The organism is Candidatus Erwinia haradaeae, from assembly GCF_900699015.1.
GTDB classification, from domain to species: domain Bacteria; phylum Pseudomonadota; class Gammaproteobacteria; order Enterobacterales; family Enterobacteriaceae; genus Erwinia_E; species Erwinia_E haradaeae_E.
This window is the reverse complement of record NZ_LR217738.1, coordinates 1-49732: the sequence shown is the minus strand read 5'-3', so window position 1 is coordinate 49732 and position 49732 is coordinate 1. Positions and strand designations below refer to the sequence as shown.

The 49732-nt window shown below is 27.1% G+C and carries 18 protein-coding genes; 8 read left to right on the top strand and 10 right to left on the bottom strand.

The features are described 5' to 3' along the window. Positions 1-1417: 1417 nt before the first annotated feature. The 3 genes from ERCIPICE3303_RS03330 to bioB (ERCIPICE3303_RS03320) form a co-directional block, all read right to left on the bottom strand. Positions 1418-2473: a Replication protein gene (locus ERCIPICE3303_RS03330; RefSeq protein ID WP_157991326.1), complete on the bottom strand. Its 1056-nt coding sequence runs from the start codon at positions 2471-2473 to the stop codon at positions 1418-1420. Then, the gene (locus ERCIPICE3303_RS03325; RefSeq protein ID WP_157991327.1) at positions 2466-2624 is read right to left on the bottom strand and encodes a hypothetical protein; all 159 of its coding nucleotides are present in this window, start codon (positions 2622-2624) and stop codon (positions 2466-2468) included. The genes ERCIPICE3303_RS03330 and ERCIPICE3303_RS03325 overlap by 8 nt, the downstream gene beginning before the upstream one ends. Before the next feature lie 2120 nt (positions 2625-4744). Further along, positions 4745-5785, bottom strand: a complete 1041-nt coding sequence (gene bioB, locus ERCIPICE3303_RS03320) for a biotin synthase BioB (RefSeq protein WP_157991328.1) — start codon at positions 5783-5785, stop codon at positions 4745-4747. Positions 5786-5888: 103 nt separating this feature from the next. On the opposite strand from bioB (ERCIPICE3303_RS03320), the gene bioA (ERCIPICE3303_RS03315) reads away from it, so the two are divergent. Next, positions 5889-7190: an adenosylmethionine--8-amino-7-oxononanoate transaminase gene (gene bioA, locus ERCIPICE3303_RS03315; RefSeq protein ID WP_157991329.1), complete on the top strand. Its 1302-nt coding sequence runs from the start codon at positions 5889-5891 to the stop codon at positions 7188-7190. A gap of 97 nt (positions 7191-7287) precedes the next feature. Beyond that, positions 7288-8472, top strand: coding sequence for a NupC/NupG family nucleoside CNT transporter (locus ERCIPICE3303_RS03310; protein ID WP_157991330.1), 1185 nt, complete (start codon positions 7288-7290; stop codon positions 8470-8472). A gap of 4077 nt (positions 8473-12549) precedes the next feature. Here the strand turns inward: ERCIPICE3303_RS03310 and ERCIPICE3303_RS03305 are convergent. Then, positions 12550-13047, bottom strand: a complete 498-nt coding sequence (locus ERCIPICE3303_RS03305; RefSeq protein ID WP_157991331.1) for an Hsp20 family protein — start codon at positions 13045-13047, stop codon at positions 12550-12552. A gap of 4567 nt (positions 13048-17614) precedes the next feature. Between ERCIPICE3303_RS03305 and ERCIPICE3303_RS03300 the strand changes: the two genes are divergently transcribed. Continuing rightward, on the top strand, positions 17615-18175 hold the full coding sequence (locus tag ERCIPICE3303_RS03300; protein ID WP_157991332.1) for a phospholipase D family nuclease: 561 nt from the start codon (positions 17615-17617) through the stop codon (positions 18173-18175). Between the two features lie 2497 nt (positions 18176-20672). Further along, positions 20673-21233, top strand: coding sequence for a recombinase family protein (locus ERCIPICE3303_RS03295; RefSeq protein ID WP_157991335.1), 561 nt, complete (start codon positions 20673-20675; stop codon positions 21231-21233). A gap of 869 nt (positions 21234-22102) precedes the next feature. Here ERCIPICE3303_RS03295 and gpmA read toward each other — a convergent pair. From gpmA to ERCIPICE3303_RS03275, 4 genes are all read right to left on the bottom strand, one after another. Further along, on the bottom strand, positions 22103-22825 hold the full coding sequence (gpmA, locus tag ERCIPICE3303_RS03290) for a 2,3-diphosphoglycerate-dependent phosphoglycerate mutase (protein WP_157991334.1): 723 nt from the start codon (positions 22823-22825) through the stop codon (positions 22103-22105). 512 nt (positions 22826-23337) lie between these two features. Further along, a complete protein-coding gene (locus ERCIPICE3303_RS03285) occupies positions 23338-24381 on the bottom strand; it encodes an FAD:protein FMN transferase (RefSeq protein WP_157991333.1) in 1044 nt (347 codons plus the stop codon). A 4118-nt stretch (positions 24382-28499) separates the two neighbouring features. After that, positions 28500-29060, bottom strand: coding sequence for a recombinase family protein (locus ERCIPICE3303_RS03280; protein ID WP_157991335.1), 561 nt, complete (start codon positions 29058-29060; stop codon positions 28500-28502). A gap of 2497 nt (positions 29061-31557) precedes the next feature. After that, complete coding sequence (locus ERCIPICE3303_RS03275) at positions 31558-32118, bottom strand: phospholipase D family nuclease (protein WP_157991332.1); 561 nt, start codon at positions 32116-32118, stop codon at positions 31558-31560. A 4567-nt stretch (positions 32119-36685) separates the two neighbouring features. Here ERCIPICE3303_RS03275 and ERCIPICE3303_RS03270 point away from each other — a divergent pair. Continuing rightward, positions 36686-37183 carry an Hsp20 family protein gene (locus tag ERCIPICE3303_RS03270; protein ID WP_157991331.1) on the top strand — a complete coding sequence of 166 codons (498 nt, stop codon included), beginning with the start codon at positions 36686-36688 and terminating at the stop codon, positions 37181-37183. 4077 nt (positions 37184-41260) lie between these two features. Here the strand turns inward: ERCIPICE3303_RS03270 and ERCIPICE3303_RS03265 are convergent. Both ERCIPICE3303_RS03265 and bioA (ERCIPICE3303_RS03260) read right to left on the bottom strand, forming a co-directional pair. Next, the gene (locus ERCIPICE3303_RS03265; protein ID WP_157991330.1) at positions 41261-42445 is read right to left on the bottom strand and encodes a NupC/NupG family nucleoside CNT transporter; all 1185 of its coding nucleotides are present in this window, start codon (positions 42443-42445) and stop codon (positions 41261-41263) included. Positions 42446-42542: 97 nt separating this feature from the next. Then, positions 42543-43844 carry an adenosylmethionine--8-amino-7-oxononanoate transaminase gene (gene bioA / locus ERCIPICE3303_RS03260; protein ID WP_157991329.1) on the bottom strand — a complete coding sequence of 434 codons (1302 nt, stop codon included), beginning with the start codon at positions 43842-43844 and terminating at the stop codon, positions 42543-42545. A 103-nt stretch (positions 43845-43947) separates the two neighbouring features. Between bioA (ERCIPICE3303_RS03260) and bioB (ERCIPICE3303_RS03255) the strand changes: the two genes are divergently transcribed. The 3 genes from bioB (ERCIPICE3303_RS03255) (at position 43948) to ERCIPICE3303_RS03245 (ending at position 48315) form a co-directional block, all read left to right on the top strand. Continuing rightward, positions 43948-44988, top strand: a complete 1041-nt coding sequence (gene bioB, locus ERCIPICE3303_RS03255) for a biotin synthase BioB (protein WP_157991328.1) — start codon at positions 43948-43950, stop codon at positions 44986-44988. 2120 nt (positions 44989-47108) lie between these two features. After that, positions 47109-47267: a hypothetical protein gene (locus tag ERCIPICE3303_RS03250; RefSeq protein ID WP_157991327.1), complete on the top strand. Its 159-nt coding sequence runs from the start codon at positions 47109-47111 to the stop codon at positions 47265-47267. Then, complete coding sequence (locus ERCIPICE3303_RS03245) at positions 47260-48315, top strand: Replication protein (RefSeq protein WP_157991326.1); 1056 nt, start codon at positions 47260-47262, stop codon at positions 48313-48315. The genes ERCIPICE3303_RS03250 and ERCIPICE3303_RS03245 overlap by 8 nt, the downstream gene beginning before the upstream one ends. Positions 48316-49732 lie beyond the last annotated feature (1417 nt).

The window sequence follows — 49732 nt, the reverse complement described above, 5'->3', positions numbered from 1 at the left end:
GTCAAAGATTTATTAAGATCTTGTTATTATATGAAAATTCAATATTATTTTAATAATATATTGATTGAAATATAGACAAAATCTTTTTATAATCAAAGCATATTTATAAATTTAAATATTGATTAAATATATTTTTATAAATTAGTTATTAACAATTAGATTGTATAATCTAGTCTTCTTAGATAAGGAGATCTACCATTATTTATTGTTGTTTTTATTGTAAAACTTCATTTTCTAAATAAATTTTATTTTATTGTAAATAATAAATCTTTTATATCTATAAATATATTTATACCATAAAAACTGTTTATAATAATCAATTTATTCTAAATAAATATATTATCTATTATAATGCATAATTATATTTATTTAATTAAAATCGATATCAAAAGAGACGATTATAGAAACAATAAAAAATTTAAAATAAACAAAAATGTTTTAACTAATAATTCACGATATTTTATTTGGATAATATATTCTATCTGATCCATCCTAGATGTGATCTACATATTAAATTTAATGATTTAAAGTCAATCACTCCTTTTTAAGAAATATTTAATATAAAAAAAGTACTAATATGATTTAGTAATAAATATATATTTCATAATTCATATCTATCGATATTGTTTTATGATTTGATAAATGATCAATAATTTTCTCAAAAACTTCTTAACTATAGAAATAGTAGAGATTTTGAGAAAATTTTTTAAAACATACTTTTATTCAATTCATTTATTTAAAATCAATTAATTTAATGATATTAATAATTCTTCAATTTTATTAATTGATTTTTATATTGTTTTAAAAATAAAAACATATTTATGAAATTCTATTTACAGAAAAAATACATTTTATATTAAATTAGACATCTTCTTTATAATGAGATGTGTAATTCCACTTTACTCCACTTTACTCCACTTTATTCCACTTTATTCCACTCTACTGTATCTCTCTTATTAAAGAAATTTTTAGTTCATTCCCCATTTTATCTTTGATAGCTATTTCAGTGTTCTCAGAAAGAGTTTCTATTTTTCTGATTTCTAGAAGATTTCCTAGATAAGAATCTCTCTTCTTTTTAAAGATAAAAAAGATCTACCTAAAGACTTTGAAAGGCTTTAGGTAGTCTTTCTTTAGAAAGCATGTTTTGTGCAGGAATAACGTTCGAAATTAATGAAAGAAAATAAAAAATCTAAGAATCTAGTTTTTTTTAAGAAAAGTTTAAGAGTTATCTGATAATATAAATAAAAAATTCTTCATTTTAAGTTGATTTTGAAAGCTAAAATACTCATTTCTAGTATAGATAAAGATAAAAAAAAAGATTTTTCTATACGAAGGGCAGGAGGGATTCAAATCCTGTTTAGAATTTGTTTATAATGCAATCTATTTAGTGAGATACCTAGCGATTTAAATCGCTAGGTCATGGTAGAGGGATTCCTGCACGCTCAAGAAGAAGTCGATAATACTGCTCAGTGCTTGTAGAATGATTAAAGAGATGTGGAAATTCCGTCTTAATGGCATTTTCTAATTTTAATCGTATTATTGGTGTACAAGCATCACTAGCTGACCAGGTCCACCAAGCCATTTGGTAGCGTACTTCACTTAAATCCTGAGATGATATATGTTGTTTGTTATGAGCGATTACGGAGGTATTAAGATTTGCAATGATAGATTCTTTTTCATTAAATATTTCTGGGCTGATAACCCAACGTTTAATTTTGTTTAACCGATTTTTTAATGAATGATGACGATCAATATCAATTCCAAGACGTGCCATTTTAAGTTGATGACGCTCATATTTATTGCGCAAAGAAACCGCAATGCCTGCTGATGTTGCCCATTGACGATATTTATACAACCATTGACGAACACTTTTAAGATTCATTCCACGTGAGGTAAAAAAGTTTTCTGTTAAGAAGACTCTCATCGGTTTATTCTGACCAGAATCACTTTCTCGATCACGGTGAACTACTACGTAATCTAATTGCTCAAGTACACGCAAAGCATGTAGTAATACGTCATATGCCTTGCGCCCATTATTATAGACATGTAGAACTCCCATACGTTGCGCTATTTCTGCTACAGGTAAGATAACCTCAAACATATATTTACTATATGGGCTGTAATCACAGTTTGCTGCTAAGGCTAATGACAGGGCGCTTAGCGCTTCTCGGCTTTCAGAGCGAGCTGTTATTCGAAGTGGTTTTGGTTGATACGAACGATCAAATATACGTGAATAGGGTGTATAACCATGTTTTCTCAATGCTATAAGATCACTATTTTGCCGCCAGTCATGATTTTTGATACAAGCCATAACTTTTGCAGCCATTCCACGCGGTATTTTGCCGATAAATTTTGGCTGATGATTACGATGCGTTTTGACCTGCCCTTTACGCTGACAATTAGATTCGCCACGACGTGTTTGACGGTATAACAATTGTCCGGACTCTTGAAGAGTTATAGAATGATCATTCACCCTGTCCAAATCTTATGGCGGATAGGGGTTGTTTTTTTAAAATGCATTCGTTATAATCCTTTACAGGCATTAGCCTGCTAACGACCCCTCGATCTCTGGTTCTTCCGCCAAGTTGACGCAGAATCGAGGGGTTTTTGCATTGAGCAACCACTTCAATGTGGTTGCATCTCCCGGACGATTTTAGGATACATCCAATCCATTAAGTTTGTTTTGTTGTTCCGAGAAAACGGTTAAACATTAGGATCAATCTAAAATACAACTACAACATGCACAATCTCTTTATCTATTCTAAAATTACTTTTTTTATTGTATTACAATAGATAGCCAAGGATTGATCAACGCAGTCTTCCTTAATTCAGTTCCATTACCGTATCTTACATATATTATTGTACGAACGGATATGGAGATTTATTAATTATCTATTTAAAGATAGGACCATTTCCATGTTGTTTTACCTAGATATACGTGGAGATATAATTCTCTCTATAACTTAATTTGCTTCATGATTTTATCTTATATAACTTTTAAGCTAATTAGTTTACATACTTCGTATATCTGAATCGGAATATTTGATCTTATACAGAATTGCCGATTTTATTTTAGTCATTCCTAAAAACATAATCTATATCTAGGATCTAGACTAGAGTCTGTGTCTAATCTGTATGTTCGTGCCATTCAGCTTCACAGACTAATATGTTTGCTCTGAGTATTGAACACGAAAAACAATTAAGTGATCCAGGTTCATTCATAACCGCTTTCTCTATTATCCCATACTAAACGTACTATCGTATTAAGACGATATATTACGGTGTTGTTAGGTTAAATCTACTGGTGTAACCAATATTTCATCCCTATTTTGGGTGGAATCAACAACTTAATTTTTTTTCGACGAGATTGAACAGATCACTCATCTTTTTAGTATGGATTAGCTTATGTCATGACGTTTTATAGGGTTCAGTGTTTTTCCCAGCAAGATCTTTTCTTGATAAAGATTCTGATTAAATCATCGGAAGACAGTTTTTTTTATCTGCTCGAGACCCTATTCTAGTAGACCAAGTTAATTTCATACTCTGTTTATATGTTAGAGCAATGTTTGGCGGACGATCCATGCTCTTTCATTAATAAACTTTTCGTTTTATCTATCTAATTAAGAATAAAAGTTTTTTGTCTTATAGGTTTATATATTAAACATTATTAAACTTCTCTATTTATTATTCTTTGATAATTTTAGACATAATAATTATACCCTTATTAGATCATAAATTATATCAATAAAATTTACAAAAAAGAAGTTCTATATTTTTGTAATCCATCTCTTATATTTATTAAACTTATCTAGGTAGTGGATTTTGTTATTTATCTATCTAAGTTCAAAAAATTTGTTTGAACTGTACGATGTTATGCGATGATTTTATCATCGTGATATAACTAGTAGATGGAATGTAGTTCACTTATCTATTCTTATAACATAGATCCTACCTATATAGAAAGGCTAATAACAGTAATATTTTTATTCTTCAAGAACTTTTTAAAATTATGCAGATAAATCTTATTTTTTGACTCTATTTACTATTAAGAGTAGGTCTAAGAGTTAAAAAAGATTAGAAAGTAGATGATATTTATTCGATTCTTCTCAATTACAAATTGGTTATTACTGAAAGTGTTTAGTAGGAAAATAATTCGATATTAATTAAACAATTATTTTCAGACTTGAGATTAGATTAACTATAATATTTTAATCTACTATAGCGATCTAGTTTTAAACAATTCTTTCGCTACAAGTTCTCTAAACATTAGATAAGCATAAAATATTAAGACTTATTTTCTATAGCAATCAATAAAGAACTGCTATATCAGTCATATTTATATCTCGAAGGATGTCATCTATAATATGACTTTTAACTATGCCGCAGACGAGTTGGTGTCTGCGGTTTTATTTTAAGTTCACTATCTACTTGAAGACAAGATCAGATGGCTCTCTATTTGTTAGATAGCTTGTCTATAAAAGTGTTATAATAATTAATCTCTAAATAATTATTATGATCATAATAATTAATTAATAACAAATTTTATTTGTTTCTAAAGACCAGAATTATGAAGGTATTTAAATCATACTAAACTAAAACTGATACGATACTTATTTATTCTATTTGTATCCAGACTGATTTTCAATATCATTAAAATAAAAACATTAAAGTTTATCTCAGATACTATACTGATAGAAGAAGCTGGCTATATAATATGTTATTAATTATCCTATTCCTCTGTATCTCATTCACGCGCAGCGTTATAGTATTTTTCTGTATCTAGAGATAGAAAATTCTCTGTTAGATTATCTTCTTGCTCTTTATTTCCTTTTGATATTGTTTGACACTGGATAGTGAGACCAAGTTTTTTAAATAATCTTAAGTCATGATCTTCATCTGGATTGGAGGTTGTGAGTAATTTACAACCGTAAAACACAGAGTTAGTACCAGCCATAAAACACAGTGCTTGGGTTTGCTCATTCATTTGCTCTCTTCCAGCAGATAAACGAATATAAGAGTAAGGCATCATAATACGTGCTACAGCAATAGTACGAATAAAATCAAATTGGTCGACATCATCATTATCAGATAGTGGTGTACCTGATACTTTAACTAGCATATTGATAGGCACACTTTCTGGCGGTGTTGGTAAATTAGCTAATTGTACTAATAATCCTGCGCGATCATTAATATTTTCACCCATGCCTACAATACCACCAGAACATACTTTAATACCTGCTTGACGTATAATATTCAGTGTATCTAGTCTATCCTGATAACTACGCGTAGTTATGATATTTTTATAAAATTCTGGTGATGTATCTAGATTATGATTATAAAAATCTAGACCAGCTTTTGACAAGCGTTGTGCTTGCTGTTCATTAAGCATTCCAAGGGTCATGCAGGTCTCAAGTCCCATTGCTTTAACGCCTTTAACCATCTCTTCAAGTAGCGGCATATCACGATCACGTGGATTTTTCCAAGCGGCGCCCATACAGAAGCGCGTAGAACCAGCTTTACGTGCTTTTTGTGCTGCATCAAGTACTTTTTTTACTTCTATTAGATCCTCTCCTTTAATTCCTGAATTATAACGCGCGCTTTGCGGACAGTACTTGCAGTCCTCTGGACAAGCGCCTGTTTTTATCGATAGAAGTGTACTAACTTGGATTTCACCGGAGGTGAAATGCTGACGATGTACCTGTTGGGCTTTAAAAAGCAAATCAAAAAAAGGTTGGTCAAATAATAATCTAGTTTGCTCAATGGTCCAATGCTGAGAAATTGACATAACGGTTACCCATAGAATATTTAAGGAAATAGATAGTTGTAAGTATAGAGTTTGTCGCTACACTGTCCAGAATGTATTTAAATTTATTTAATAGGATATTCTGATGCAGACTGATGATCTCGATTTCGACAGACGACATGTCTGGCATCCTTATACATCGATGACTAAACCACTACCTACCTATCCGATTGTCTCTGCCAATGGTTATCAATTGATTCTCGGAGATGGGCGGCGATTAATCGACGGCATGTCATCTTGGTGGGCAGCGATTCATGGTTATAATCATCCGGTAATTAATCAGGCAATGCATAGTCAAATTAGTAAAATGTCGCATGTTATGTTTGGCGGTATTACTCATCCACCTGCAGTAGAGTTATGTCGTCGTTTAGTTGCATCCATGCCTTCTGACTTAGAGTGTGTTTTTTTAGCTGATTCTGGTTCTGTAGCTATAGAGGTTGCTATGAAAATGGCACTACAGTATTGGCAAGCATCTGGACATCCTCGCCGTGAATTTCTTGCGCTACGTCAAGGCTATCACGGTGATACTTTTGGCGCGATGTCAGTTTCTGATCCTATTAATTCTATGCATAGTATGTACTCAAGCTATCTACCTATTAATCGGTTTGTTAATACTCTTGCAAGACGTTTTGGAGAAACTTGGCAAACAGGTGATGATGCAGAATTTACCGCACTCTTTTCTTTGTATCACAATACATTAGCAGCAGTAATTATGGAGCCAATTGTACAGGGGGCTGGTGGAATGTATTTTTATCACCCTGAGTATTTGCGTGTAGCACGAACTTTATGTGATCAGTATGGAATACTATTAATTGCAGATGAAATAGCAACCGGATTTGGTCGTACCGGTAAATGGTTGGCCTGTAATCATGCCAATATTATTCCAGATATTTTATGTCTTGGGAAAGCACTAACTGGCGGTACATTAACGCTTTCTGCTACCTTAACTCGTCGTCATATAGCAGAAATTATTAGCGATAGTGATGCTGGTTGTTTTATGCATGGTCCAACGTTTATGGGTAATCCCTTAGCTTGTACAGCAGCGATTGCTAGTTTATCTCTACTTGAAGATAAAGAGTGGTATCATCGTGTAATGGCAATCTCTTCTCAACTAAGTAGCGGTTTGTTGCCTTTAGTAGATCACCCAAATGTTCGAGAGGTTCGAGTGTTAGGAGCTATTGGTGTAGTAGAAGTAACCAGGGTTGTAAACATATCGTTGTTGCAGAATTGGTTTGTGGAGCATGGTGTGTGGATTCGCCCTTTCAGAAATCTTATTTATGTGATACCACCTTATATTATTTCGTCAGAATCACTTGCGCAACTTATCAATGCTATTGCTAGCTCTTTAGACTATCCTGAGCATTTTGATTCCTCAATACCTATATAAAATGAGTCTATTAGACTACTTGTTTAATATTTACTGAATATAAAAACATAGTATATACAATAAAATGCAGTCCTTATTTATTTTCTGGAGTATAGATATGTCTCGGATTCTTCATTTTTTGGTATCACTATGTGTGATCATAGTTTTAGCTATGTTAGTAAGCGATAATAGAAAGCAGATCCGTATTCGTTTTGTAAGCCAACTTCTTGTTATAGAAATCTTATTAGCATGGTTTTTTCTTCATCTTGAAATAGGGTTAGAATTTGTAAAAAACATTTCAGAGTTATTTGATCACTTACTACAGTATGCAGCATGTGGGACTAATTTTGTCTTTGGCAATATGAGTAATAAAGGGCTCGCATTTTTTTGGCTTAACGTTCTTTGTCCTATTGTCTTTATATCAGCGCTCATTGGTATCCTTCAGCACTTTCGTATTCTTCCGGTTATTATTCGTATAATTGGCACTATTTTATCAAAAATTAATGGAATGGGTAAACTAGAATCTTTTAATGCAGTCAGTTCACTAATTCTTGGACAGTCAGAAAACTTTATTATTTACAAGGACATATTAGGACAGATCTCAGAAAAACGCATGTATACCTTGGCGGCAACAGCTATGTCGACTGTCTCCATGTCTATAGTGGGTGCTTATATGACCTTATTACAACCAAAATATGTAATTGTAGCATTAGTATTAAACATGCTTAGCACCTTCATTATTTTATCATTAATTAATCCTTATAGCGTGGATTTACAAGAAGATCTAACATTAGTTAATCCTTATAAAGGACAGGGTTTTTTTGAAATGCTTAATGAATATATTGTAGCCGGTTTTAAGGTAATGGTGATTGTAACAGCGATGCTTATGGGTTTTATTGCTTTAATTGCTAGTTTTAATTCTTTATTTGATGTTGTGTTTGGTATTAGTTTTCAAGGGGTTCTTGGTTATGCTTTTTCCCCACTAGCATGGGTATTAGGTGTCCCAAGTAATGAGGCATTGCAAGTAGGTGGTATCATGGCTACAAAACTGGTTACTAATGAATTTGTTGCAATGATTGAAATGCAAAAAGTCACTAGAATACTGTCTCTTCATGCTGAAGGAATTCTGTCAGTATTCTTAGTCTCTTTTGCTAATTTTTCATCAATTGGAATTGTAAGTGGTTCGATCAAGGGGCTACATAAAGAACAAGGAAATATGGTATCACGCTTTGGCTTAAAGCTTTTATATAGTTCAACACTAGTAAGTCTGTTATCAGCTGCGATCACAGGTTTAGTTCTTTAACAAACTAGTGATAGAACAGAGATATTCTATAGATTTTTTGTGTTTTTATTATTCAGTATATTATTCAATAGTACTAAGATTGATGCATATCATACATGGCTATAAATATCCGTATTCCTTATTGATGTGATTGACTGAGAAATATTGTAGCAATATGGATAAGAAGTTATTTTGATTGCTAATAAAAGCAATATCTACTTGTATTAAGCAATTGTGGTTTAGATCAAAAATAATTATCTTTTTAGGTAAATGAATTAGTAAGATTATTTTAATAATCAAGATCAATAAATAAAAAATTATATAACTACATTACAACAGTAATTCTGATAACTACCCATATTGTATCTTATAATAAGATGCTACTGAAATGAGGAGAAAACATAATAAAATGGTTAGAATTAGTTTTCATGCAATCTTCTATATGTAATTTACTAGTCTCTCTTATTTCGTTTATTTTACTGATTAGTAGTGAACTATATTATTGTACATCTCTGTAATTGCTATAAGTGTCATAGTATCATGTCATAACGATTTATGGTAACAATCTATATTATCTTTAATTAACTCTAATATAGTTTTTACAAGGGAAAAGAGATATGAAAGAATTTTACGATAATAATAAGCTCGTTATAATCTAGAAATAGATTATTGATTATAATTGATCTAAATAATACATTAAGCATCTCTTCATTATATAATGATAGAGTTATTTCGGTATTTGATTGTTTAAATAAACCTGATGAAGCAAAGTTATAAGATAGTGGAAGGTTTATTTCCCTTCAAAGAAAAATTATACTTATGATTTATATTATTAAATGTATTAATCTATGCTTTTATGTATTCTAAAGAATGTGATTGATAACAGATATGAAGAACTTATGTGACAGTACACTGCTACACTAAAATAGTAGTATAGTGATACTATAAAATGTGATTTTTCTTATCAAGAATTAATTAATAGAAGATACTATACTGATTTTTTATGATAATCATTACAGTTGATTAACTGTCTTATTTTTAATAAGCATCAAGAATATTAGGTTGATGTTATCTGTCATAATAAAAACTTTACTAGGTAAAGGGATATTGTATTAATATAATTTTTTATAAAAATACTATTATAAGATTAAGTCATATATTTATTGTTTAAAACTTTATAACTCTAGTATGAATCATTCACAAATGATAACAAGTCTAATCTTCTATCTATATCTATATCACAATAATGTATTATCTCAGGCAACATGAGTAATAAAAATTAGACTAGATTGCATACGGGATTGTAATTACTTATGTCTTTAAGTTTTTTAATTTCTTAATGTAGTCAGTATATTATTAGAAAATAATGAGATTTAAGAAAATATAATCTAATGATTATGTTTTTGGATTATATAAAGTCATTAACTTTCTAATTGTTAGAATAAAATACAATAATAAGTATTTAATGTTACAAAAAAGAAGTTTCGATAGAAACTATATTTCTAACAATGATCTACAACCATTTAGTATGTATAACAACTTTAGATAATTTTGTCACAATATTTAATTAGAAGTTGGTTATATACAAGTTATGTATTTTAAATACAAATCTACCTAATTTATTGAATTTTCTTTGTTTTATTTCAATATTACTATCGGAACTGAGATTAATTTTAGTTTAAGTATGTTATTTTACTATTTAATCTTACTAGTATGCAAGGTACATTAGTAGCTCTAAAGAAAATGGAAATGTTTATATGTTATCTTCAATATCACCAAATATATATAATAGTCATGAATAATAGTATGGTGTATTATGAAAAGTTATAGACCTTTAAAAAAGCTAGGTGAGTTGTACTTACTAGATTCTATTGTCTAATAAAAAGATTATTGTACATTGACTGAGATTATCTTAAAAAAGTTAAAAAATAAAATCGAACTCTAATTAGTTTCAGTTTTATATGAATATAACTTTTTATAAAGAAATAGTTAAATTAGACTTTAACTCTATCAATTATAGAATTAAAATAAAAGTATTTTTAAATACTTTGGTTTCATAATCTTAGTGAAGATTGTTTTATTACCTGAAATCACTTCAATCTGTGGCTCTATCTTTTGTCTTTGAATACAAAGAAAGAATAGACTATATTGATATTATTATATTTTTATAAGTTGTATAGGAATTAGTCATAATATCATTCATAGCTTTCTTTTAGATAAAAACATCAATTAAGAAAAATATGTGTGCTAATTTTTAGAAAAAGTGTTTTTGTGTTAAATATCTATTTAGATAGATCTTGCTAACACTGATAAAATTATTTTATATTTATATAACTAGTTTATATTACGGTTAAGATTAAGAATCATTATAGAGCTACTATGAGGGATAGTAGTATCCTTGATACTTATTAAAGTTTTTACTTTTAATTGAATGAGTATAACCTAGTTTTTTTTTGGTTTTTATATGGATGAAGTGAAGTTAGGTTATAGATGTAGATGATGCCATTCAAAACTATGATATTCCTTTCTGAAAAAAATAAGATAAGATCTCTAGAAGAGATGAGTAACGGGTTAAGATTAATTTAAAATATTTCGTAGTGATAGATTCTCTAGAAAGATTAAAACAATAATGATAGATATCACTGTGTGTTAGTACAGTGTTAAGCAGATGTTTCGCAAAAAATGATAGTTACAATAAGAAAAAAGTAAGAATAGTCTTAGGTTAAGAAACCTAATTTTCTTTTGGGTCCTTACATAGATGTTAAATCTATTTTTTCTTATTTATTTAATCTTACGTATATTTTTAATTTTAAAATAATTTATATCATTTAATATTTCATATTCACTATTTTTCTTTGCAAGAAGTGATATCAGTATTTAAGAATGTTTATTTTTATTTTCTATATACTTCAAATGAACACTTATAAGAGAATTTTTAGATTATTAAATGCTGTCACCTGCATATACAATAAAAAATCACTATCTTGATAAGATCATGCAATTCTATCTAGTCTCAAGTTTTTAATAGTTTAAAAGCTGATAGAAAGATGAATAATATAAATTGAATCAAATATTTTTATCCAATTTACGTGGAATCACTCTCAAGACAAATATTTTAAATCAAAAGATGCTTTATTTAAAAGAACTTATTTTATCATTCACAATGTGTATTGTCTCATAATAAAAATTATGACAAAATCTTGTTTAATCATTATCCGTTTTATATATCTAGATCTAAAATTTATAGTGCTTAATCAGAAGAAAATAGATATATAATAATATATAGAAAGTTTTTTATTATTTTCTTAATGTTAGTTACAATTTTTAATTAAAAAAACAATAAACTAAATTATATAATATAGTAATGAAACATCATTTAGTAAGATAAAAATTGATTCTTTAAATCAAGAAATTTGATTTTATTGAGATATATAGAAATCTCATATTTTATTATTTCTATAAAAGTAACACTATCTACTTATAGATTGTAGCGTTGCATAACGCTTCTAATGTCTTCTAATTAAGACCCAATGATCAGGGTTGGTATCTTTTATATTATAAGTGAATATATGAGCTAGAATACTATATATTAAATTTTTAAACATAATGAAATATAACTGAAAGTTAAAGAAAGAGTCTTTTATATAGAAATTTAACGCTCTACTACTTCAAGATTCTATGTTGATAAACATTAATACATATAATAAACAGAATCTTTAAATTAGAAATATCTAGTTCTCCGTGAGTTTATCTAAGTCATTGTATATTGTAAGAACAATATACAACCTCGTCTTCTCGTATTATAGACAATATCTATATAGTTAAACGTGCTAGGATGAATTATTTAAAAAGTAATATAGATTATAAAACTTACAGGAAAGCTTAGATTTGTTTTAAGGCTCAATTATAGCCTAATCTCCTATTCTACTTAAGGAGAGAGAGTTGTCTTCAAGATTTTGTACAGTAAAACTTATTTTATCTTTGTATTAAATTTATCATTTTTATCTCTATCTAAACATATATAACAAAATGTATAACAATTAGAGCATCTTTCTTGTCATAGAAAAGAGCGCCCTACTTGTAAGGGCGCTAGTAATTTTAAGATTCATTATGCTTAACAGCATATCCATCTTTATTATTAATTGATCCAATAGAAATCTTCTTTGGTTTTTCTTGTTCAGGAATATCATAAGTAAATTGTAATGTTAACAGTCCATTATCTAATTTAGCTTGATAAATCATAATTCGATGTTCCAAGCTAAAGCTTAGAGAAAATCCTTTTTTTTGAATACCCTTGTGAAGATAAGAAATGCTTTCTTTTTCTTCAGAAGATTCTGTATCTTCATTCTTTGGATTACCACGTAGAGTAAAATGATTATTAAGCACTGAAATATCTAGTTCATCTTGTGTATATCCTGGCACACTTACTATCATTTCATAATGTTCTTTATTTTTTTGAAATAGGTCATATGCAGGGGTATCACTTACAGGAGCCTCGCCTGTTAGACGGCTAAAAAGGTTGTCAATCTGTGTAAAGCGATCAGATAAAAGATTATTATTCCATGTAGGAATAAGAGAAAAAGAACGATAGGCCATAGCATCCTCCTATAAAATATATATTATTGAGAATAAAATCATGTTTATATATCTATTATATAGGTACAAATGGATATGTTTTCAAGGATGATTACTCAAAAAGATTAGAAAAATTAATACTCTCGTTACTCGAGTCCACTGTTTTTCATGCAGTAGATTAGCCTAGTTCATCATAGTATGAGTTCATTAACTAGAATACATGTCTATTGTATTGTTTTTACTTCCACGATAACTAAAGATAACTGCTAATTAGCTTACCTAGCTATAGTTGATTAAAATTATCACTGGAATGGTGATCGCTTCAAGAATCTATCTTATTTTATAAAAATGGTAGTAAATTCTTCTCTAAGAATATCCGGTATTAATTCTTGAATAGAAGATTCAAATAATTTTCCTAAAATTACTGTAATTTAGCATTCCAGTATACTAGATTACGTTGTTTCGTAGGTATTTCAGGTAAGGTATGTAAAAAATATATTGATTATAATAATTTAATCTAAAACATTAAATTCTAGATATAAAAAGAACTATACATTCCTCTCTGTTCTTCACAGTCATTAGTTAGTAAATATGCCTTGATTTTTCTCAGAAAATATAGAAGTTGCTATGATTCAATCATGTTAATTAAACTTAGATTAATTCTCAGTTTTTTAGATTAATAAACAATATTTGATATATAATCAGTATTAAGTAGAGAGTATATGATGAATACCATGCAATGTTAAATTTGAACCTATTTAACATAATCTTTATCGTTGCTCTTGTCCTTTTATGTATATTGAATTAATATCTTTATAGGGATTAGTTAGTTTTTAGCGCAGTCATGTGAACAGTTGATCTAAAGATCATGATTAATTAGATGAATGTCTAACTAAAATAGATCTGACATATATATAATTTTAGTTTTTGTAGGAAAAGAGATTATACTTCTAGATATATAGCAATGTGGTCTTTTATGAAAATAGTTCAAATTGTAAACATACTCTCTTAATGAGAGTAATAGAGGAATTTTACTTTTTCTTATGTTTTAATGGTTTCTTCTACAATTATTAAATTACTTTCATCCTCATTAATTTAGAAGATAAATCCACTTTCTACATAATTAAGTAGATTTCATATCAATGAACAATCAGGATAAAGACAAATATCTACACTATTCATTCTTATCTTAAATACTCTAGAATCACAGATTTTATAATTCTATCCTATCCTTAATTTAGGTCAGAATTCATTGTTAAATATCATGATTTGGTTAATGAGTTGGTTTGATTAATGAGAAAAACTTTTTAATATCTATGTAAGAAATCTGCTTCGTTTTACTCGTATATCAATAGAGTTGAGAGCATGTTGATTTTTGTTTCATAGTTTAAAAATATTGAATTTTTATTAATTTCAAATGACAATCTTATTTAGATAGATATTTATTTTATAGGATTTACTAATCACTTCTCTCTTCATTAAATCAACATCTAGGTATGGACTTTTCAGTTAATATACATAACAATATCTTCTTTAGACATAGATGTATACTTTTTTATTCTATTTAATAATATCCATAAAATTTATAAGAACTTTGTAATTAATCAAGAAATATATAAATTATAAGTCTAATAGATAATTTTCTATAATATTAAAATATTTGGTATGTACATATCCATTCCGTTATGAGACCTAATGATCATTAATCAAGATATAGACTAATATTATAATTGTAAGTATAATTATTGATTTTATCAAAATCATCTTGAGGTTTCGTTAGTCATCTTTTCTATTAGAAATAGATCTCCTAGACTAAAATAGGAAGTCACAACTAGATATGTAACATAATCAACAGAATATTAAAATAGTGATATTTATTTTTTACTATTGTTATGATAATTTATCGGAATTTTTAGTCAAAATTCAATCTAAGATATTATTTGTTTATAGTTAATAAAATTAATATCTTAGAGTGGTTATAGATGTTATTTATTTTAAACTATCACGCTTAAAGACCTAGCCTCCCAATATATTTAAGAAGAGACTAAGTGAGTCGGATAAAGATCAATGGTGTAGTAAGTATTAAGTATGATTGATGATATGACCGTATTATTATGTATTAAATCGATATTATGGGATGGTAAAGTGTCAGATGAAGAATAAATAAAAACGTAAGAATGAGTTATATCAATAAATAAAAAATTTATTATTACTAAGGAGGATTCTTATAGAATTCTGAATAAGTTCATCTTTTGTTTCATATTTAATTAATTCATTTAAAATGTGTTGCAATTCTAAGAGCATGCATTCTTAGCTGTCCATAAGAAAACAATATATGTAATCCTTTATAGCTCAATATTTAATTAACAATAGTTAAACTTTAATTGTTACCTCTGTTCATGAATATGGAGTATAATCTTGTTTTTTCGATAGTAATCTATCCCTAGATACTTCGAAGTCTTAAAGAGATTGATAGATTTGAGTTTATATATTCAAAATCAAGAATTTCTTTACTATATATTTATATATATCACAAAATTTAAACTAACTGTATTTATAATATCAGATAGATTTTAAATATACATTCAGTTGATAATTATTTAAATATAAAAGTCAATACACTGAATATTAATAACAGTATAGATCTTTATCTAGATTTCTTTGCCTTGTTTAATCAAGCACAGTCATTATTATACTGATTTTTAATAGATACATATAACTATCAACTATAATAAACAGATTTTATTTCGATTGTAATAAAAAGATTTAATTCTTAATTAGTGATCATTGTTAAAGTTTTTTATATTAGAAATATATAAAATAACTGGAGTTTATATCCTTGTTTTTCATCTGTGATGTAGAGTTTCTCAAATAAGTATTTATTAATATCTTTATTTTGTAGTATTACTAATATTATCTACAATAAAAAGAAATGCTATATTTCTAACATAGAAATGAATTACTTTTCTAAGTGAGTTATCTAGTCTATCGCGTCAGGTCATCAGATATAGATAGTGTTGGGATTAATGCATTAATAAGAGTATATAGATGGGATAGATGAATATCTTATTTTTTACTCATATCCCTAGATTAGATAAATTTTCTTAAGTAAAATACGTTGAGTCAGCTCAGGACTTATATAATTAGATATAGAATTTTTTATATATTTATAGATATTAAATTCTAAATGAATATGCCAGCTAATAATTATTATTAGAACTTGCATGGAAGCAGAGAGAAGCTTTAGGTTTTGATACATAAAGTATAATAAAATGACAAAATCTTTACCTTGTTGCTTAGAGCTATCTTGCTAGTTCTGATTATATAAATAAGAATTAGATTAGCAACTTATTTATAATTTATGAGATTATATCTAGAAATATTTCAGTTAAAATTTTTCAGCTTTAAGCAATAATCTCTTCTTATATCTGTAGTATACAATACTATATGTTGTTGCTATTACTTATAGTTTCATATCCTTTGTCGTTCTTTTAGAATATACGATTCTAGATAAATAAATTATAATATAATGCATTGATTATGATTATATTGAATACAAATCTAAGTTTTATTGAATGTAATAAAACGATTTTCGTAAATTATTAGACGATGTAATTTGTCTCAATATTTTATATTAAGATTTAGCATTAATCAGAAAAAATTATATTATTCATTTGGTGTCACTTAGAGAAAATATTGAATTCCTTATTCAATAATAGAAGTATTGAATTGTATTTAGATTGTTAATTTATCTCTATTAGTTTCTTAAAATACAAAATTTTTTTGATTGTATTCTAATCTAAAATATGTAAATAAAATAGTTATGATTTCATTAGATTTAGCCTCTATAACCTGTTTTTTAGATTTGATTAATTAAGTTAGAATAACCTCCGGTTATTAGTATTTTTTACTATCCTTACATAGTAAGTTAATACAAGATATATAATATGAAGCAAGATTGTATAATAAAAACCTGCTATATGTGCGAAGATCATTCTTCTAGAATACCTGTAAAGGTGATAACCTATAAATTAAATAAAAGCCATAACTTTATCTAATTTTTTAGAAAACTCATATTTTTATAAAATATCTATATTCTGATATGAATATTTATCCTATTTAATTCATTAAAACATAGACTAATTTTAGATAAAGATGTATACAATAGGTCTAAAATTTATCTGATGATATTAATAAATCAATTTCATTAATATTCTAGATATATATCATTAATATTCAAAATTTATAGAAATAGTTTTATTATAAAATTAGATAAGCTAGTTCTTTCCTGAATTTAAAATATTTCAAGATATAGAATAGATTATAAATAGGATACAACGTAAATCACATTCTTATATATCCATCCATAAGGATGGAGTCTCATGAAAGCATATCTACTAGCATAGCAACTAATAATCTTATACAGTGAAGATAAATAATAAATTTGAATTGATTTAGATCAAGCAGCTATTTTACATAGACCTGTCAATTAATGACTGACACATCCTATCTTCTTGGTGAGAATAGGATGCTCTTAATCCAAGATTACATTTGTTGAATAAAAGACAATATAACTAATATTTTTATCATGGTATTTGTAATAATAGGTAATATAGTGAAATTCATTTTGAATAGTCTTACATTTTTTTTCATTCTAATATCCCTGCCTATATATGCAGTTTGTATAACTTCTCAAGATGTAGAGATTGGGTTTTCTCCAAAAGGGACCGCACAAAAGATTGTTCTTTCAGCAATTACAGGAGCTAAAAAATCAATAGATCTTGCTGCCTATTCATTTACTAGCAAACCTGTAGCTTTAGCTCTGATTGAGGCAAAAAATCGAGGTGTCAATATACGATTAGTCGCCGATAAAAAATCAAATAGCGGTAAATATACTGCTGTAACCTATTTGATTAATCATCATGTCTCAGTTAGACTTAATGCAAAGTATTCTATTATGCACAATAAATTTATGATTATTGATGGTGTTTCAGTTGAAACAGGATCGTTTAATTATACACAAAATGCTGCTTTTCATAATGCAGAAAATGTTATTTATTTTCATAATCGATTAGATATCGCAAGCCAATATTCTCAAGAATTTAATCGATTATGGTTAGAATCAGTATCCGTTCAACCTATGTATTAATGTGAAATAATATGTGTTTATATCTATCTTCTTTTCAAAATTTATTTATATCCATCACTTTTTTAGGCTATTTATTATGGAATAAGTAATATATTGACATAAGAAGATATTCGTTTCTTAAAGAATTTTGATGTTATCTAAACAATTCCTGTCCCATCTGATGGTTTACATTTTTATTGTATTTATTAGTGATGTGTGAATTAGTTCTTAAATATATTAAAGAATATTTTTAAATTAATCAGTTGACAAGAGTAATTTAGTGCTCTATCTCTGTTAGTAAAGATGGATAGTTATTCTTTCTGTAAGAAAGATTAGGTTTTATACATCATATTTATTTAAATATCGAATCTAATGATTCTATAGTTCTTACTGACTATTGTGAATATAATAGTTTATATATACATTTATACATAAAAATTTGCTTACTATATTATTAGTATAATTCCCCCTTTTAATTAAGTAGCATACAAAGGACAATAAGAGAATTCGATATCTCAATTTTGTTTAGCATATTACATATTACAAATGAACTTGTCTTTCATTAGAGATAACAATGGAGTATATGTTTAGACTATCGTATCCCATCATGGTAAAATTATGTGTATAGATTATTAATTACCGCATTTCACAATCGATCTTATCCTATTATTCAGGACTTCTAATAGTTCAATCAAATTAGATTCACTAGAATCAATATTCTAATCAGTGTACTCAAATTTATTTGATAGATATTAATCTCATCTTTATTCTAATACTATTAGATAGAGAAGAGTATAACATAGTAAGTTTCTGTAAAATTAAGTATGAGATTTTAAGCAATCTATCGATATGTTTTATTAATAATAATTTGTCTAATATCTGCATTTTATCTATTTTTTAAAACAGTGATTATAGGGTCGATGCTATCCAAAGGATAATGTTCCTTATTAAATATATATTTCTTTCAGTAAGCTTACTTATCTATATTTTCTATCTTCTTTGTTAATGTATATTAAACAAAGATTTATAAAAAATAAGCAAGTATTTAAATTTTCTTCAACAAAGACTTAATAAAATGAGATTACTGAATCTTCTCTCTTTTTATAGATCCAATAATTAATAAACATAAATTACCATAAGTAGTTTAGAGGCTAAAATTTCCGAGCAATCAGTCATGCATTGAGCTCTTAAATTATTAAATATTATGATATTTTTTCTATTAATTTTTAATGAATTAGTATTTATAAAATAAGTGTATTGAAAAGATTTTATGAAAATATATTGTAATATAATATATATGCTCACGAAATCTGAAAAATAGATAGGATCTGAGAATAAAAATAAAACTAATAATATGATCTATAACTACCATAAATAGTCAAACTGCTATCTTTTTAAATTATCTTGAATATTATTAATTTATTGTTAGATTAGATTAGTTCATTTTTTAAGCATTGAGGTAGTAGTGATTATTTTATATTACGGATTATAAGTAATCCAACGTAAACCAAGTATATTAGTATGAAAAATAATTTTAAAATTCATCACTAATTAATTATAATCTAGATTATGCAAGTTTATAAATAAAATTATACGAGAAACTAATATGATAATCCCTATACTATAGAGTCAACTTTTAAAGTTTATGATAGCAGGTCTCTTTTAGAGTAACAAATAAGTATTTTATTATATTAATCCAACTTAATTACTGCTAAAAACTCAGCTGCTTAAGATTTTTATATAAAATTTTATTAAAGAATTTAATTGAAAGCTTTATGAAAGGTTATTGATCTTATTTCAGTATCCCTCTATATTTCTTACATCTAATTATCTATAAGTGTGTTATATATGGAGAGTTATAAATTATTAAATATGAGTATAATCTAACCGTATCTTATTAAGAATTTTGATTCTTATGAATAGCGGTAATTATGGAATTATTTATTTCCTAGCCATGAGATTAAGTGGTTATATTAATATGAGTGGTTATATCAACTTAATCATTCTATCTAATATCTTAAATTACTCAAATCAATTCGAAATGGGTCGTGTTTGATCTATTAATAGAATTATATGCTGAATTAAATCGTTTTATGTGAACCATTTTAATTAATAGATCTTATTTTCAGCATCTATAGACAAAACGATTCGATCAGATTGCTAATCAGATTATTAGTTGAGTCTGCAATTATATATCTATCATCATCTTTGATGATGAGTAATAGAAGTTTTTAATATTTTTATTAGTATAGTCAGTTACTTGTTAAAGAACTACACAGTAGTTTAAGTACTTCTAAAAATCTTAATGTTAACTAGAGATAGATCGTAATAAGTATTATAATTCTAATATTTTTCTTCATTCTCTAGTACGTCTTGTCTTTAAGTGTCAACTTAAGATATAGCATATTATGGCATTAGATTTGTACTCTAAAACGTCAGAATAAAATTTGATTTTGATTTTTATTGGCATATGGAAGTAAAAGTTATAGAGTTATTTTTGATATTTTCGAGAAAACTTATGATAGGACAACGTATTGGCTACACCCGAATTAGCACCATACACCAAAATCCACAAAGACAGCTTGATGGTATCAAAGTAGATCGAATGTTTACTGATGTAGCATCAGGAAAGGAGATCAAGCGACCTCAATTAGCGGCATTAATCGACTTTGTTCGTTCCGGAGATACTGTACTCATACACAGTATGGATCGCTTAGCGCGCAATCTTAACGATTTACGTCGTATTATTCAAATGTTAACACAACGTGGAGTGCGGATTGAATTTGTCCAGGAAAATCTTAGTTTTACTGGGGAAGACTCACCTCTCTCAAATTTGATGTTAGCTATTATTGGAGCCTTTTCTGAATTTGAACGTTCTCTATTGAAAGAGCGTCAACGCGAAGGAATTGAATTAGCTAAACAACGTGGTGTTTATCGAGGTCGAAAAAGAGCGCTTTCAGAAAAACAAATCACTGAACTCTGTCAGCGTGTTGCTGCTGGAGAAAAAAAGGTAAAGATTGCACGTGATTTTTCGATCAGTCGGGAAACATTATATCAATATATAAGAAGAGCAGGATAGAAAGTGTTATGAATATGATTATAATATTTGATGTATATATCTAATAACAACGACATGGATTTTTAGAATTGATTGTAAAATACAATAGTGTTAGACATTCTGTTAACAAGAGACACTTTTGAGTCAGTCAAGATTAAGAATATGATAAATGTTAGAGTTTTCTCAACAAACTATTGAAGACCAGTTCACATATGCAGCATCTAGCAATATAAACTGGTCTATGTTATTTATTGAGATTCACTAAATATTTATTATTTTATAATAAGAAAGAAAGTTTAAATTGATTGAAAATACATAAAAAACAGTATTCGATAAGTTTCTTATGAAACAATTAAATTTATATTAGTGCTGATCCTGATGAGAATCAAGGTAGGATATATGTTCAAACTTTAGTATAAATACTCATTAATTAAATAAATAATCATATGCTTTTGATCTAAAATTTAATTAATATATAGATATTAATGTAGATGGTGTTCTCTGCTTGATGTTCAATTTTTATGATAAAAATTGAACATCAATTATATATTTCATACTTGAAAAATCTTATGTAGTATGTTAGTCAAATATTAAAGAGAGCAAACTATAATCAGGACATATAAGCGTTTATAATCTTGTATTTGTATTTTATACAAACTCATTCTATCTATACTGATAAATTAAAATAACTGCATAAAATAATAGATAATATCGCTATACGTAATTAATAAATTAATAAAAGTTCTTAGAACATCAGTTATCTCCTACAACAAGTCTTTATTAATTATAGATTAATCCTGAATTTCAATGTAATCTTATTTTTATTATGATTAATTTTATTTTAGATCAAGATGTAAATCTTGATTTATTCTTCTCTAATTGAGTATAGCTCAACTATTAAAAGTTATGTTATTATCAAAGTTAAGCCAATAACGTGAAATAGGTTGATAGTGCTCATTAAATTCGTAGATTAATGGTATACCAGTTGGTATATTAAGTTCTAATATTTCTTTTTCTTTCATATTATCTAAATATGTAATAAGTGCACGAAGGGAGTTACCGTGAGCAGAAATAATAATTTTTTTATGATTTTTTATTTGAGGGAAAATAGTTGTTTTCCAGATTGGTAAAACACGATCAATAGTCATTGCTAAGCTTTCAGAAGTTGGTAATTGATCTTTGTTTAAATCCCAATACCGAGGGTCATGACCAGGAAAACGTTTATCCAGATAATTAAGATGAGGAGGGGTAACTGTCAAGCTACGACGCCATTGTTTAACTTGATCCTCACCATATTTTTGAATACTAGCTGTTTTATTCATCCCTTCTAACGCACCATAGTGACGTTCATTAAGACGCCATGATTTTTCTACTGGTAACCAAATCTGATCCATCTCATTTAATATATGCCAGAGAGTATGGATCGCACGTTTTAAAAAAGAAGTATAAGCAAGATCAAAAATAAATCCCGAATTTTTTAGTAACTTACCGGCAGACACTGCTTCAACACGACCTTGATCAGTTAAACCAATATCATGCCATCCGGTAAAAAGATTTTTTTTATTCCACTGACTTTCTCCGTGACGTATCAGAACTAGCTTGATAATATCCATAAATAAATTCCTTTATTAATCTATATTTCTATAAGAATAAAGTTAGTAAAAATCACTATTAAGTTTATATAATATTTATATGACAATAGAAATTTACAAATCTTTCCATGAATCTATAAATTCAATAATGTCAGAATGCACTTGCAATAAATTGGAATAATTAATATTTTCTCTACTCTATATTAGCTGATTGTGATCAATATATTTTAAAATATGTAAATTCAATTGTTTTATGTATATTACAAAGACATATCTTTACTATATCTTATAAAAAGTATTTCACTCCTAGTTCAGCATAGTTATAAGCAAGCTATCTATTATACTAATAATAGATTGATTTACTTGAAAAATTATGATTGTACATTACATCGTAGACTAATGACGAAGACTTTTGGGATTGAAAGTTGTATTGTGAATGTAAAATTTATATTACGAATCAATGAAATATGGTTAAAAAGATGTCTATGTCAATATATCACACAATGTGTATTTACCTTACTTGATTATGATTATTATGAAGATGGTTGGATAAAAGGTAAAAATTGTGGTGACATCCAAGTAGTTAATCGATTATTCTTCTTATATATAAGGTATACTGCTTTTTTATGCCGAATAGATAATTCTTGAGCTTTTCTTAGACCCAATATCATTAGCCCGCTATCCCAGCAATCTGCTTCGAATGCAGTAGGAGCAATTACAGTAGCTGATACTAATTCATTTTGAATTGGTCGTCCAGTAAACGGATTAATTAAGTGAGATATTCGTTTCCCATTTAATTCATAGTAGTTACGATAGGTTCCAGAAGTACTAATACCACATCCTTTTAACTCAACAATATCTTGTGCTATATTTTCTTGATCGGTTGGCTTCTGGATTGCAATCTTCCATGGTTTACCTTGAGAGTTATGACCACAAGAAACAATAGCTCCACCAACTGATACAAGGTAATTATCGATACCCTCTTCTTTCATAAGACGGGCTAAATGATCGACTGCACGCCCTTCTCCAACACTAGAAAGATCAATGTAGATTCCTGGTATATCTTTATGAAGATAAGAATGATTTGCAGAGTTAATGATTTGAATATAAGAAAGACCATTAAGAGAACGGGCAGAATCAATCTGAAACTGTTTTGGAGTAGATTGTGGTTGTCTGCTAGGCCCGAATCCCCATAGATTTACGAGAGGACCAATAGTTATATCCATTGCTCCATCCATCTGAGTACCAGTGCGTAATGCTTGGACTATAATATCGGCTATTTCTGTACTCACACGTTGTGGTTTATCACCTCGATATTGATTAAAACGTGATAATGCTGAATCAGCTTTCCATGTTGATAATTGATCATCATCATAATCAAGTATTTTTTGTATAGAAGAGTATAATGTTTGTTTTCGTGATCCGTCCACATCTACTATATTTACTCGCCATATAGTTCCCATAGTATGACCTGTGAGTATTATTTTTTCATAATTAAAGAGAGAGTGAGAATTACTACAGGACTCCTGCATAAATATTAGAATATAGAATATAAAACATCGATATGCATTATTCATTTATTATCCTAACTTTTATTTGTACATGATAAGATTAGTACTAGTTTAAATCTGTGTAAGAAGAAACGATTATACTTAAATAATTCATAAAAAATCTTTATAAAAAGTATTGATAGATGACAAGATTATTTCTTATGTAAATATAAAAACTAGATTATTATTTAATGTTAGATTGTATTCAGTTATCAATAAAAACATTTACTATTACTCAATAGTCAATAGTTTTTTAAAAAAATAAGTTATTAAGTCAATACAATATATATTTAAATATATTTCAAAGTTTTATAAAAATCAATATATATATTGATTTAAATTATCATAGAAATATTTTTAAGTGGTAATTATTATTAGTAATAATTACCACTTAAAAATATTTTATCAATTAAAAATTCATATATTATATATAATATATGAATTTTTAATTGATAAAATATTTTGACCCTTAATTATTAGTCTATGTCTATTACATATATTCAATTAATATGTAAATAAAATTCCAGATTGATATTTATGAGTTTAGATTATCAAAATTATTTATTTATCTCGTTATTATAAAATAGATATAAGATGACATTTTTAATCAAGTGATGTTTAAACGAATTTTTAGTCACATTAATATATAAAAGATTACTTAATCAAATTTAAACATTTAGTGTAAAAATTTGATTTATCATTTTATATTTGTATTTCATTCATTTAGGCATAGATAATGGTATAGATACCAATATCGTAATGTATATAATTTTTATTATATTTAAAGATATTGGTTTTTAAAATTCTATTTTTCTTAGTATTTCTAACGCAAATATTACTATCTTAACTAATAGTTTCAATGAGATTAGTATAGATTAAAATAATCTTTCTACTAATCATTTTTTAAAAAATAGTTAATAAAATTACATATAATATTGTTATTAACAAAAATTACTTATAACGCAACTGTGACTCTGCATAGAGTAGTGCTCTTATTCGTGAATAGAGTATCAATAAAGTAATAACTAATATCTATTACTATAGTCTAATCATGACAAATAACAAGATGAAGAAATAATACAGAAAATATAAGAAATATGGATAATATTAATATTAAATTATATTTTTTATTGTAATTTATTACTCATCTTTAAATATACAATACTATTTTAAAAAATAAAAATTTATAAAAGTACAATCTATATATTAATAATGTTAAAATATCTACTAATACAGATAAGAAATATTTATATAAAATATTGATATTAAAATTAGATAATTTTAATCTTTAATATACTATATATACAGTACAAAATAAAATTTATTTATAACTGTAATCATTAATTAATATTAAATTTTGTAATTTATTTTATTTCATAAAAAATAAATACTAAAATAAAATACAATATTCTATATTATTAGAAGAATCATATTATTTTTTTCCAAGCATTTATTTTTATTGATTTCTTTCTTTTTAGAAGCTAAAATTTCCTGAATCTTTGATGATTAGTATCATTCATCATCTATATTCATTTAAATATTTTATGATGAGATAATTGTCACTTATTAACTCTGATTTATTTAGTTATCTATAAAATGTGTTAATATTACTTACATAAATGACTTATACTCCTTCATATTGAGAACGCTTATCTCTTTAAAAATAGGTGGAAGATATTTGTAATCTTATTGATTACAAAATGAAATATTTCAACTATGTTAAAATTAAGAATATATGATTAATAACTTTTCATTATGTCACTAATCTAAGCTTTATTCTAGTAATTGAAAATTGATTGAATAATCGATGCATAATTTATTTCTTGTGAGTAGAGATGATTAAAAAATTAACGATAGCCAAGAAAAATAAATTTTCTATCTTTATGTATCTAATATTACCGTATAAAATAATACAACACTCTAACTATTAACTGCTAATAGATCATATTTGTACAGGGTACCAATCATATTTAGTAATCAGAACATCTTTTGCTTATTTTTCTATCAGAATACGAGAAAATTATACAATTTTAAGATTTTATGTTTTAATATAGAATGATAAATTTCAAGTTAATCTTGATAAGATAGTTATAATAAATTATAAGAAAAAAAAATGTTTTCCTACAGTTTTACTATCACTCTTAAAAAGATATTCCCTTTTTTATTAATTCATCAAGTTACTGCAGCTACACTAAAGACTGATTATTCGGATCAAACTTCCTTGTGCTAGATAAAAGATTTAGATTAATATTATATGAAAACTCTATATTAGAGTAATCATAGATTTCTAATTAATTAATTGTCATCTACATCTAAATAGTAATTTTATTTAATATTTTATAATATTTATTATCATCTCTAATCTAAAGATTATCCATTGAAATAGATGATTTTTATATCATTAGAAAGTCATATTCCACATCATTTTATAAGATTGATATGATATTAAGATATTATTAAACGTCATCATTGCCTTCTTGTCAATCTATGGGCTTCTCCTGTAAATTATATGAGTTCCAAGATGATTCACCTGATATAAAGTATTTTATAATTAGCTAATCTTATTAGAGAATTTATAGATTCTTCTTATGAGGTGACAGAGCAATTTATTTTCTATGACACGAAAAGATTTATTAATCTGCCTATAATACTTTAAATAAAAAAACAATTATGCACATTCATGTATGTTAACAAAATTATTTATATCAATTTATACTTCCATGTTAGAAGTCAGGTATGAAATAATACTCATGTATTTTAAGCACATAGCAATGTCACTTATTTTTAAGATAAGTTTTATCCGTTATCTTTTAAAAAAAGAACTACTCTTAGATGTAGTTAATAGAAATAATAGGATTTTTTCTGAATTGAATAATATATAGATTAATTAACTTCTTTAAGAGAGCTGTAAGTATCGCTACTTATATCCATGAAGTTAAAGCAGTGACTATTAATTTAAATACTTGAATTAGGTGTATGTATAGTTTGTGTGATTTTAGCAGAAGTTACTAGAATAAAATTAATGATTAAAACCATACTAATATTCCTATATTAATTTATCTAAAATAATACAGTTAAATAATCGTAACTAATATAATTCTTTAATTTTGATTCATATCTTAATCAGACTTTATAGATTACAATACCATTGTATATTCCTATATATATCTCTATAGACTACTTTATTAACTACATGTGCGTCATTTACACTGAGTAAACAAATTTAATTATCAAGATGTTGATTCATTATCTTATTATGTTCATATAGCAGTTATTAAGTTCACAAATTTAAATTATACAGTGCTCATGCAGTTATATTTAACTATAACAACTTTCCATTAATACTGTGTAACTCTATCAATCTGCATATCTATATCCTCCTTCCTATCTGATAAGATGTATAACAATCTTCTTATCTATTCACTAAAGTGAATATGCCAAATAATATATATCGAATTAAATAGATAAAATTATGAATTTGTCTTATTACGAAGTGCATATCTTAAATTTAATTGAAAAAAATAAGATGTTATCTATCTTGAAAAGATGTCGGATATATAGTGATCTAAGAAGATTATTGAATAATTTTTTATTTATCATCTCAATTATATACAGCTTTTAATTAACTGAATAGTAAATATTGCAGACTTTAATCAATCAAGCAGAGAACACCATCTACATTAATATCTATATATTAATTAAATTTTAGATCAAAAGCATATGATTATTTATTTAATTAATGAGTATTTATACTAAAGTTTGAACATATATCCTACCTTGATTCTCATCAGGATCAGCACTAATATAAATTTAATTGTTTCATAAGAAACTTATCGAATACTGTTTTTTATGTATTTTCAATCAATTTAAACTTTCTTTCTTATTATAAAATAATAAATATTTAGTGAATCTCAATAAATAACATAGACCAGTTTATATTGCTAGATGCTGCATATGTGAACTGGTCTTCAATAGTTTGTTGAGAAAACTCTAACATTTATCATATTCTTAATCTTGACTGACTCAAAAGTGTCTCTTGTTAACAGAATGTCTAACACTATTGTATTTTACAATCAATTCTAAAAATCCATGTCGTTGTTATTAGATATATACATCAAATATTATAATCATATTCATAACACTTTCTATCCTGCTCTTCTTATATATTGATATAATGTTTCCCGACTGATCGAAAAATCACGTGCAATCTTTACCTTTTTTTCTCCAGCAGCAACACGCTGACAGAGTTCAGTGATTTGTTTTTCTGAAAGCGCTCTTTTTCGACCTCGATAAACACCACGTTGTTTAGCTAATTCAATTCCTTCGCGTTGACGCTCTTTCAATAGAGAACGTTCAAATTCAGAAAAGGCTCCAATAATAGCTAACATCAAATTTGAGAGAGGTGAGTCTTCCCCAGTAAAACTAAGATTTTCCTGGACAAATTCAATCCGCACTCCACGTTGTGTTAACATTTGAATAATACGACGTAAATCGTTAAGATTGCGCGCTAAGCGATCCATACTGTGTATGAGTACAGTATCTCCGGAACGAACAAAGTCGATTAATGCCGCTAATTGAGGTCGCTTGATCTCCTTTCCTGATGCTACATCAGTAAACATTCGATCTACTTTGATACCATCAAGCTGTCTTTGTGGATTTTGGTGTATGGTGCTAATTCGGGTGTAGCCAATACGTTGTCCTATCATAAGTTTTCTCGAAAATATCAAAAATAACTCTATAACTTTTACTTCCATATGCCAATAAAAATCAAAATCAAATTTTATTCTGACGTTTTAGAGTACAAATCTAATGCCATAATATGCTATATCTTAAGTTGACACTTAAAGACAAGACGTACTAGAGAATGAAGAAAAATATTAGAATTATAATACTTATTACGATCTATCTCTAGTTAACATTAAGATTTTTAGAAGTACTTAAACTACTGTGTAGTTCTTTAACAAGTAACTGACTATACTAATAAAAATATTAAAAACTTCTATTACTCATCATCAAAGATGATGATAGATATATAATTGCAGACTCAACTAATAATCTGATTAGCAATCTGATCGAATCGTTTTGTCTATAGATGCTGAAAATAAGATCTATTAATTAAAATGGTTCACATAAAACGATTTAATTCAGCATATAATTCTATTAATAGATCAAACACGACCCATTTCGAATTGATTTGAGTAATTTAAGATATTAGATAGAATGATTAAGTTGATATAACCACTCATATTAATATAACCACTTAATCTCATGGCTAGGAAATAAATAATTCCATAATTACCGCTATTCATAAGAATCAAAATTCTTAATAAGATACGGTTAGATTATACTCATATTTAATAATTTATAACTCTCCATATATAACACACTTATAGATAATTAGATGTAAGAAATATAGAGGGATACTGAAATAAGATCAATAACCTTTCATAAAGCTTTCAATTAAATTCTTTAATAAAATTTTATATAAAAATCTTAAGCAGCTGAGTTTTTAGCAGTAATTAAGTTGGATTAATATAATAAAATACTTATTTGTTACTCTAAAAGAGACCTGCTATCATAAACTTTAAAAGTTGACTCTATAGTATAGGGATTATCATATTAGTTTCTCGTATAATTTTATTTATAAACTTGCATAATCTAGATTATAATTAATTAGTGATGAATTTTAAAATTATTTTTCATACTAATATACTTGGTTTACGTTGGATTACTTATAATCCGTAATATAAAATAATCACTACTACCTCAATGCTTAAAAAATGAACTAATCTAATCTAACAATAAATTAATAATATTCAAGATAATTTAAAAAGATAGCAGTTTGACTATTTATGGTAGTTATAGATCATATTATTAGTTTTATTTTTATTCTCAGATCCTATCTATTTTTCAGATTTCGTGAGCATATATATTATATTACAATATATTTTCATAAAATCTTTTCAATACACTTATTTTATAAATACTAATTCATTAAAAATTAATAGAAAAAATATCATAATATTTAATAATTTAAGAGCTCAATGCATGACTGATTGCTCGGAAATTTTAGCCTCTAAACTACTTATGGTAATTTATGTTTATTAATTATTGGATCTATAAAAAGAGAGAAGATTCAGTAATCTCATTTTATTAAGTCTTTGTTGAAGAAAATTTAAATACTTGCTTATTTTTTATAAATCTTTGTTTAATATACATTAACAAAGAAGATAGAAAATATAGATAAGTAAGCTTACTGAAAGAAATATATATTTAATAAGGAACATTATCCTTTGGATAGCATCGACCCTATAATCACTGTTTTAAAAAATAGATAAAATGCAGATATTAGACAAATTATTATTAATAAAACATATCGATAGATTGCTTAAAATCTCATACTTAATTTTACAGAAACTTACTATGTTATACTCTTCTCTATCTAATAGTATTAGAATAAAGATGAGATTAATATCTATCAAATAAATTTGAGTACACTGATTAGAATATTGATTCTAGTGAATCTAATTTGATTGAACTATTAGAAGTCCTGAATAATAGGATAAGATCGATTGTGAAATGCGGTAATTAATAATCTATACACATAATTTTACCATGATGGGATACGATAGTCTAAACATATACTCCATTGTTATCTCTAATGAAAGACAAGTTCATTTGTAATATGTAATATGCTAAACAAAATTGAGATATCGAATTCTCTTATTGTCCTTTGTATGCTACTTAATTAAAAGGGGGAATTATACTAATAATATAGTAAGCAAATTTTTATGTATAAATGTATATATAAACTATTATATTCACAATAGTCAGTAAGAACTATAGAATCATTAGATTCGATATTTAAATAAATATGATGTATAAAACCTAATCTTTCTTACAGAAAGAATAACTATCCATCTTTACTAACAGAGATAGAGCACTAAATTACTCTTGTCAACTGATTAATTTAAAAATATTCTTTAATATATTTAAGAACTAATTCACACATCACTAATAAATACAATAAAAATGTAAACCATCAGATGGGACAGGAATTGTTTAGATAACATCAAAATTCTTTAAGAAACGAATATCTTCTTATGTCAATATATTACTTATTCCATAATAAATAGCCTAAAAAAGTGATGGATATAAATAAATTTTGAAAAGAAGATAGATATAAACACATATTATTTCACATTAATACATAGGTTGAACGGATACTGATTCTAACCATAATCGATTAAATTCTTGAGAATATTGGCTTGCGATATCTAATCGATTATGAAAATAAATAACATTTTCTGCATTATGAAAAGCAGCATTTTGTGTATAATTAAACGATCCTGTTTCAACTGAAACACCATCAATAATCATAAATTTATTGTGCATAATAGAATACTTTGCATTAAGTCTAACTGAGACATGATGATTAATCAAATAGGTTACAGCAGTATATTTACCGCTATTTGATTTTTTATCGGCGACTAATCGTATATTGACACCTCGATTTTTTGCCTCAATCAGAGCTAAAGCTACAGGTTTGCTAGTAAATGAATAGGCAGCAAGATCTATTGATTTTTTAGCTCCTGTAATTGCTGAAAGAACAATCTTTTGTGCGGTCCCTTTTGGAGAAAACCCAATCTCTACATCTTGAGAAGTTATACAAACTGCATATATAGGCAGGGATATTAGAATGAAAAAAAATGTAAGACTATTCAAAATGAATTTCACTATATTACCTATTATTACAAATACCATGATAAAAATATTAGTTATATTGTCTTTTATTCAACAAATGTAATCTTGGATTAAGAGCATCCTATTCTCACCAAGAAGATAGGATGTGTCAGTCATTAATTGACAGGTCTATGTAAAATAGCTGCTTGATCTAAATCAATTCAAATTTATTATTTATCTTCACTGTATAAGATTATTAGTTGCTATGCTAGTAGATATGCTTTCATGAGACTCCATCCTTATGGATGGATATATAAGAATGTGATTTACGTTGTATCCTATTTATAATCTATTCTATATCTTGAAATATTTTAAATTCAGGAAAGAACTAGCTTATCTAATTTTATAATAAAACTATTTCTATAAATTTTGAATATTAATGATATATATCTAGAATATTAATGAAATTGATTTATTAATATCATCAGATAAATTTTAGACCTATTGTATACATCTTTATCTAAAATTAGTCTATGTTTTAATGAATTAAATAGGATAAATATTCATATCAGAATATAGATATTTTATAAAAATATGAGTTTTCTAAAAAATTAGATAAAGTTATGGCTTTTATTTAATTTATAGGTTATCACCTTTACAGGTATTCTAGAAGAATGATCTTCGCACATATAGCAGGTTTTTATTATACAATCTTGCTTCATATTATATATCTTGTATTAACTTACTATGTAAGGATAGTAAAAAATACTAATAACCGGAGGTTATTCTAACTTAATTAATCAAATCTAAAAAACAGGTTATAGAGGCTAAATCTAATGAAATCATAACTATTTTATTTACATATTTTAGATTAGAATACAATCAAAAAAATTTTGTATTTTAAGAAACTAATAGAGATAAATTAACAATCTAAATACAATTCAATACTTCTATTATTGAATAAGGAATTCAATATTTTCTCTAAGTGACACCAAATGAATAATATAATTTTTTCTGATTAATGCTAAATCTTAATATAAAATATTGAGACAAATTACATCGTCTAATAATTTACGAAAATCGTTTTATTACATTCAATAAAACTTAGATTTGTATTCAATATAATCATAATCAATGCATTATATTATAATTTATTTATCTAGAATCGTATATTCTAAAAGAACGACAAAGGATATGAAACTATAAGTAATAGCAACAACATATAGTATTGTATACTACAGATATAAGAAGAGATTATTGCTTAAAGCTGAAAAATTTTAACTGAAATATTTCTAGATATAATCTCATAAATTATAAATAAGTTGCTAATCTAATTCTTATTTATATAATCAGAACTAGCAAGATAGCTCTAAGCAACAAGGTAAAGATTTTGTCATTTTATTATACTTTATGTATCAAAACCTAAAGCTTCTCTCTGCTTCCATGCAAGTTCTAATAATAATTATTAGCTGGCATATTCATTTAGAATTTAATATCTATAAATATATAAAAAATTCTATATCTAATTATATAAGTCCTGAGCTGACTCAACGTATTTTACTTAAGAAAATTTATCTAATCTAGGGATATGAGTAAAAAATAAGATATTCATCTATCCCATCTATATACTCTTATTAATGCATTAATCCCAACACTATCTATATCTGATGACCTGACGCGATAGACTAGATAACTCACTTAGAAAAGTAATTCATTTCTATGTTAGAAATATAGCATTTCTTTTTATTGTAGATAATATTAGTAATACTACAAAATAAAGATATTAATAAATACTTATTTGAGAAACTCTACATCACAGATGAAAAACAAGGATATAAACTCCAGTTATTTTATATATTTCTAATATAAAAAACTTTAACAATGATCACTAATTAAGAATTAAATCTTTTTATTACAATCGAAATAAAATCTGTTTATTATAGTTGATAGTTATATGTATCTATTAAAAATCAGTATAATAATGACTGTGCTTGATTAAACAAGGCAAAGAAATCTAGATAAAGATCTATACTGTTATTAATATTCAGTGTATTGACTTTTATATTTAAATAATTATCAACTGAATGTATATTTAAAATCTATCTGATATTATAAATACAGTTAGTTTAAATTTTGTGATATATATAAATATATAGTAAAGAAATTCTTGATTTTGAATATATAAACTCAAATCTATCAATCTCTTTAAGACTTCGAAGTATCTAGGGATAGATTACTATCGAAAAAACAAGATTATACTCCATATTCATGAACAGAGGTAACAATTAAAGTTTAACTATTGTTAATTAAATATTGAGCTATAAAGGATTACATATATTGTTTTCTTATGGACAGCTAAGAATGCATGCTCTTAGAATTGCAACACATTTTAAATGAATTAATTAAATATGAAACAAAAGATGAACTTATTCAGAATTCTATAAGAATCCTCCTTAGTAATAATAAATTTTTTATTTATTGATATAACTCATTCTTACGTTTTTATTTATTCTTCATCTGACACTTTACCATCCCATAATATCGATTTAATACATAATAATACGGTCATATCATCAATCATACTTAATACTTACTACACCATTGATCTTTATCCGACTCACTTAGTCTCTTCTTAAATATATTGGGAGGCTAGGTCTTTAAGCGTGATAGTTTAAAATAAATAACATCTATAACCACTCTAAGATATTAATTTTATTAACTATAAACAAATAATATCTTAGATTGAATTTTGACTAAAAATTCCGATAAATTATCATAACAATAGTAAAAAATAAATATCACTATTTTAATATTCTGTTGATTATGTTACATATCTAGTTGTGACTTCCTATTTTAGTCTAGGAGATCTATTTCTAATAGAAAAGATGACTAACGAAACCTCAAGATGATTTTGATAAAATCAATAATTATACTTACAATTATAATATTAGTCTATATCTTGATTAATGATCATTAGGTCTCATAACGGAATGGATATGTACATACCAAATATTTTAATATTATAGAAAATTATCTATTAGACTTATAATTTATATATTTCTTGATTAATTACAAAGTTCTTATAAATTTTATGGATATTATTAAATAGAATAAAAAAGTATACATCTATGTCTAAAGAAGATATTGTTATGTATATTAACTGAAAAGTCCATACCTAGATGTTGATTTAATGAAGAGAGAAGTGATTAGTAAATCCTATAAAATAAATATCTATCTAAATAAGATTGTCATTTGAAATTAATAAAAATTCAATATTTTTAAACTATGAAACAAAAATCAACATGCTCTCAACTCTATTGATATACGAGTAAAACGAAGCAGATTTCTTACATAGATATTAAAAAGTTTTTCTCATTAATCAAACCAACTCATTAACCAAATCATGATATTTAACAATGAATTCTGACCTAAATTAAGGATAGGATAGAATTATAAAATCTGTGATTCTAGAGTATTTAAGATAAGAATGAATAGTGTAGATATTTGTCTTTATCCTGATTGTTCATTGATATGAAATCTACTTAATTATGTAGAAAGTGGATTTATCTTCTAAATTAATGAGGATGAAAGTAATTTAATAATTGTAGAAGAAACCATTAAAACATAAGAAAAAGTAAAATTCCTCTATTACTCTCATTAAGAGAGTATGTTTACAATTTGAACTATTTTCATAAAAGACCACATTGCTATATATCTAGAAGTATAATCTCTTTTCCTACAAAAACTAAAATTATATATATGTCAGATCTATTTTAGTTAGACATTCATCTAATTAATCATGATCTTTAGATCAACTGTTCACATGACTGCGCTAAAAACTAACTAATCCCTATAAAGATATTAATTCAATATACATAAAAGGACAAGAGCAACGATAAAGATTATGTTAAATAGGTTCAAATTTAACATTGCATGGTATTCATCATATACTCTCTACTTAATACTGATTATATATCAAATATTGTTTATTAATCTAAAAAACTGAGAATTAATCTAAGTTTAATTAACATGATTGAATCATAGCAACTTCTATATTTTCTGAGAAAAATCAAGGCATATTTACTAACTAATGACTGTGAAGAACAGAGAGGAATGTATAGTTCTTTTTATATCTAGAATTTAATGTTTTAGATTAAATTATTATAATCAATATATTTTTTACATACCTTACCTGAAATACCTACGAAACAACGTAATCTAGTATACTGGAATGCTAAATTACAGTAATTTTAGGAAAATTATTTGAATCTTCTATTCAAGAATTAATACCGGATATTCTTAGAGAAGAATTTACTACCATTTTTATAAAATAAGATAGATTCTTGAAGCGATCACCATTCCAGTGATAATTTTAATCAACTATAGCTAGGTAAGCTAATTAGCAGTTATCTTTAGTTATCGTGGAAGTAAAAACAATACAATAGACATGTATTCTAGTTAATGAACTCATACTATGATGAACTAGGCTAATCTACTGCATGAAAAACAGTGGACTCGAGTAACGAGAGTATTAATTTTTCTAATCTTTTTGAGTAATCATCCTTGAAAACATATCCATTTGTACCTATATAATAGATATATAAACATGATTTTATTCTCAATAATATATATTTTATAGGAGGATGCTATGGCCTATCGTTCTTTTTCTCTTATTCCTACATGGAATAATAATCTTTTATCTGATCGCTTTACACAGATTGACAACCTTTTTAGCCGTCTAACAGGCGAGGCTCCTGTAAGTGATACCCCTGCATATGACCTATTTCAAAAAAATAAAGAACATTATGAAATGATAGTAAGTGTGCCAGGATATACACAAGATGAACTAGATATTTCAGTGCTTAATAATCATTTTACTCTACGTGGTAATCCAAAGAATGAAGATACAGAATCTTCTGAAGAAAAAGAAAGCATTTCTTATCTTCACAAGGGTATTCAAAAAAAAGGATTTTCTCTAAGCTTTAGCTTGGAACATCGAATTATGATTTATCAAGCTAAATTAGATAATGGACTGTTAACATTACAATTTACTTATGATATTCCTGAACAAGAAAAACCAAAGAAGATTTCTATTGGATCAATTAATAATAAAGATGGATATGCTGTTAAGCATAATGAATCTTAAAATTACTAGCGCCCTTACAAGTAGGGCGCTCTTTTCTATGACAAGAAAGATGCTCTAATTGTTATACATTTTGTTATATATGTTTAGATAGAGATAAAAATGATAAATTTAATACAAAGATAAAATAAGTTTTACTGTACAAAATCTTGAAGACAACTCTCTCTCCTTAAGTAGAATAGGAGATTAGGCTATAATTGAGCCTTAAAACAAATCTAAGCTTTCCTGTAAGTTTTATAATCTATATTACTTTTTAAATAATTCATCCTAGCACGTTTAACTATATAGATATTGTCTATAATACGAGAAGACGAGGTTGTATATTGTTCTTACAATATACAATGACTTAGATAAACTCACGGAGAACTAGATATTTCTAATTTAAAGATTCTGTTTATTATATGTATTAATGTTTATCAACATAGAATCTTGAAGTAGTAGAGCGTTAAATTTCTATATAAAAGACTCTTTCTTTAACTTTCAGTTATATTTCATTATGTTTAAAAATTTAATATATAGTATTCTAGCTCATATATTCACTTATAATATAAAAGATACCAACCCTGATCATTGGGTCTTAATTAGAAGACATTAGAAGCGTTATGCAACGCTACAATCTATAAGTAGATAGTGTTACTTTTATAGAAATAATAAAATATGAGATTTCTATATATCTCAATAAAATCAAATTTCTTGATTTAAAGAATCAATTTTTATCTTACTAAATGATGTTTCATTACTATATTATATAATTTAGTTTATTGTTTTTTTAATTAAAAATTGTAACTAACATTAAGAAAATAATAAAAAACTTTCTATATATTATTATATATCTATTTTCTTCTGATTAAGCACTATAAATTTTAGATCTAGATATATAAAACGGATAATGATTAAACAAGATTTTGTCATAATTTTTATTATGAGACAATACACATTGTGAATGATAAAATAAGTTCTTTTAAATAAAGCATCTTTTGATTTAAAATATTTGTCTTGAGAGTGATTCCACGTAAATTGGATAAAAATATTTGATTCAATTTATATTATTCATCTTTCTATCAGCTTTTAAACTATTAAAAACTTGAGACTAGATAGAATTGCATGATCTTATCAAGATAGTGATTTTTTATTGTATATGCAGGTGACAGCATTTAATAATCTAAAAATTCTCTTATAAGTGTTCATTTGAAGTATATAGAAAATAAAAATAAACATTCTTAAATACTGATATCACTTCTTGCAAAGAAAAATAGTGAATATGAAATATTAAATGATATAAATTATTTTAAAATTAAAAATATACGTAAGATTAAATAAATAAGAAAAAATAGATTTAACATCTATGTAAGGACCCAAAAGAAAATTAGGTTTCTTAACCTAAGACTATTCTTACTTTTTTCTTATTGTAACTATCATTTTTTGCGAAACATCTGCTTAACACTGTACTAACACACAGTGATATCTATCATTATTGTTTTAATCTTTCTAGAGAATCTATCACTACGAAATATTTTAAATTAATCTTAACCCGTTACTCATCTCTTCTAGAGATCTTATCTTATTTTTTTCAGAAAGGAATATCATAGTTTTGAATGGCATCATCTACATCTATAACCTAACTTCACTTCATCCATATAAAAACCAAAAAAAAACTAGGTTATACTCATTCAATTAAAAGTAAAAACTTTAATAAGTATCAAGGATACTACTATCCCTCATAGTAGCTCTATAATGATTCTTAATCTTAACCGTAATATAAACTAGTTATATAAATATAAAATAATTTTATCAGTGTTAGCAAGATCTATCTAAATAGATATTTAACACAAAAACACTTTTTCTAAAAATTAGCACACATATTTTTCTTAATTGATGTTTTTATCTAAAAGAAAGCTATGAATGATATTATGACTAATTCCTATACAACTTATAAAAATATAATAATATCAATATAGTCTATTCTTTCTTTGTATTCAAAGACAAAAGATAGAGCCACAGATTGAAGTGATTTCAGGTAATAAAACAATCTTCACTAAGATTATGAAACCAAAGTATTTAAAAATACTTTTATTTTAATTCTATAATTGATAGAGTTAAAGTCTAATTTAACTATTTCTTTATAAAAAGTTATATTCATATAAAACTGAAACTAATTAGAGTTCGATTTTATTTTTTAACTTTTTTAAGATAATCTCAGTCAATGTACAATAATCTTTTTATTAGACAATAGAATCTAGTAAGTACAACTCACCTAGCTTTTTTAAAGGTCTATAACTTTTCATAATACACCATACTATTATTCATGACTATTATATATATTTGGTGATATTGAAGATAACATATAAACATTTCCATTTTCTTTAGAGCTACTAATGTACCTTGCATACTAGTAAGATTAAATAGTAAAATAACATACTTAAACTAAAATTAATCTCAGTTCCGATAGTAATATTGAAATAAAACAAAGAAAATTCAATAAATTAGGTAGATTTGTATTTAAAATACATAACTTGTATATAACCAACTTCTAATTAAATATTGTGACAAAATTATCTAAAGTTGTTATACATACTAAATGGTTGTAGATCATTGTTAGAAATATAGTTTCTATCGAAACTTCTTTTTTGTAACATTAAATACTTATTATTGTATTTTATTCTAACAATTAGAAAGTTAATGACTTTATATAATCCAAAAACATAATCATTAGATTATATTTTCTTAAATCTCATTATTTTCTAATAATATACTGACTACATTAAGAAATTAAAAAACTTAAAGACATAAGTAATTACAATCCCGTATGCAATCTAGTCTAATTTTTATTACTCATGTTGCCTGAGATAATACATTATTGTGATATAGATATAGATAGAAGATTAGACTTGTTATCATTTGTGAATGATTCATACTAGAGTTATAAAGTTTTAAACAATAAATATATGACTTAATCTTATAATAGTATTTTTATAAAAAATTATATTAATACAATATCCCTTTACCTAGTAAAGTTTTTATTATGACAGATAACATCAACCTAATATTCTTGATGCTTATTAAAAATAAGACAGTTAATCAACTGTAATGATTATCATAAAAAATCAGTATAGTATCTTCTATTAATTAATTCTTGATAAGAAAAATCACATTTTATAGTATCACTATACTACTATTTTAGTGTAGCAGTGTACTGTCACATAAGTTCTTCATATCTGTTATCAATCACATTCTTTAGAATACATAAAAGCATAGATTAATACATTTAATAATATAAATCATAAGTATAATTTTTCTTTGAAGGGAAATAAACCTTCCACTATCTTATAACTTTGCTTCATCAGGTTTATTTAAACAATCAAATACCGAAATAACTCTATCATTATATAATGAAGAGATGCTTAATGTATTATTTAGATCAATTATAATCAATAATCTATTTCTAGATTATAACGAGCTTATTATTATCGTAAAATTCTTTCATATCTCTTTTCCCTTGTAAAAACTATATTAGAGTTAATTAAAGATAATATAGATTGTTACCATAAATCGTTATGACATGATACTATGACACTTATAGCAATTACAGAGATGTACAATAATATAGTTCACTACTAATCAGTAAAATAAACGAAATAAGAGAGACTAGTAAATTACATATAGAAGATTGCATGAAAACTAATTCTAACCATTTTATTATGTTTTCTCCTCATTTCAGTAGCATCTTATTATAAGATACAATATGGGTAGTTATCAGAATTACTGTTGTAATGTAGTTATATAATTTTTTATTTATTGATCTTGATTATTAAAATAATCTTACTAATTCATTTACCTAAAAAGATAATTATTTTTGATCTAAACCACAATTGCTTAATACAAGTAGATATTGCTTTTATTAGCAATCAAAATAACTTCTTATCCATATTGCTACAATATTTCTCAGTCAATCACATCAATAAGGAATACGGATATTTATAGCCATGTATGATATGCATCAATCTTAGTACTATTGAATAATATACTGAATAATAAAAACACAAAAAATCTATAGAATATCTCTGTTCTATCACTAGTTTGTTAAAGAACTAAACCTGTGATCGCAGCTGATAACAGACTTACTAGTGTTGAACTATATAAAAGCTTTAAGCCAAAGCGTGATACCATATTTCCTTGTTCTTTATGTAGCCCCTTGATCGAACCACTTACAATTCCAATTGATGAAAAATTAGCAAAAGAGACTAAGAATACTGACAGAATTCCTTCAGCATGAAGAGACAGTATTCTAGTGACTTTTTGCATTTCAATCATTGCAACAAATTCATTAGTAACCAGTTTTGTAGCCATGATACCACCTACTTGCAATGCCTCATTACTTGGGACACCTAATACCCATGCTAGTGGGGAAAAAGCATAACCAAGAACCCCTTGAAAACTAATACCAAACACAACATCAAATAAAGAATTAAAACTAGCAATTAAAGCAATAAAACCCATAAGCATCGCTGTTACAATCACCATTACCTTAAAACCGGCTACAATATATTCATTAAGCATTTCAAAAAAACCCTGTCCTTTATAAGGATTAACTAATGTTAGATCTTCTTGTAAATCCACGCTATAAGGATTAATTAATGATAAAATAATGAAGGTGCTAAGCATGTTTAATACTAATGCTACAATTACATATTTTGGTTGTAATAAGGTCATATAAGCACCCACTATAGACATGGAGACAGTCGACATAGCTGTTGCCGCCAAGGTATACATGCGTTTTTCTGAGATCTGTCCTAATATGTCCTTGTAAATAATAAAGTTTTCTGACTGTCCAAGAATTAGTGAACTGACTGCATTAAAAGATTCTAGTTTACCCATTCCATTAATTTTTGATAAAATAGTGCCAATTATACGAATAATAACCGGAAGAATACGAAAGTGCTGAAGGATACCAATGAGCGCTGATATAAAGACAATAGGACAAAGAACGTTAAGCCAAAAAAATGCGAGCCCTTTATTACTCATATTGCCAAAGACAAAATTAGTCCCACATGCTGCATACTGTAGTAAGTGATCAAATAACTCTGAAATGTTTTTTACAAATTCTAACCCTATTTCAAGATGAAGAAAAAACCATGCTAATAAGATTTCTATAACAAGAAGTTGGCTTACAAAACGAATACGGATCTGCTTTCTATTATCGCTTACTAACATAGCTAAAACTATGATCACACATAGTGATACCAAAAAATGAAGAATCCGAGACATATCTATACTCCAGAAAATAAATAAGGACTGCATTTTATTGTATATACTATGTTTTTATATTCAGTAAATATTAAACAAGTAGTCTAATAGACTCATTTTATATAGGTATTGAGGAATCAAAATGCTCAGGATAGTCTAAAGAGCTAGCAATAGCATTGATAAGTTGCGCAAGTGATTCTGACGAAATAATATAAGGTGGTATCACATAAATAAGATTTCTGAAAGGGCGAATCCACACACCATGCTCCACAAACCAATTCTGCAACAACGATATGTTTACAACCCTGGTTACTTCTACTACACCAATAGCTCCTAACACTCGAACCTCTCGAACATTTGGGTGATCTACTAAAGGCAACAAACCGCTACTTAGTTGAGAAGAGATTGCCATTACACGATGATACCACTCTTTATCTTCAAGTAGAGATAAACTAGCAATCGCTGCTGTACAAGCTAAGGGATTACCCATAAACGTTGGACCATGCATAAAACAACCAGCATCACTATCGCTAATAATTTCTGCTATATGACGACGAGTTAAGGTAGCAGAAAGCGTTAATGTACCGCCAGTTAGTGCTTTCCCAAGACATAAAATATCTGGAATAATATTGGCATGATTACAGGCCAACCATTTACCGGTACGACCAAATCCGGTTGCTATTTCATCTGCAATTAATAGTATTCCATACTGATCACATAAAGTTCGTGCTACACGCAAATACTCAGGGTGATAAAAATACATTCCACCAGCCCCCTGTACAATTGGCTCCATAATTACTGCTGCTAATGTATTGTGATACAAAGAAAAGAGTGCGGTAAATTCTGCATCATCACCTGTTTGCCAAGTTTCTCCAAAACGTCTTGCAAGAGTATTAACAAACCGATTAATAGGTAGATAGCTTGAGTACATACTATGCATAGAATTAATAGGATCAGAAACTGACATCGCGCCAAAAGTATCACCGTGATAGCCTTGACGTAGCGCAAGAAATTCACGGCGAGGATGTCCAGATGCTTGCCAATACTGTAGTGCCATTTTCATAGCAACCTCTATAGCTACAGAACCAGAATCAGCTAAAAAAACACACTCTAAGTCAGAAGGCATGGATGCAACTAAACGACGACATAACTCTACTGCAGGTGGATGAGTAATACCGCCAAACATAACATGCGACATTTTACTAATTTGACTATGCATTGCCTGATTAATTACCGGATGATTATAACCATGAATCGCTGCCCACCAAGATGACATGCCGTCGATTAATCGCCGCCCATCTCCGAGAATCAATTGATAACCATTGGCAGAGACAATCGGATAGGTAGGTAGTGGTTTAGTCATCGATGTATAAGGATGCCAGACATGTCGTCTGTCGAAATCGAGATCATCAGTCTGCATCAGAATATCCTATTAAATAAATTTAAATACATTCTGGACAGTGTAGCGACAAACTCTATACTTACAACTATCTATTTCCTTAAATATTCTATGGGTAACCGTTATGTCAATTTCTCAGCATTGGACCATTGAGCAAACTAGATTATTATTTGACCAACCTTTTTTTGATTTGCTTTTTAAAGCCCAACAGGTACATCGTCAGCATTTCACCTCCGGTGAAATCCAAGTTAGTACACTTCTATCGATAAAAACAGGCGCTTGTCCAGAGGACTGCAAGTACTGTCCGCAAAGCGCGCGTTATAATTCAGGAATTAAAGGAGAGGATCTAATAGAAGTAAAAAAAGTACTTGATGCAGCACAAAAAGCACGTAAAGCTGGTTCTACGCGCTTCTGTATGGGCGCCGCTTGGAAAAATCCACGTGATCGTGATATGCCGCTACTTGAAGAGATGGTTAAAGGCGTTAAAGCAATGGGACTTGAGACCTGCATGACCCTTGGAATGCTTAATGAACAGCAAGCACAACGCTTGTCAAAAGCTGGTCTAGATTTTTATAATCATAATCTAGATACATCACCAGAATTTTATAAAAATATCATAACTACGCGTAGTTATCAGGATAGACTAGATACACTGAATATTATACGTCAAGCAGGTATTAAAGTATGTTCTGGTGGTATTGTAGGCATGGGTGAAAATATTAATGATCGCGCAGGATTATTAGTACAATTAGCTAATTTACCAACACCGCCAGAAAGTGTGCCTATCAATATGCTAGTTAAAGTATCAGGTACACCACTATCTGATAATGATGATGTCGACCAATTTGATTTTATTCGTACTATTGCTGTAGCACGTATTATGATGCCTTACTCTTATATTCGTTTATCTGCTGGAAGAGAGCAAATGAATGAGCAAACCCAAGCACTGTGTTTTATGGCTGGTACTAACTCTGTGTTTTACGGTTGTAAATTACTCACAACCTCCAATCCAGATGAAGATCATGACTTAAGATTATTTAAAAAACTTGGTCTCACTATCCAGTGTCAAACAATATCAAAAGGAAATAAAGAGCAAGAAGATAATCTAACAGAGAATTTTCTATCTCTAGATACAGAAAAATACTATAACGCTGCGCGTGAATGAGATACAGAGGAATAGGATAATTAATAACATATTATATAGCCAGCTTCTTCTATCAGTATAGTATCTGAGATAAACTTTAATGTTTTTATTTTAATGATATTGAAAATCAGTCTGGATACAAATAGAATAAATAAGTATCGTATCAGTTTTAGTTTAGTATGATTTAAATACCTTCATAATTCTGGTCTTTAGAAACAAATAAAATTTGTTATTAATTAATTATTATGATCATAATAATTATTTAGAGATTAATTATTATAACACTTTTATAGACAAGCTATCTAACAAATAGAGAGCCATCTGATCTTGTCTTCAAGTAGATAGTGAACTTAAAATAAAACCGCAGACACCAACTCGTCTGCGGCATAGTTAAAAGTCATATTATAGATGACATCCTTCGAGATATAAATATGACTGATATAGCAGTTCTTTATTGATTGCTATAGAAAATAAGTCTTAATATTTTATGCTTATCTAATGTTTAGAGAACTTGTAGCGAAAGAATTGTTTAAAACTAGATCGCTATAGTAGATTAAAATATTATAGTTAATCTAATCTCAAGTCTGAAAATAATTGTTTAATTAATATCGAATTATTTTCCTACTAAACACTTTCAGTAATAACCAATTTGTAATTGAGAAGAATCGAATAAATATCATCTACTTTCTAATCTTTTTTAACTCTTAGACCTACTCTTAATAGTAAATAGAGTCAAAAAATAAGATTTATCTGCATAATTTTAAAAAGTTCTTGAAGAATAAAAATATTACTGTTATTAGCCTTTCTATATAGGTAGGATCTATGTTATAAGAATAGATAAGTGAACTACATTCCATCTACTAGTTATATCACGATGATAAAATCATCGCATAACATCGTACAGTTCAAACAAATTTTTTGAACTTAGATAGATAAATAACAAAATCCACTACCTAGATAAGTTTAATAAATATAAGAGATGGATTACAAAAATATAGAACTTCTTTTTTGTAAATTTTATTGATATAATTTATGATCTAATAAGGGTATAATTATTATGTCTAAAATTATCAAAGAATAATAAATAGAGAAGTTTAATAATGTTTAATATATAAACCTATAAGACAAAAAACTTTTATTCTTAATTAGATAGATAAAACGAAAAGTTTATTAATGAAAGAGCATGGATCGTCCGCCAAACATTGCTCTAACATATAAACAGAGTATGAAATTAACTTGGTCTACTAGAATAGGGTCTCGAGCAGATAAAAAAAACTGTCTTCCGATGATTTAATCAGAATCTTTATCAAGAAAAGATCTTGCTGGGAAAAACACTGAACCCTATAAAACGTCATGACATAAGCTAATCCATACTAAAAAGATGAGTGATCTGTTCAATCTCGTCGAAAAAAAATTAAGTTGTTGATTCCACCCAAAATAGGGATGAAATATTGGTTACACCAGTAGATTTAACCTAACAACACCGTAATATATCGTCTTAATACGATAGTACGTTTAGTATGGGATAATAGAGAAAGCGGTTATGAATGAACCTGGATCACTTAATTGTTTTTCGTGTTCAATACTCAGAGCAAACATATTAGTCTGTGAAGCTGAATGGCACGAACATACAGATTAGACACAGACTCTAGTCTAGATCCTAGATATAGATTATGTTTTTAGGAATGACTAAAATAAAATCGGCAATTCTGTATAAGATCAAATATTCCGATTCAGATATACGAAGTATGTAAACTAATTAGCTTAAAAGTTATATAAGATAAAATCATGAAGCAAATTAAGTTATAGAGAGAATTATATCTCCACGTATATCTAGGTAAAACAACATGGAAATGGTCCTATCTTTAAATAGATAATTAATAAATCTCCATATCCGTTCGTACAATAATATATGTAAGATACGGTAATGGAACTGAATTAAGGAAGACTGCGTTGATCAATCCTTGGCTATCTATTGTAATACAATAAAAAAAGTAATTTTAGAATAGATAAAGAGATTGTGCATGTTGTAGTTGTATTTTAGATTGATCCTAATGTTTAACCGTTTTCTCGGAACAACAAAACAAACTTAATGGATTGGATGTATCCTAAAATCGTCCGGGAGATGCAACCACATTGAAGTGGTTGCTCAATGCAAAAACCCCTCGATTCTGCGTCAACTTGGCGGAAGAACCAGAGATCGAGGGGTCGTTAGCAGGCTAATGCCTGTAAAGGATTATAACGAATGCATTTTAAAAAAACAACCCCTATCCGCCATAAGATTTGGACAGGGTGAATGATCATTCTATAACTCTTCAAGAGTCCGGACAATTGTTATACCGTCAAACACGTCGTGGCGAATCTAATTGTCAGCGTAAAGGGCAGGTCAAAACGCATCGTAATCATCAGCCAAAATTTATCGGCAAAATACCGCGTGGAATGGCTGCAAAAGTTATGGCTTGTATCAAAAATCATGACTGGCGGCAAAATAGTGATCTTATAGCATTGAGAAAACATGGTTATACACCCTATTCACGTATATTTGATCGTTCGTATCAACCAAAACCACTTCGAATAACAGCTCGCTCTGAAAGCCGAGAAGCGCTAAGCGCCCTGTCATTAGCCTTAGCAGCAAACTGTGATTACAGCCCATATAGTAAATATATGTTTGAGGTTATCTTACCTGTAGCAGAAATAGCGCAACGTATGGGAGTTCTACATGTCTATAATAATGGGCGCAAGGCATATGACGTATTACTACATGCTTTGCGTGTACTTGAGCAATTAGATTACGTAGTAGTTCACCGTGATCGAGAAAGTGATTCTGGTCAGAATAAACCGATGAGAGTCTTCTTAACAGAAAACTTTTTTACCTCACGTGGAATGAATCTTAAAAGTGTTCGTCAATGGTTGTATAAATATCGTCAATGGGCAACATCAGCAGGCATTGCGGTTTCTTTGCGCAATAAATATGAGCGTCATCAACTTAAAATGGCACGTCTTGGAATTGATATTGATCGTCATCATTCATTAAAAAATCGGTTAAACAAAATTAAACGTTGGGTTATCAGCCCAGAAATATTTAATGAAAAAGAATCTATCATTGCAAATCTTAATACCTCCGTAATCGCTCATAACAAACAACATATATCATCTCAGGATTTAAGTGAAGTACGCTACCAAATGGCTTGGTGGACCTGGTCAGCTAGTGATGCTTGTACACCAATAATACGATTAAAATTAGAAAATGCCATTAAGACGGAATTTCCACATCTCTTTAATCATTCTACAAGCACTGAGCAGTATTATCGACTTCTTCTTGAGCGTGCAGGAATCCCTCTACCATGACCTAGCGATTTAAATCGCTAGGTATCTCACTAAATAGATTGCATTATAAACAAATTCTAAACAGGATTTGAATCCCTCCTGCCCTTCGTATAGAAAAATCTTTTTTTTTATCTTTATCTATACTAGAAATGAGTATTTTAGCTTTCAAAATCAACTTAAAATGAAGAATTTTTTATTTATATTATCAGATAACTCTTAAACTTTTCTTAAAAAAAACTAGATTCTTAGATTTTTTATTTTCTTTCATTAATTTCGAACGTTATTCCTGCACAAAACATGCTTTCTAAAGAAAGACTACCTAAAGCCTTTCAAAGTCTTTAGGTAGATCTTTTTTATCTTTAAAAAGAAGAGAGATTCTTATCTAGGAAATCTTCTAGAAATCAGAAAAATAGAAACTCTTTCTGAGAACACTGAAATAGCTATCAAAGATAAAATGGGGAATGAACTAAAAATTTCTTTAATAAGAGAGATACAGTAGAGTGGAATAAAGTGGAATAAAGTGGAGTAAAGTGGAGTAAAGTGGAATTACACATCTCATTATAAAGAAGATGTCTAATTTAATATAAAATGTATTTTTTCTGTAAATAGAATTTCATAAATATGTTTTTATTTTTAAAAATAATAATTTAATCTAAATCATTAATTCTTTGCACACCTATTAATAATAGAAAATTAGAAACTAGTAGTGATAATTCATTATTAATTTTAGAAAAATTGTAAGAGTGATTTATAGTAATAAATTGTATATTTACATAATTGGGAGATGTTATAATTATTTTAATATTCTAACCATATATACAGATATATCCTTCTACATGTATTGACTGATAGTCAATTTTTTGATTTATATTGATTGAATAAAACTAAATTCTAATTTATGATAAAATCTTCATATTGTTTATTACTTTTAACAAATTTATTTCATCTAATTTTTAATTGAATTTAAATAATTTAACTATAAATTAAAATAGTGAATATAGGAATATTATTCTTACTAACTTCAATTTTAATAAAAAGAAACTAATAATTATATTTCAATATAGATAGATACTAATTTCATAGTAAACATTATGTCATAAAATTTAATTTAACTGTAGTGACACTTAATCTAAGGAATAATAGTGTCTAATAAAAATAAATTTATTGAAATCTAATACTATTTTAATTTATATATTTTATATAAATAAAGATTTTTTTAATCTTTATATATTTTATTCTGAGAATTAATAAAGATAGAGTTTTATATAAAAATATAATATAATTAGTATATAAAATTGATATTTATCTAAAAAAATATGATTTATATTGATATTATGGTCTAAATCACTTAAGTTTTATATCTTAATTTTACTATTAAATTCAATATAAAAATATTTTATTATTTAGTTTGAAACGCATTGTCTATAAAAATATTTAT

Bases quoted from the DNA above. Each gene is read 5' to 3' on its own strand.
- ERCIPICE3303_RS03295 (WP_157991335.1), top strand. From the start codon at position 20,673: ATGATAGGACAACGTATTGGCTACACCCGAATTAGCACCATACACCAA.
- ERCIPICE3303_RS03305 (WP_157991331.1), bottom strand. From the start codon at position 13,047: ATGGCCTATCGTTCTTTTTCTCTTATTCCTACATGGAATAATAATCTT.
- ERCIPICE3303_RS03310 (WP_157991330.1), top strand. From the start codon at position 7,288: ATGTCTCGGATTCTTCATTTTTTGGTATCACTATGTGTGATCATAGTT.
- bioB (WP_157991328.1), bottom strand. From the start codon at position 5,785: ATGTCAATTTCTCAGCATTGGACCATTGAGCAAACTAGATTATTATTT.
- ERCIPICE3303_RS03300 (WP_157991332.1), top strand. From the start codon at position 17,615: ATGGTATTTGTAATAATAGGTAATATAGTGAAATTCATTTTGAATAGT.
- ERCIPICE3303_RS03265 (WP_157991330.1), bottom strand. From the start codon at position 42,445: ATGTCTCGGATTCTTCATTTTTTGGTATCACTATGTGTGATCATAGTT.
- gpmA (WP_157991334.1), bottom strand. From the start codon at position 22,825: ATGGATATTATCAAGCTAGTTCTGATACGTCACGGAGAAAGTCAGTGG.
- bioB (WP_157991328.1), top strand. From the start codon at position 43,948: ATGTCAATTTCTCAGCATTGGACCATTGAGCAAACTAGATTATTATTT.
- ERCIPICE3303_RS03285 (WP_157991333.1), bottom strand. From the start codon at position 24,381: ATGAATAATGCATATCGATGTTTTATATTCTATATTCTAATATTTATG.
- ERCIPICE3303_RS03275 (WP_157991332.1), bottom strand. From the start codon at position 32,118: ATGGTATTTGTAATAATAGGTAATATAGTGAAATTCATTTTGAATAGT.
- bioA (WP_157991329.1), bottom strand. From the start codon at position 43,844: ATGCAGACTGATGATCTCGATTTCGACAGACGACATGTCTGGCATCCT.
- ERCIPICE3303_RS03280 (WP_157991335.1), bottom strand. From the start codon at position 29,060: ATGATAGGACAACGTATTGGCTACACCCGAATTAGCACCATACACCAA.
- ERCIPICE3303_RS03270 (WP_157991331.1), top strand. From the start codon at position 36,686: ATGGCCTATCGTTCTTTTTCTCTTATTCCTACATGGAATAATAATCTT.
- bioA (WP_157991329.1), top strand. From the start codon at position 5,889: ATGCAGACTGATGATCTCGATTTCGACAGACGACATGTCTGGCATCCT.